Origin of the sequence: Acinetobacter sp. YH12105, from assembly GCF_013419095.1 — a bacterium.
GTDB lineage: Bacteria > Pseudomonadota > Gammaproteobacteria > Pseudomonadales > Moraxellaceae > Acinetobacter > Acinetobacter pseudolwoffii.
In genome coordinates this window covers 230145-284766 of the sequence record NZ_VPAU01000001.1, presented here as the reverse complement: position 1 = coordinate 284766, position 54622 = coordinate 230145, and the positions used below count along the sequence as shown (strand labels likewise).

Genomic DNA, 54622 nt, shown 5'->3' with positions numbered 1-54622 from the left:
TTGCAGCAATTATGGGTCATGAAATGGTACATGCCTTAGAAGAGCATTCTAAGCAGAAAATTGGTGCTCAGGCGCTCACCGACCTGGCTTTAGGCATTGGTCTGAATGCAGCTGGTGTGGGCCAGGGTGGCGCAGCAGCAGCGCAATTAGGAAGTCAGATCGGGATTGGCTTGCCATACTCGCGTAATCTGGAAAGCCGTGCTGACCAGGGGGGCTTGATGCTAATGGCACGTGCAGGTTATAACCCGAATGCAGCGATTACCTTGTGGGAAAAAATGAACAAACTCGGTGGCAGCAATGGCGCAACTTTCCTGTCTACGCATCCATCGAACAGCCAGCGTATTGGACAAATGCGTCAACAGTTACCAGCAGCCATGCAGATTTATAATCAACGCAAATAATCCAGCGATTATTCTCTAAAGGGATCTCTTGATTGGATTGAAACAGCAGGGCCATGGTCCTGCTTTTTTATTCTCCATTTTAAAATGAATATTTTGGCGGCAATAAAAAAGGCAAAGTTTTCACTTTGCCTTTTTTACACTCGATCAGAAGATCTTAGTGCTGGTGACCACCTGCACCGTGTACATGACCGTGATCTAATTCTTCTTGAGAAGCTTCACGAATCGATACAATTTCAACTTCGAAAGTCAGGTCTTGACCAGCAAGCGGGAAGTTCGCATCTACAACAACATTATCGCCTTCAACTGCTTTAACAGTTACGATTTGCACGCCGTCATCAGTTTGAGCTTGGAACTGCATACCTGCTTGAATGTTGTCTACGCCTTGGAACATTTGCGCAGGAACTTCTTGTACAAGGTCAGGGTTATATTCGCCATAACCTTCAGCAGCAGGAACATTAACAGTGAATTTTTCACCCACAGTTTTGCCTTCTAACGCGTTTTCTAAACCTGGGATGATGTTACCTGCACCGTGCAAATAGGCAAGTGGTTCACCTTGAGATTGGTCGAGAGTTTCACCCTCTGCGTTAGTCAATGTGTAGTGGAAAGAAACCACGAGGTTATTTGCAATAGCAGTCATGTGAATTGATCCATTCAATTTTTTAAGGGTACATCATAAAGTGAAATTGCATTTTTGTAGACTAAAATTAGCAAAAAAACGCAATTTGACAATTTTATTGACGATTTTTTCATTGATTGGGCCAAATTCTGGAATTTCAATGCAATTTAAGCTTTGGAGAAATTTTTCGTGTAACTAAATCTTTTGCAGTCAAAATACCGGCATGGGCATAACCATGAATGGTCGCCTGATGAATCCGGTATAAAGAGACATACATGGTTTTGGCGACAAAGCCTTGCACATTGACCTGACCCAGCAATTCCCCCACAGCTTTATTCTGACTTAAGGAAATCAGGGAGCCTTTGTCAGAAAACTTAAACATTGGCAAATAGCTATCTCCATTGACATGGGCTTTTAAAGCATTGGCCAGAAAGCTGGCTTGCTGGCTGGCCACTTGAGCTCGTGGGCCCAAGACGGGTTGATCTGCTGCGGGCTGGCAATGCGCACAATCACCAAATGCAAAAATACTTGGATCAGATTTGGTTTGCAGCGTGGCATAAACTTTGAGCCGATGAATATGGTCTTTTTCCATGTCGTCGAGTTGTGCCAAGACTTCCGGCGCTTTGATCCCTGCGGCCCAGACTTTGATTTCAGCATCCAGACTGGAACCATCGGCAAAATAAATCTTGTCTTCATCGACCTTGGCCACTCGATGACTGGTCAAGACTTCAATACCGAACTGTTCTAACTGTTTCATGGTATTTGCAGCAACTTTAGGCGAGAGTGCAGTCAGAATACGATCCGCGGCTTCAATCAAGGTGATTTTGACTTTGTTGGGATCGACCTTGTTTAAGCCATATTGAAAGAAATTCTGTTTGGCTTCTACCAGCTCCGCTGCCAGTTCTACCCCAGTCGCACCGGCACCAATAATAGCAATATTCAGCTCACGGCTTGAAGTCTCATGTTGAGCATTTAAATACAGGTGCAGCAGATCCTGCTGAAAGATATCTGCCTGCTGACGGCTGTCGAGAAAATGACAGAACTGTTTGACCCCTTCGGTATTAAAGTCATTTGAGGTTGAACCTAAAGCCAGTACCAGTGTGTCATAGCCAATACGCTGATTTTTCTTGGGCTCACTTTTTTTAGAGAAATATTCTGTTTCGACGATGATCTGTTTCGCTTCGCGATCCAGACCGGTGAATGTCCCCAAAACAAACTCATAATGATGCGCGGCAGAATGGGCAAAATAATTGGTTTCTTGCTGATGTGGATTTAAGGTACCTGCGGCGACTTCATGTAGCAGCGGTTTCCAGAGATGTGTCAGTTTTTGATCAATCAAAATAATCTGGGCTTTGCCGTTTTTACCCAGGCTATCACCCAGTTGTGTCGCCAGTTCCAGACCACCAGCGCCACCACCCACAATCACGATTTTATGTACTGTCATGCGTTCTTAACCTGTTTATTTTTTTAATAAAAATAAGAGAAATAGAGAGAAAATATACTATGGCATGTGCTAAATCGCGTCTTGATTAAAATTGTTATACACATTACAAAACGTAGCAATTCTGTGAGAGCGGGTAATAATTGCTGCGTTCCGGGCAGGGTGCCTCATTTGGGATAGATCATGAATCAGCTAGAAGGTTATATCAACGCTTCTAGCTTAAAGAATTACTTGATATTGAGAGGATTATTGATCTAGAGGATACAGTTTTACGCCGGGTGTTGAGTCTGAAAAGAAACTGAATAAACCTTGCAGCCAGCTAAAGAACTTCTGCAACGGGTTGGCTTCTTCAATTTCGACATGATCTTCAATTTGAATGGTGCGAATTAACTGATTATTTTGATAAATCTGAATCGTGGCCAAAGGCATCATGCTGGCTAAAGGCGCAATGAGTTCAGATGCCTTCATTTCAACATTGATATGGGTCTGGGTTTCTTGAAGTGGCTCGATACTTTTTAAAGCGCCATCACCTGTATTTAGCATGACACGCTGATGCGCCTGATCAAACTGATTCAGGTCAATGCTATAGCTCTGATCATAAAGCGAGGTAGTAATAATCTGCGGCTGCTTGGTTTGCACTTTAAACATTTTTAAAGTGGATTTAATCACAGGCAACTCAGCCAACAGTTGCTGATCTTTGATCGCGACTTCATTGCGGGTATAGGTATAAGCCAGATTCATCAGTTTATGCGATATCTCAGCGCGCTTTGTGGCGCTTTTAGTGCCTAGCACTACCACAATCAGACGGCGCTTCGGCATTTCAAAGTCTGCTGTAACACGATTGGCTGTCAGCGCCAGGTTATAACCGGCCGCACGGGTAAAACCGGTTTTTAAACCATCTACGCTTGGGTCGACCTGAAGTACACGGTTGGTGGCACGATGGAAATGCTGGTTATAAGTGAAACTTGGCTGTTTGGAATAATACAGATAATCCGGGGTTTCATTCACCACCGCCATAGAGAGTCGGGCCAAATCGGCAGCAGTCGAATAATGCTCGGGCATGGTAATGCCGGCCGGATTCTGGAAATTGCTATGCTGCATGCCCAGTGCTTTGGCTTCCTGATTCATCCGTTCTACAAACTGGGGAACACTCCCCGAGATTTTCTCAGCCAGCGTCAACGCTGCATCATTGGCAGACATGATAATCAAACCCGCCAGAAGCTGATCGACTGTAATCAGATCACCTTCTTTCAGATACATCTGTGACTCATCCCACATGACATTTTTAACCACAGATGTGGCAGTTAAAACTTCATTTTTATCTAATTTTCCGGCCTCAATTTCCTTTAAGGCAATATAAGCCACCATCATTTTGGTCAGCGAAGCCGGCGCACGTTGCACATCGGCATTGTGTTCTGCAATGACTTGACCAGACTGTGAATCCAGAATAGTCCAGGCTTCAGCTTCAACGCTTTCAGGCAGAATATTGAGTAAGGCAGCATGTGAAAATGCAGAAATAAATAAGCTGAATACCGCAATCAGTGAGATGATGTATTTCAAGGATGTTCCTTAATAACCCGTCGGGCGTTGAACGATTAAATTTTCAGGCATGCTATGCCTTTTTTATACAGATAGCTAGTCGTAAATGTAGACAAATAAGACAGCTAAACCATCTTGGCTTAAAAAATGCTAAGCTAAGCTATACCTCATTTATTTTCATTTTATATCGCCCATTATGTTGCATTATCAAATCGAATTTGACGATTATCGTCAGCACCTTATTCACGTGACTGTTCGCTTTCTGGCAGACCCGACGCAGATCTTATCATTACCGACCTGGATTCCGGGAAGTTATTTGATTCGAGAGTTTTCCAAACACATTGAGGCGGTCAAAGCTTATGATGAAGATGGACGTCAACTGCAAATCCAGAAATTTGAAAAGAACAAATGGCGTTTATTCAATACCGATCATGAGCTGATTACGGTTGAATATGATGTCTATGCCTACGACCTGTCTGTTCGTGGGGCATATGTGGATCAAAACCGTCTCTATGTCAACCCGGCCTGTGCATGCTTGGGGCTAGAAGGTCAGGAAAATAAAGAGATTGAATTAGAAATCTTCCTGCCAGATGAGTTAAAGCATTTCCAACTGGCAACCGGCATGCAATCCAAAAGTCTGGTCAAGGGCCGTTTCACCCTGAAAGCCAAAAACTATGCTGAATTGATTGATGCACCGTTTGAACTGGCAGAGCAAACCCGTTTCAGTTTTGAAGCGAATGGTATTCCGCATGAGTTTGTGGTGTCCGGCAAGCATGCGATGAATGCAGCACGTATGCAGCAGGACATTGAGAAAATCTGTAGCACAGAAATCTCCATGTTCGGTTCAGCGCCATTTGCCGACTATACCTTTATGACCATGGCAACAGGGAATAGTTATGGTGGTCTGGAACATCCAAACTCGACCAGCCTGATTTCACCGCGCGATGACTTGCCGAAGGCCAATGAGCCTGAAGAACCTTCCAAAGATTATCAGCGTTTCCTCGGCCTATGTAGCCATGAATATTTCCATTCCTGGCTGGTAAAATTTATTCGTCCGGAAAATTTTGTCAATTATGATTTAAACCGTGAAGGCTATACGTCTTTGCTGTGGATCTTTGAAGGCTTCACTTCTTATTATGATGATTTGATTTTGCTACGCAGTGGCGTGATTAACCAGGAATCATATATTGCTTTATTAAAAGTGCAGATTGATCGTTACTTGCAGAATCCGGGTCGTGCGATTCAGTCGGTGTCTGAATCCAGTTTTGATGCCTGGGTGAAATTCTACCGTCAGGATGAAAACTCGAATAATGCCGGCACCAGCTATTACAACAAAGGTTGTTTGGTTGCATTGTGCCTAGACTTAGGTTTGCGTTTACGCGGTTCAAGTCTGGATGCCTTGATGCGCCGTTTGTATGAAAATGCGCAAAAGGGTGTTCAGGTACATGAACGTACCATCTTTGAATTATGCAAAGAATTGACCGGTGATGATTGGTCAGAGCAGATTAATCACTTGATTAATACCACAGATGAATTGCCACTGGATCAGTTATTACCTGAGTTTGGTATCGGTTATAACCTGAAAAATGACAAGTCATTGCCTTTTGGTTTAAAACTGGTAGATAAGCCGGAAGGTGTACTGGTTCAGTCGGCGCGTCGTGATAGTACTGCTGTAGTAGCTGGCCTTTCTGCCAATGATGTGATTATTGCCATTGATGGTTTAAAAGCAACGACGAAATTAATGGAAAGTTATGCAAAACAGGAAGGTGTTTATACCATGCATGCTTTCCGTCGCGATGAGCTAATGAGTTTTGACGTTCAGGCAGGCGGTTCTGAACTGACCGAAGTTGAACTGAAAATTGAAGATCAAGCCAAAGCTGAACAATGGTTGAAAGCCTGATTAAGAGTGACTCACTTAAACGACCGGTGTTTATACACCGGTTTTTTTATCAAGTTTTGAAAATTATCTGATGATCAGTCGAGAGGTACCGCGGAACTCTGCCACAATTTGATCATGCTGATTTATCACCTGAATATCGTAAATTCCACTACGGCCACTGCTGGCCCTATGTTCTGCTACAGCAGTCAATGTATCGCCAAGAACTGCCGGTTTTAAGTAATGAATTCCACAATGCTGACCAACAGCCGGATGTTCACCTGTATTACAGGCAATGGCAAATGCCGCATCTGCAAGCGCGAAAATCACTGCGCCGTTACAGGTCTGGTGACCCTGTAAATGTTGTTCAGTGACTTTCAGCGAAATTTTTGCGTGATTGTGACTATAAGCAACAAGGTGTGCACCAAGATGCTGGATTAATCGATCCTGATTAAACATCTGGTTGACTTGCTGATCCATTGCAAAGCTCCTTGTTTGAGATACGTTTTATTTCTTAAATTCATTTAATATGAGTCATGAATAGCATTCCAGCACAAGAATAACAAGTAAAAGAATAAGGCCCAATAAGATGGGCCTTAAGTGAAAGAGCTTAGTTACCGCGATAAGTCGAATAACCATAAGAGCTCAATAACAGTGGAATATGATAATGTTCTAAAGCGCCATCAATCATAAAGACCACCGGTACTTCAGGGAAGAATGTCCGCTGATTATTGGCCTTAAACCAGTCACCCGTTTTAAAGGTCACTTTATAAATACCCTTTTGCAGATTGGTATCTTTTGGATATAGCTCTTTAATACGGCCATTCTGATCTGTTTTAGCTTCATTGAGCTTGACCCATTTCTCACCTTGCTGTGCTTCCAAAATAACTGCAATATTTGCAGAAGGTAAACCTGTTTCCTGATTCAAAATATGCACACTAAGTGGATTCTGTGCAAAGGAAAGCGTGGCTGCGGTGCTCGCAAGGGTTGCTAGCAGGATTTTTTTCATGTTGTATTCCTCAGTAGATGGATGAAGTAATATTGAATAAAAGAAACCAATAAGACTTATTTAAATAGATTAAAGCTGTTTTAAAGTGCTTTGAATGCCGCTATTGGCACATTGATGATCCTGTTCCGAACCGCCTGCACCCGCAACACCTACAGCACCTAAAATATGATTCTGGTACATAACAGGTACACCGCCGCCCAGTAACAGCAGTTCAGGCAAACTATTCAGGTTCTGTGCGTCCGGATTGTTCTGGGCATTGCGCATAAAATCCAGCGTACTGGTTTTCGTTGAATACGCGGTAAAGGCCTTGCGTTCTGCTGCGATCAGGTTGTGAATGCCGACAGATTCATGGCGTTGACTAGCCAGCAGATTACCACCCTGATCCAGAACCACGACTGCTGCGGGCTTGGCCTGTTTCTGGCAGGCCAACATGACATTGCTGGCCATAAGCTTTGCTGCTTCTAGCGACATGACTGGTGCTGTTTTTAATTCTGCATGTGCCAGTGAGCTGAGTAGTAATGAGCTGCTGAGCAAGGCTAAGGTTGTTTTGGCGATTGAATTTTTCATACTTGTCATTCATGCAATTGAATACTGTTGCTATTGTAGAAAGAAATACGCCAGTGCAGCATGACAATCAGATTACCAATTTGTAATCTAGGCATAGCTAAAAACAGCTAAACTACTGACATGCATATTTTAATTGTAGAAGATGAAGTCAAGATTGCTGAATATCTGGCAAAAGGACTGAGTGAGTCAGGTTATAGCACGGCCATTGCTGAAAATGGCGTGTTGGCATTGGCCTGTTTGCAGCAACAGTCATTTGATCTGGTACTGCTGGATGTAATGCTGCCAGATCTGGACGGCTGGCAGGTGCTGAAAACCTTGCGAACTTTTAGCCAGATTCCGGTATTGATGCTCACTGCACGCGATCATGTGCTGGATCGGGTGAAAGGCCTGGAGCTTGGCGCCGATGATTATCTGACCAAACCTTTTTCCTATATTGAGTTACTGGCCCGGATCAAAAGTCTGTTGCGCCGTGTGCCGCGACTGGAGCAGGAGGCCTATCAGGTTGCAGGTCTGGTATTGAACCGCCTAAAGCATGAAGTATATCGTAATGAACAAAAGATCGAATTAAGCCAGAAAGAATTTGCGCTGTTGCAACTGTTGATGGAGCATCAGGGGCAGGTGATGACCCGGAGCCAGATTGCCTCCATGGTCTGGAATATCAATTTTAATACCGATACCAATGTGGTGGATGTGGCCATTCGCAGGCTGCGGAGCAAAATTGATGATCATTACACGCCAAAACTGATTCATACCGTACGCGGTATGGGTTATAAACTTGATGAATACCCATGAACAATCCTATCTTATTACCGCTGGCAACACGCTTGAGTATTGCGTTTGCATTGGTGTCCTGCGTGGTTTTTTTGAGTGTGGCGTTACTGTCTTATCAAAATATGCAACAGATGATTCAGGCTCAGCAGGATCAGGCACTGGCTGCACGTATTTCCCGAATTGAAATATTTCTTGAAGATGCCCAGAGTTTCGAGCTTTTGGTTCAGCATCCCAAATTATATGAAAACATGCTGGGGCAAGAAGATAATCTACTGCTGCTGCAACATCAGAATAATCGCTTGATTGAAATCAATCCTTTGCAGATTCATATTCCGGCATTGCACTATACCTCTGCCTTACAGTTTCAGAATAATCAGGCTGAACAGCCTTCGACACGACTGGCTTTTAAACAGGTGCAGTTTGATGGTCGCAGTTATCAACTGGTGGCTGGTAAGCAGCTGGCAGAGGGACAAAGGATACTGGCAAGCTATTTATCAAAACTGGTGCTCTATAGTCTGCTTGGCATACTGCTCTCGACCTTGATGGCCTGGCTGGCAGGACGCTATATTCTCAAGTCCATGCGCCAGTTGATGCTGGCTACAGCACAGGTCAATATTCAGCAGCCCAATCAGCACATCGATGTTCAGAGTAATACGCTTGAGGTTCAAGAGCTGCGTCAGGCCATGAACGATATGCTCGCTAATATTCAGGCTGCGTATCAGCAGCTGGCACGTTTTTCTGAGGATATTTCACACGAACTTCGCACCCCATTAAACAATTTAATCGGGCAGACACAGATTCTGTTATCGCGGTCGCGCGAACCTGCTGAGCTGGAAAATCTGCTCTATTCCAACTTGGAAGAATACGAACGCCTGAGCCAGATGATTGAAAGTATGCTGTTTATCGCCCGGGTAGAACATGGCGGATATGCGATTGAAAAACAGCGTTTCAATCTAAATGACATGCTGCAAGAATTGCTTGAGTACTTCAGCTTTCTGGCCGAAGAGAAGCAGATGCATTTAAAAGTGGATGTTCCGCCAGATTTAAGTCTGACAGCCAGCACCGTATTGTTACAGCGCGCAGTCGCCAATCTGATCAGCAATGCCATTACTTATGGTCAGCCTGGGAGTGAGATTATTGTGTCTGCACAGCGACTCAACCACAGGATTAAAATATCAGTGTTGACGCCAGAAGTCTGGATTGCAGAGCAGCACCATCCGCATTTATTTGAGCGTTTTTATCAGATCGATGACAGCCGGCACGAAAAAGCCCAGACGGGTGGTCTGGGCCTTGCCATTGTACAGTCGATCATGCAGCTCCATCAGGGGCAGACAACTGTAGAAAATACACCGTCTGGCGTGATCTTTAGCCTGTCCCTACCTGATGAGCAGACTGGGTTTTAACCACGACCGCGTCCGCGACCACGAGGTGCTTTGGTATTTGGACGAGTTGTACCATTGGTACGACGTTTCGGCTTTTCGCTTTCGTCCATTTGCCAGATACGTTTGGTACCTGATTTTTTCACTGAACCATCTTTGTTCTTGCGAACCATTGGCTTACCACCCGTACCACCCGGTTTTTTCACATAAGAACGTGAACGGTATGGCTCTTCAGCAGGAACATTCTGGAAATCTGGATAAAGTAAAGGTTCAATTTCTTTGGTTTCACCCGGTTTAATATCCATACGTACAAGGTCAATATCACCAATTTTAGTACGGATTAAACGCAGTGTAGGGAAGCCCACCGCAGAGGTCATACGACGAACCTGACGGTTACGGCCTTCACAAATTGAAATCTCAACCCAAGACGTTGGGACAGATGCACGGAAACGTACAGGAGGATTACGCTCCCACAACCATTCCGGTTCAGATACTTTTTCAGCTTTGGCTGGAAGGGTCATGCCATCTTTAAGTTCCACACCTTTACGAAGCTGCTCAAGTGCTTCTTCGGTGACATCACCATCAACCTGCACCATATAGGTTTTAAACTTTTTATTGGCAGGATTGGTGATGTACTGGTTCAGACCACCGTGATCTGTTAAAAAAACCAGACCTTCTGAGTCCATGTCCAGACGACCAGCAAGACGTAAATCTTTGTCGTCGATGAAATCAGCCATGGTTTGGTGTTTTTCATCTGGGCGGAATTGGGAGAGGACGTCATAGGGTTTGTTTAGAATGACAATTTTCAATTTAAACTACTCAAATATATATAAAAATTCTTTTGTGGTTTCAATCTTACCCGTTTAGTTACCCGCTTTAGGAGAGGTGGGGGTAAAAATTGATAAATAAAAGCCCACTATGTGTGGGCTATCATATCAGATTCTGTTTTATGTTCTTCAACTTTATTCTTCACGTACGAGGAGTACCAGAACACATCTTTTTCAGAAAGTCGAACCGGCTGTCTAATATCGCCAGAGTTCACCATGGCATAAAATTTATCTTTTCCGACTGCCAGCAACTGCATGAACTCTTTCGCTCGGATTCTGCGATCAATTTCCATCATTCACCTCCATACAACTTTCTACATCTGCGATGGCTTTGCGCAATTCACCAATATTTACTGTTTTATCCCGAACACCTGAATCACCCAAAGTCCAAGAGTAAAAATGATCATCACTTGGCGCATTAGCAACAATCTCTTTTGATTTTTCAAAACCGTGAATTGCAACCAACTCATGACTTTCAACAAGGCGTTTTAACTCATCAGTTAAATGATCCTCATAAGCTACTATGTATGACTTAACAGCCTCAATCCCGACTTTTTTAAAAAACTCATTCGCTTTCAAGACACTTCTCCCAAACTCATCACCACGCCACTCGGCAACTTGCTCAAATAGCAGGTGAATAGGTGATACAGCTTATCCGCATTACTTTCATCTACCGTGATAATCCCACCAGTACCACTCTTAACTCGTTGACGTGACCATCCTCGCATGTGATACGTGAACTCATTGTCAAAATCCACAGCGTTTAAAATCGCATTAAATGAGCCAACATCACCGGCAGACCATGTTTCAATATATGGCTTGTCTTTGGCCACAAGGTTGTCGATCTGAAGCTGGGCGAACTGCACGTTGGTTAATTGAATTTCAGTCATTGGCTGGCTCTCCACGAATAATTTTCACAGTAGCCGATCTACCATCAACGCAATTAAGGGTGATGTTTAGATCATTTTTTCCGTCATCCTCCCAGGTGAAAGTTTTAATTTCAGCACCCGTTGGCTCTATGCCCAAGGATTCCAGTCCGGCCTTAAATTCAGCCATGTGATCAGCCATTTCCTGCAAGCAAACATGAATGCGATCAGATGGGATTTTCAAGAAGTCGCCAATCGACTCAATTTTGTAGAGGTTAGTCATTGGCTGGCTCCTGTGCTTCGATCATGGCTTGCTTCACATAAGCGTCATACAAGCTATATGGTAGAAAGGCATCACCCTCATGTTCTTTTACAACTGCCATAACCATTGTTTCAGTTGGCTTGATTGGCATAAGAACATATCCTTCCGGCACCGCTTGGGCTTTGGCTAGATCAGATTTAAGCAACTCAATCTCCGCTTGTTGCTGCTCAAATAAAGAGAAAGCAGATTGCGTAGCGTGGTATTTGTAAGACCCATCAGAATCCCGCTCTAGTGCCCAACTTGGAGCATTTTTTACATACAACTTTTCAAATAGCTCTTGTGTTTGATTATTCCGAATATCCATCACGCCACCTCGCTTTCATACTTGTTTCGAGCGAAAATGGCATAGGCATCATCTTCACTAAAGTTGATATCAATTAAGAAAAAGCCGTTTGGTGCAATCGGGTCCCACTTGGTAATGTCACAATCATCCATCATGATTTCCCAATCATCAGAATTAACGCTGCTTTCCATCCAGAACATCACAACGCCTACACCAAAGTGGTTTCTGAACTTCTCCCACTCTTCACGACTTACGTATTCTTCGTTTTCCAGATGTTCATTCATGTATTTTGAATAAACAGGGTGGGTCCAAGTTCCCATTTCACCACGAACAATTTCCATTGGCTCTAGTTTGTTATCTTCCATCACGCCACCTTCACATCTAAATAATCAGGGTTATCCAGATGTTCTTCATATTCATGAAATAACACCTGGCATGCTGCATTACCGGTTAAATCTTTCTTTAAGAGCACGTAACTCAGTGTCTTGCGTGTGCCTTTGCCGCTAAATGTCGAGCTGCCATCCGCAAGTTCATTTTTGGTATAACCCAATTTTTCTAGCCACAGCTTGAAACCAACTTCATGCTTCTTTTTAATTCTGAAGATCATCTGTACCCCCAAGTGTTCGCAAAATTTTGCAGGCAATCATCAATACCGAATAGGTTGATATTGCGGTAAGTTCTAACCCGACCCTTGTACTGCACAAGCAGCACTCGGGTCATAGAAGAGTAGGAATAACTCATGAAGCCTCCCCAGTTTCAGCAGCTTGGATCAAGGCATCTTTGCGCTGAGCATAAATACTGAGTAGCTCCTGATGATCAGCTGGAAGTAATTTAGCTGCAGGTATTGCTGGTGCTAATCGCTCCAGAGTTTCCACTGAATCCATGTCATAGATGCGGTTGATCAGAACCTGTTTCTTCTTTTTGTAGAATAGATCGATAGAGGCGCTACCATGTTCAGCACTTTCCACTGCTGCTTGTTTACGTGCAGCATTTTCAATTTGATCAATCAAGCTTGGTTGTATGACTTCAATAGCTTCATCTACAACTGGTTCCACTTTAGGTGTGTATTGCTCAGGATCCAGTTCAAGTAATTTGTCTTCAGTAAGCTTGCACAAGTGCTGTTGATCTTTTTGATCCAGGCGTCCATTGGCCAGAAATACGTGACGGAATGAAAGAACGTCCTCAGCATTGGTAAACTGGTCAATTTGTGCTGTGAACTTCTCAACAAGCTTTACTGGGTTAGTTTCAATCAGTTCATCGATCAAGCCGTCTTCTGATATAGCAATCGGACCTTGCTCGGTAATTTGAATATTAGACTGACTTCCAAATGTGTTTTCTTGTGCTATAGCCTCAACAGGTTGAATCACTTCTGGCTCAGGCTGCTTCTCAATATTTGGTATGGAATTACCTGAACTAGCTGGAATGACAAGCTGCTCAGTATCTTCCTTGGCTTTAGTTGAGCGTTTCTTTTTGGCTTTACCTGTATTATCGATTGTTGGTGAATAACAAATGACTCGACCAAACAGCTTACCCATTGCCTCTAGTTGTAACACTGCATTTTTATTATCTGCTTGAGCAAAACCATTACGCACACAAGCAAAATATTCCCCATTCTGTTTACTGTATTTAACCCGGGAAACGTGATCAGGATGAACAATAAAGATTTCCTGATCTTCTACAACATCTTCAAGCGTTAAAGGCTTTGTAAACGTAATACCAGCCAGCTCCATAGTTTCGACCTTGATGCAGAACTCATAGCCTGGCATAGCGAAAATAGTGGCAGGGAATTGAGACAGATCATCAAAATCCATTAACTCACCAACAGCACGGCACATGATATTTCGACCGGCCATCATTGCTTCAAAAGCTTCTTTGCTAGTTAAAATTTTCATGCTGTCATTACTCCCTTCGCCAATTGTTCTATGTCATTTTTTACAGCTTCAAATTTGGAAGCTTCTATCTGGTTGAGAGCATCAAGCCCTAAATGTTCACATACTGTTTTCGCATCAAGGCCACAGGTATCGATAAAGTCCTGTAGATCGGCCAGCTGCTCATCAGAAATGCCATTAAACTCTGGTGGATCTACCCAGGCATTACGTTGCTTATCAAACGTGCACTTCATTTCTAGGGCGCGGCGAACTAATTCAGCACGCATATTCTTGTAATACAGATGAGTGTCTTCAAGAGACTGAGTGAGCTGATTTAGATCACTCGCATACTGGGCCTCACCACAGCCTTGTACCCAGTTTTCTAGATCTTCTTGAGCCTTGATTGCGGTCAATTGATCAGGTGTCAGGGTGTTGATATGGTCCTTAGCTTGCTTGATAAGATCGGCCAGAAATGTAGGGCTGGTCTTTAGATCCGGCACCCAAACCTCACCAGTGTCACCACCTAAACCACCTGCATTTTTAGCGTGATGGGTAGGGCAAGGCTTAAAGCTAATTACTCGAGCATTCTTACCTTCACCAGTAGTGACTGTGGTCAAATAGCCCATGATGTCAGCAATGCGATATAGCTCATTACGGTTTTTACCACCCAGATCAGGGCGATAAATTACCTGGTCACCGCTTTGATCTTCAGAGGCATGGGCAATAAACACCACATCTTTTCCTGAAGCGATCAGCGTATTCACGTACTGCTTAAAGATGTTGTTGGCCAAGCCTTGGGCTTTAAGCTTTAACGATCCATCTTTCTGTTTGTTAGTCGCATTGAGCATTAAATGTGTTTTGATGCTTTCAAGCATTGCACCAACGGTATCGATCACAATGGTGTTATATGGTTCAAGATCAGCCATTGTTAGGTTTGCTACATCAGACCACTGGTGAGCCTGAACTACAGCACCGCGACGAAGTTCACCAGTACGGTGAGAACCTTTGTCAAAGTCGAATGAAATAGCCTTATCACCAGTAAAGCCGATAGATGTTTTACCCAAGCCTGGATCCGCATACAGATAAACAATAATTGCCTGAACTAGCAGCGCTTGATTCGCTGGAATAATATTAATCGCCATCTCAACGTACTCCTGCAGGACGGTTATTACGCTTAAAGTTCTTATAGTCTTCCGATGCAAAGAAGCCGGTACTTTCTAAAACTTGATGACGCTTGTTTTTGCGCATAGCAACACGCGCATTTTCCAGTCCATCTAAAACCCATTGCGGAGTAAGAGATTTATCCATCTTCCTCAATGAGCCGTCCGGCTGAATGGAATAGATAGTTGTGTTGCAGAAATAGTCAGCAATAGTTCCTGAGCTTTTAACGCGTAGGGCAAAATAGCTGGTCCGAGTTTTACCTACTCGATATATTTCAAGTCCTTCAAAGGTCTTGATATATTCAGAGAAGTAGCGATGAGTTGAGTTGAACTCAATCGGCATTTGAACTACAGGCAACTCATCTGCTTTGAATTGCAGGAAACCGGTGTAAAGATCCACAAAATTAATTTGAGTTCGATCATTTAGAGGAGACCAGTCATCAGAGCCGCATTCACACCAGTAGACTGATTGACCATTCAAAAGCGCCTCAAAGATTTGATCAGCAGAATTTAAAATCATGACTGCACCTCCACTAGGCGATGCTTCATGATGTAGCTAGTGATCATTGAATTGATTTCGCGGTGATCCTGATGATCAGTGAAGTCTTTATATGGATTACCATTGGCATCAAATACATTGATTTCACCCAGCTCTGTTACTTCGACTGCAGTGAACTCTGAACCAGGTACGCCGTAGCTATCTGGATAAGCCTGAACTTCAAATGAAGAGATATTTAAACGGAATCCATCCAGATTTACGACAGCTTCACCGCGCATATCGTCGAGCATCTTTAAAGAGACGATTCCATATTCAGATTGAATATTTTGAGCTGGTGCTACCTGGTCAGTACCAAAGTCAGCAAGATGAGCAAATGCCAAGGCGCTTACAGTTAAGGCAGCGGTAAACAGAGTTACCTTGAAGCTATTGTGTGGAGTTAATTTTGTGTTCATAATTACTTTACTCACAGAGAGAGTGTGGGTCATGCCTCAGGTGGTTCGCAGCACGCTGGGGCTTTTCTTTGTTTGTGAGATCATAATGAACCATAAGTACATATATGTAAAGTACCAGAAGTACATTTATTTGAACTTTTTGTTCATCTTTATGTTTTAATAGACAAAAGAAAACCCATCACAGGGATGGGTTGTTTGGAGTTTGTTATGCTAGATCACAATGAAAAATTAAAACTTGTAGTTGAATTAATTGGCGCTGGTGTTACTGATACCTCTATTATCATTGCGAATATAAAAGAAATCGAGGAAGGTTTATTTAAGAATTGCTCCCCTCCAAAACAACCTTAACATCCACACCATTCCAGCTTACAACTCTATGACATTGGTTGTAGAGTTTTAAATAATATTCTCTTGAATTTGGTTTGCGGAATTTCTCCTTATCAGCCACCCTTTCAGATTCTGAAATTATTTGCATTAATTCCAATGCAACCCTTTCAACCGACTTGTCTTTAATTTCAATTGGCCCACTTAATGTAGTGCTATTACTCATTCTTCTCTCCACCCGATCCAAGAGCCGCTCGGGTATGCGGCTTTTTTATTTCTTAAAATCTTCTATGTAGACCAACAACCCTGCCAACCAAGCGACAATCCTCAGTCAACTTGATGATTTGCTCAGGCCAATTTGGATTAAGAGGTTGTAAGTATTTATCACCGCCTTCAATAATTAGCTTCTTGAAGGTTGCCTCCGTATCTCCACTGCAAGCAATAATCACCAGATCATCTGTTTTTAGATCAAAGGTCTGTATATCTGGATTCACGTAAATGCGGTCACCTGGCTTGAACTCAGGCTTCATAGAATTTCCAACGACAATAAGGCCATAACCATTCTTACCACATTCCTTGAGCGGAGGGAGATGCTCATCAACCTTTGTGTCTTTTAGGACGGTTTCGATTGGATCGAATGATCCGGCTGCGACCCACGAGATAACAGGAACAGGGCGACCTTCAAGAGGAATCTTCTGGGATAGATCAACATTATTGTCCAGATTTACAGGGGTATCTTGTCCTGTGAGGAGCCACTCAACACCCACGCCCAACCATTTCGATAAATCAATAATTCTTTTTGTATCAGGTAAAGCTTCGCCATTTATCCATTTTCCGGCGGCTTTAGGTGTGATTTTAAAAAAGTTAGCCAACTCAGTCGCTCTTCCGCGAACAGGCAAACCTTTCTTTTCGAGCGCCTCATTAAGTCGATCCGAGAATTCAGCTAGATGATCAGTCATTTTTAATTACCCAAGAACCATAGGTTCATATTAATACTTCTTGAAAGAAGTATCAGTTCTTGTTAAAGTTGAACCATAAGTTCATATTGGAGGTTAAGATGAACCTAAAGTCATGTATTGATGATGCTGGCGGTGTCTACACAGTAGCTGCCTGGATCGGGAAAACCCCAAGAGCTATGTACAAGTGGATCGAGAAAGACTCACTACCACGTACCGAGTACACCGGACAAACAAATTATTCAGAAATTATCGAGAAGAAGACAAAAGGGAAGGTTTCTAAAGAAATACTTCTGAAAGTCGGACTCCCTAAGTAGGTAAAAATTATGAGTCTTGAAAAGAAATCTACACATGTTCGCTTATCTCCTGAAATCCATGAGCGGGCAAAACTACTTGCCGAAATTAAGGGTAAAGACCTTGCTCAATACCTGGCGTATCTCCTAGAGAAGGAAATCGTCGGTGAGTGGCATGTACTTAATTTACAAGCAAAATCATTCGAGCGCTTGGGATTAGGAGCTTTAGTAAGGGATCTGTCTACAGACATCAGCTTTGGAGAGGGATCGGAAGGGATTCACGGGGATTTAGGCAAAGAAAAAGCCTGATGGTCTAGATCAGGCTTTATCAATTCAAAACTTTAGAGGCATTGAATATGAAATCAAATTTAGCATATGAACCACCGCTACCTCAAGGGCAAGTAGTTCATTTTCCAAAAAATGAGCGCAAAGCTATGTCGAATAAAGAAGAGCGCTACACCAAGATGCCTAACACGTTAATTGATAGTCAGATTATGGCTCAACTGAACGATAAGGCATTTAAGTGTTTAATGTTTGTCATGCGTCAAACCATTGGATTTGACCGCGCATCTCACCCAATTGCTATCACTCAATTTCAGAAATATTGCGGTATTAAAAAACGCGACACAGTTATGTCATGTATTCGTGATCTGGAAGAGCTTGGCTTAATCAAAGTTGAAAGAACAACAGGCTGTTTGAATGAATATTTATTCACTCCTGACCAGTACCGCGAAAAGGGACTAGTACCAAATGAGGGTAGTACCCTTAAAGGTGATGGGACTAGTACCACCAAACGGGACGGGACTAGTACCGCGAAAGGTGACGGGACTAGTCCCGTTGAGCGGGACCCTATTAAAGAAACACTTAAAGAAACATTTAAAGAAAACTTTAAAGAGAAAAACACGCAAGAAAATTCAGTTGATCAGGTTCTAAAACTTTGGACGCCAGATTTGCATTCTCTGAATTCTTGGTTACAGCGATCAGGTGAAACCCCGATGACCCAAGAACTGGTGAATCAGATTTTACTTGAAGTGAATGCTCACTACGAACCACGTTTGAACGCAGGCTTGATCACAGACACCCAAATGTATTCAAACTTCGTGAAGTGGATCAAACGCAAGTTCACTCAAAAACAAAATTCACACTCTGCAGCACCCGCCCAAAACAACCGCAACGTAAATCAAAACTGGGGCCAAGTTCAAAACTACGCACCCGCAACCGATGATATCGACTTGGAGGGCTTGGTATGAATGCAGCAGCTCTACTTGGATTAAAAATTCAGATCAGCTCTGAATACTGTGACCGCCACCAGATGCAAAAAGTTCAACTGGGTAACCAGTCGATTTGCAAACAGTGTGCATCTGAAATCTTAAATCAGGCCCATCAGGATCATGCAGCCTCTGTCAATCAGATGGTTCGTGAAAAGCATTTTGAAGGCGCGAAGTTACCAGGTCGTCATGCAAACAGTGGTTTTAAGGAATACATCACCACTAACGACGGCCAGAAACATGCCAAAGCTCAGTGTGTGAAATTCACTAAAGACTTTCTGGAAGGCATCACTCGCAATCTGATTATGGTGGGTCGTACTGGTACTGGAAAAACCCATTTGGCATGCGCAGTCGCTCGCAACGTTCTGGAGGCGCGTAAATACGCCCGCTACGTCACTTCTGAAGATATGGCTAATGAGATTGCCAACGCTTGGAAAAAAGCCGATGACAACGAAGCCAACGCAATCTGGCGCTATACCGATTATGACCTTCTGATTCTGGATGAATATGGGTTGCATGATCGCCATGAAAACCGCCTGCAACTGGTTCACAAGGTTTTATATGCGCGTTATGACGCAGGTAAGCCGACCATGCTGATTTCAAATATGACCAAGGATGATTTGGCGACTGATTTGGGTGATCGACTATGGTCCCGGTTCCAGCATGACGGATTGGCTGTGGTTGAGTGCAATTGGATGGATCGGCGTGTAGGGGGTGGGGTGTGAACGAAAGAACGTATCAGCACAACAAGGCAGCCTCATTAAATCGTGGCATTGACGTTTTACTTGTTATTAAAAACACACCAATCGCCACAACCAAGGAAATCAAAGATCAAGCGCTGCCATACATGACGATTAGATCGGTACAGCGCTACTTAAAAACCTTGGTGCAAGTCGGTCTTATTGGATTTGTTGGGGGTGGTAATGATGAATATCGCTACTTCCTTACACCTAAAGCCAAGCAATTATTCGGGGGGGTGGGCCATGCTAGACACCAAAGAACAGATCAGAACAGCACTGATTGAAATTGCCGAGGCATTAGGTCGACCACATTACGAGCCACTGACCGTCAGAGAGGTTTTGGCGAGTTTTGATAACAACACGGATCACCCATTGAAAGCAGCAGTATTAAGAAAAATACCTTTCCTTGGGCGCAAGAGTTCAATCGAGGTTGTGGTGCCAAAAGTAAGAACTAAAAAACCGGCTCGGAAGGCATCACCAGTTGAGGTGAAGAAAGAAATTCTAAAACTGGCTCAACACGGAACTATCACAAAATTCAGAAGCGGTTGTGACTGCAAGGAGTGCATGGAATGGGCATAAGCTTAATCGAAAAATTGGGATTGGAAAACGCAAAGCACTTGATGGGATGCTTCAAAAGCATGGTGTGCCTGAGAGTTGGAAAATCGCTGTAATCAATGGAATGTGGCAAAGAAGCTCGGTTGGTTTTACACATGGTGAATTACGCGCCGCTCTAGCTGACCACGACCGCATTGATACATGTAGTGATATTCGGAATCACATCAGCCCGAATACGAAGGTGATTGAGCATGAAAGCAATAAAAATACCGTGTGAACATGACTTGCTAAGCAAAAATCACAATGTTTGGGCAGATGCCGTAATGCGTTGCAAAGGTGGTAGTCCGTACTGTGGTGCTGATGGGTATTGTCATGCTGATGGAAAGTGCTTTGCGGATCAGGAACTCACAAGAGAGCAGGCTATTTTAGAGGTAGATCGTTTGGCTCAGGAGCTTCACCAGGCTAAGCAGGAAAATGACAATTTAAGAACTTCTTCTGCGAGCTTAATCAAGCAGCTTGAATTTGCATTAGAGCAGAACAAGAAGTCTGGAAAATCTGAACGAGTTTTTGCGATTCGATATTGCATTGGTGAGATCAAGAAAACTTTGCGAGGTACCAATGACATCAATCTCCCTCGCTGAATATCACAAACAGTATGGCGGTGGTCGTAAGACTGCCACCAAACGCAACAAATTTAACGCTGTGAAGATCGAAAAGGACGGAATGACCTTTGATAGCCAAAAAGAGTACAAGCGCTATATCGAGCTTACAGCGCAAATGCAAAGAGGTGAAATTCAGGATTTACAGTGTCAGGTCAAATTTGAGTTGGCACCGAAAGTAAAGATTGCAGGTGAGAAAAAAGCAAAGCCTGCACTTCGATATTTTGCAGATTTCACATACCTGAAGGATGGGGTGCAGATTGTTGAGGATGTGAAGTCGGCAGCCACAAGAAAGTTAGCAAGTTTCCGTAATAAGAAACACTTAATGAAAACAGTACACGGTATAGACGTTAGAGAGATTTAAGAGGGAATAGGGATGAATGCGATGGTGAAGGTTCAAAATATTATGCAGGCGGTAGATTGGTCGAAGCACTCACTGGAAGAGTGGCTTTATCAATTTGGGGCTTGGATGAATAGCGTGTCTGGTACATGCGGTAAAAGTATCAACCCTATTGCTGTTGCTATGGATGAGGCGATTGTAAAGCAGCGCAAGTTTAAGTTGGGTGTGAGAAAGACTCGTCAAATTATTGCTGATTCCATGTTGTCAGAGGAAAAGCCAAAATTATCCAGAGTTGGGGTGGCCTGTGAGATTGATGATAATGAAGCGCGTGCAGTCCAGCGCTTAATTCTGGATATGCAGGGCCAGAGCGAAATCATGGATGATTGGATGGATGCGATTATCTGCCGTTATTTTTATGGGAATTCGTGGTCGCAGATGTGCAATGAAAATCGCACAGGTGTTGACGCAAAATTTGATGTGAAATGCGGACTTGCAGCGCTACACTGCCGCTATGGATTTATTGCATACAAAAAGTGAATAGTATTTGACCTTGATCAAGGCATCTGCTAAATTCATGTTATAGTGGCGCGAAGTGTAAGTAAGTCGCACTACTGATAGAGAGCTCATCAAACGATGGGCTTTTTGCATTATGGCGGTTTCATTAATTTCTGGTGGTTTTTAAATTAATGCCGCCACCTGTTAGTTTTAAAAGGTGAGTACTACTTTGGATTGGCGACCCATTAACACAGTCAGTTATGAGCCATTAAGCACACTACTAAGCCAACTAGGGAGAAATACTTCTTAGTTGGTTTTTATTTGCGCCATTAGCTCAACTGGAAAGAGCATGGGTTTTCTATACCAATGGTTGTGGGTTCGAATCCTACATGGCGTGCCAGATTCTAAACCCCTCGAATTCGAGACCTTTAAAACTACAAATAGAGGACTGGTATTTGCTTGATCGTTGCTTGCTTAGCCAGGAAGAAATCTTGCTTAGTTCGACAAAATCGCTGACATTATTTCGGAAATAAATATCATAAATTTATGTTTTATAAGTAAAAGTAACTGACATTTCTTGCGACATGATTGCTTGATTGTCCAGGAGTAAAATCATGCTTACTTTCTTAAAACGCCTATTCTGCTTTCATCACTACGATTACGAGTCTGATATTTTTATACAGATTGAATGTCGCAAGTGTGGAAAGCGTCGAGACAATTACACGAATTAGCCGAACGGATTACAGCAAACAGAACCCCTCGCATTCTAGATGTTGAGGGGTTTTTCTTTTCTATTGGTGGTGAATATGGATGGTTATGGGATCAGTAAAGAAGGTTGTGATTTGAACTATCCGGAAATTCCGGAAGGTTGGAATTTATGACAGACAAAGTACAAGCTAAACAAGACTTAGAATTTTGCAGTGCTGAGCTATCTAAGTATCAGAATCTCAGTCGGGCCGGGCTGACTCGAAATGAGTTACTGGCAATTGACGGCATCATGATTAAGCTGAAAGAGCGTATTAATAATTTACGGTTTACTTTGTATGGATGAAAAGGCTTATAAACTTTTCACCCAAAAAATCCCGCCAAAAAAGAAATCGCGTGTCAGACCCCTACCCAAAGCTGGTGAAAAATACCTAGAAGCATTCGATCGATTAAAAGAAATCTTGGATCGGATGGAAATTAAGTACGAAGAATACTTTCATTTTAAGAGCACCAAGCATTGGCGTTTCGATTTGCACCTGGTTGGCTATCTCACATTAATTGAAATCGCGGGTGGTCCATGGTCTGGTGGCCGTAAAGGTAAGTTGGCCACAAAAGCTTGGAGCATAGATCGCTATGACCATGCTGAAGAAATGGGTTATCGCTATCAGCGTTTTGAAACCGGCGATATAAACATGGGTCGAGCTACGGCGTGGTTAAGAAATTTAAAGGCATCTTATGGAACAGTTCAGACCATTCCCGCCGACGGATCTGATTGATCAGGCCGAGGAAGAAGAAGCTATTCGCTTAGCACCTGCACCAGAGCTTAAAGAATGGGTCGTGAATAACTGGCTTACTCTCGGCGGTGAACTACACAACCCGGATCATGATCATATTGCTGAACTACTCCATGACAATGAAGAGTTTCTTGCATTCGCTTGGGCTTCATCTGCCGCCGTAGCGAAAAAACGTATGGTGCTGGGGCAATGTGAAAAAGTGATGTTTAACGTGGGCGGCTGGAAGAAAGCACGCCAGGAACAACAGATGCGAGACTGGTTTGGTTTTGTGCCTCAATATTTGATTACTGTCGATGCTGCATTCTGTGAACAAGCCTCAGATCGTGAGTTCTGCCGGTTGATTGAACATGAGTTGTATCACATCGGTGTAGAACGTGATGAAGATGGCGAAATCATTTATAGCGATATGACCGGACTGCCTAAGCATTACCTGGCTGGCCATGATGTTGAAGTGTTCTTTGGTGAAACAAAACGATGGGGTGCGGACGAGTCTGTTAAAAGACTTTTGGAAATCGCCAAGAATGCGCCGTTTGTATCAGAGGAAAGTATGGCTGCGTGTTGTGGGAACTGTGTCATAGGTTAAATTTTTTTGCCCACTTTCCTTGATGTACCTTGATGGATGGTGATTTATGGCAAGACTCAAAAAACATGAAAAAGTATTTATAGTTCGAGCACTTGCGCAGTTTATGACCCCCACTCAAGTAGTAGAGGACATCAAGGTAAAATTAGGTGTTGATGTTTCTCCACAGCAAGTGGAGACATATGATCCTACCAAAGTTGCAGGTGCTGACTTATCACAGGAATTTGTAGATCTATTTAATGAAGCGCGTAAGCAATATATTGCCCAGCCGATCTATAACATTGAAGGTGCTAACGATATTGTGCAGCTTCAGATACTGAGTGATTTGCTGGTTTCAAAAAAAGGTAACGTGGTGATGGCAATCAAACTGATTGATCAGATGCAGAAGATTGTCAAAGGTCACTATGAAAAGAAAATAGAGATTACTGGTAAAGACGGCGGGCCAATTCAACAAGAAACCAAATCAACGCATCAATTCACACCAGATGAGCTTAACGGACTATCCGCGCAAGAGCTTTCGCGTTTAGCAATTAATGGCAAGTTATGACTTATGCAATCGAAGATATAGCGCCACTAATTAAAGAGTGGACGATCAATACACGTCTGCCTGAAATCATTGAAGAAATGAAACGGCGCTATTACTACCGGATGCTGATAGAGCAGAATGAACTAAGTCGAGAGGCTGAAATCTACAAATGTAAGAATGATCCGGCTCATTGGTTTAATCACTGGGTATGGACTTATGATCCACGGGGCATGCCTTTTGGACTGCCGGCGAATATTCCTTTTGTTTTGCGTCCTGGTCAGGTTGAGCTTGTTGATTGGCTATTAGAGCGTGAAAGCACCCAGACACACGGCTTAATTGAAAAAAGTCGTGATGAAGGGATGAGCTATGTAGTCTTGGGCTTTTATTTGCATCGGTGGTTATTCGTTGAAGGCTTTGCTGGTGGCGTCGGTAGTCGTAAAGAAGATCTGGTTGATAAAAAAGGCGATCCGAAAACGTTACTGCACAAATTTAGGGATATGTTTTCCAAGCTGCCAGACTGGATGAAACCTAAAGGCTTTGTCGAGAAAGTGCATGACAACTACATGCGAATCATCAACCCGGACAACGGCGCAACGGTTACGGGTGAGGCTGGTGACAATATTGGCCGTGGTGGTCGTACCACAATGTACTTTCTGGATGAATGGGCATTCGTAGAGCGGCAAGAAGCTGTTGATGCTGCCATTTCTCAAAACACAAACGTACATATCAAGGGATCTACACCAAACGGTATTGGGGACAAGTTTCACCAAGATCGTTTTAGTGGTCGTTACGCCGTTTTTACGATGGCATGGCGTGATAACCCAGATAAGAATTGGCAGGTCGAATTTAATGGCAAAGTAATTTATCCCTGGTATGAAAAACAATTAGCCACATTAGATGACATCGTTTTAGCCCAGGAAGTTGATATTGATTATGCCGCATCGGTAGAAGGTGTGTTGATTCCATCAGCATGGGTGCAAGCTGCCGTCGATGCTCATCTTGAATTAGATATTCAGCCGTCAGGCGAACGTATGGGTGCGCTTGATGTGGCAGATGAGGGTAAAGATAAAAACTCTTTTGCCGCACGTCATGGCATCGTACTGCAGTATTTGGACACTTGGTCAGGCGTTGGTGATGACATCTTTGGCACAACTCAGAAAGCTATTGATGCTTGTCTTGATCTACGTTTGAACTCGTTTTATTACGATGCCGATGGTCTTGGTGCTGGTGTACGTGGTGATGCCCGAGTCATTAATGAGCAGAATCGATCTAAAGGGATACCAGAGATCGAGGCAAATCCATTCCGTGGCTCAGGTGCGGTACACAATCCTGAGCAGGAAATGGTTGAGGCGCGTAAAAACGTAGACTTCTTTGCCAATCTTAAAGCTCAGATGTGGTGGTCATTACGCATAAGATTCCAGAATACTTATCGAGCCTTACAGGGTATGCAATATGACCCAGACAATCTTATTTCGCTCTCTACCAAACACATAAACAAGCAGGAGCTTGAACAGCTCAAGCGAGAGTTATCGCAACCCACTTATACAAAAAATGGTGCAGGCAAAATCCTAGTCAATAAGCAACCGGACGGGGCCTTGTCTCCAAACCGAGCAGACGGCGTCATGATTTGCTTTAGTGATATCAAGCCGCCTGAACGCTTAAGGCCAGGCGGAGGTGGCTCACGTAGTTTTTAATCAAGGTTTTTAATATGGCAAAATCCAAAAACAAGCAGAAAGAGACCAAGCCAAAATCAGCCGGCTTGTTGACCGAAGTTGCTGTTGAAAAACTTGCGTTCAGTATGGGGCGTGCGGCTGATGTTGATGAAGTCTTGCGCAAGGCTGGTGTTACCCGGCAGCGTTTATCTGTACTTATGGCTGATGATGAAATATCACAGGCTATGGAAACCCGCCTTGACTCAGTCATTAATGCACCATGGCGATTCAAAGAAGATCACGGGGAGCAAACTGAGTTCTTAAAAGAGCAGGTTGCTTACTGGCACAATGAAATTATTACTGGTGCGTGGGAAGCGTGTCCATTTGGCTATTCAGTAATGGAGGCCAATTACAAGATTCTTGATGATGGTAAATTCACACTCAATGGCATCCAGGTGAAGCCACTTGAGTGGTTTGAGCCAAAGAACAACGGCGAACTAATTTATCGTGAGCCACAGACCAATACAGAAATCAATGTATTTCAGAAGTGGCCATTAAAGTTCTTTTTAACTCGACGCAAGCCCTCATTCAAGCAGCCTTATGGCGATCCATTATTGTCTAAGCTGTACTGGTTATGGTTCTTTAGAACAAATTCCACTAAGTTTTGGGTTAAGTTCTTGGAGCGATTCGGATCTCCGTTACTTGTGGGCAAGGTGGGTGGCAACAGTCGAACCCAAGATGATATTGATGCCATGACCTCGGCATTACTGGATGCTCACTCGCAGTCGGTTATTTCGATTGGATCTGAAGATGATGTAAATACAGTGGGTACAAACTTCTCGGGTGCAGGTAGCTCAGCATTTGAGGCATTTGATACTGTTTTAACGCGCCGTATTCAGAAGGTTGTATTAGGCCAGACCCTTACATCGGGAACTGATGGCACGGGGAGTCGTGCGCTGGGTGAAGTGCATGAAAATGTACGCATGGATAAGCGTAACTCAGACTTGCGCATGATCACCCCGACCTTTCAGGATATTGTCGATGCAATCTGTTATCTAAATGGATTTGAAAAGCACACGATCATTCTGGGTGGTGAGCAAGACCTGAATGTAAAAGTAGTTGAGCGTGACTTAAAGCTGAAAGAGTTGGGTGTTGATTTTACTGATCAGTATGTAATGGAGACTTATGGCATCAAGCCTGAGCACTTTAAAATGCGTTCAGAGCAGATTCCAGCTAATACCCAATTCACCGCTTTACCTCGCCAAGCATTCAACTTTAAAGCATCAGCCAATAAGCTCTCGCCAGAACAGCAGGAAGTTGAAGAACTGACTGATGCACAGGATGAATTGCAGCTATTAAAACCGGATCAGGTCAAGGAATTGATATTCAAATCTGATAGTCCTGAAGCCCTGGCTTATAACTTGATGCAATTAATACCTGGTGCAACTCAGACACAGTTCACGGCCAATCTGGACCAAGCTTTGTATGCTGCGGATGTGTTGGGATATGTGACGGCGCAAAATGGGAAGTAAGCTATGCAACCAGTCACATTCCTTGAGGCGCTTCGATTTGCTCACAATAAAAAGATTGTGCTGCCTAATGAATTCTACTCAATGGATCTAAAGACCCGGCAGATGGCAACTACGGTTAGCTTTCTATCGAGCCTTGAGCAGGTTGAAACAGTCATTAAGGCCGTGAATAAATCGATTGCAGACGGCGGTACTTTCAAGGACTTCCAGAAGCTCATTGAAGAATCTGAAATCATTCTGCCAAAGCACTATCTGGACAATGTATTTCGTACCAATATTCAAAGTGCTTACGGTCATGGTCGGTGGCAACAGCAGCAACGGAATAAAGCTAAACGACAATACCTGATGTACTCGGCTATCGATGATAGTCGCGTACGTCCTGCTCATTTAGCTTTGAATCGTATCGTGTTGCCGATTGATCATCCATTCTGGCTAACACATTACCCACCTTTAGGCTTTCGTTGCCGGTGCACCGTGATTGCCTTAACCGAGAAGCAGGCACTGAAATACGGCATTACACCTGATGATCAGTTGCCTGAGGTCGCCGAGGCTTTGGACTGGAGTTCTCACCCATTGCAGTTTGGTGAACTTGAATCGCTGGTGGATAAAAAGATCAGTGCTTCGAGTTTAGATAAAGAATATCTACTCGAGCAAAAGGAAGTCATTAAGGCTGAATGGACGGCGAGTAAAAAGCTCACCAGTCTATTTGCCCCCATGGATGATAAGACTCGAGACCTGTTCGACACGGTGGCCAATACGGTTATTCCACTTGATCCAAACATTCGTCCAAGTGCGATTCGTACTTTTCTGGATTATGTGCAGGGCAATGATGCTGCACTGACCAGCTATTTAAACTCTGCTACAGGTTCTCTGGCTGATGATGTACTTAAGCGCTGGCTTAGTACCGATATGGCAGTAATTCAGGCTGTTGCAAGCAATACGGCTTCAACCGTGGTGGGTGCTGCGACGCTTCAACAGGTAGCAACCTATCAGGTAGGGCAGACAATCCAGTTTAATGCGCCGTTGCTGATGGCTGAAAGTGCTGGTGACATCATGATTAAAATTGAAAATGCCAAGGGTCTCGGTATTGATCTGGATATGCTCAATGCTGGTAACGGCGTTCTCATGCCGATGGGGCTATCTTTTGAGGTGGTTTCGATTGAGGTGGTTGAAGGGCAGATGGTTTATACACTAAAGCCTTTATTAAACTAATTTAAAAATGAATATGACCGCCTTCTGGGCGGTTTTTTTATGGAGCATGAAAAATGCCAGATCCAAATGAAGAGCGGCTGAAGTATTTATTTAATGCCTCGGCCATTGAGGTTCCAAAAGCCGAAGACGGGCAAAAACGAAAATTCAAAGGCACTGCCTATGCCGGTGGACGTGTAGATGGTCACTGGTATTGGGGACGCTCTGGTGTGGTGTTCGATCTTGATGGAATTGAGATTGATAAGCCGACAGCCTTACTTGAAGAACACTTTGGTTCAAGTCGAATTGGTGTAGTTCAAGCTGTAGATACAAACGGAAAGATTGATGTATCTGGTGATTTTCTTACGAATGCGAAAGCACAAGAGATTGTTCAAGACTCTGATGACGGTTTCCCATTCCAAATGTCGATGATGATTGATCCAGGATCCATTGAAGAAGTATCACAAGGCAAGACAGTCACTGTGAATGGTCAGTCCTTTGAAGGCCCGATCACAATTTTTCGTCAAAACCGTATTCGTGAATTTACGATCTGTTCAACAGGTGCTGATCGCAATACATCAATTAAAGCCTTTTCGGGCAAAGCCAACCCAAACCCAACCAAAGAGGACACCAACGTGACCGAATTAGAACAGGCGCAAGCCAAAGCCAAAGCATTGCAAGATCAGGTTGATGCTTTGACCGAACAAAACAAGCAATTTGCAGCTGCAAAACGTGAAGCTGAAATCAATGCACTGGGTAAAGATCTGGGCAAAGAGTTTAGCGCTGAAGATGTTGAAGAAATGAAAAAGCTTGATGATTCTGCATTTGCATTCTCGGCTAAACAGCTTCGTCAATTCTCGGCAGGTAATACACAACCACCAGCTGGACAACAGCAACAACAAACACCAAGTGTGAATCCGGCATTTGCACATTTGTTTAGCCATCAAGCTAATCCGGGGCAAGGTGGCCAGTCAAATAACAATGACACTCACAAATTCACTTCAGGTGCACAAGCATTTGCAGAACAAAAGGGGAAATAATCCATGGCTATTCACTATGTACCGCCCATTTCAGTCACCTCAAAACGACTGGTCTTGGACAATGAAAAGTTACGTCGTGCCAATGCAAAGGTTCCAACCGCCACTGCATTTAAATATGGTGATCTATTAACGCTGTCAGATACCAATGTGCTGGCCCACGCCACTGATGAAAAAACGTGGGATGTGATCTGCGGTCAGGATGTAACTGCGGCTGAAGCTACGATTAAGGCTGCTGATGGAATCGAAATTCCGGTGTACTACGGCGGCGTATTTAATGTCGAAGCTGTATCAGTAAATGGAACTTTGCTTACAACTGCTCAATATGATGCAGCGCGTGCACAGGCAACTAAAAACAAAATCGAACTTTCTAAGGTGTAATTAACATGCCACAGTCTTTTAATATTGAAGGTGCTCCACTTGAACTTCTTGATGTGGGTGAGCTTGCACTGATCCACTCAAACTACCGTCCGATGGACACCTGGCTTTTAGACAAGCTTTTCCCTAATCGCCCGTTATTCACGCGTGATGACGTACCTTTGGCGGAAGTATCTGCTGAGCATGATTTGGCACCACTGGTATCACCACAACAACCTGGTAAGCCATTTGATACAACTCAATCTGGTGAAGTACGCCACGTCAAACCGGCTTACTACAAACCAAAAAATCAGGTCACACCTGCAGAAACTTTTGAAATTGCTTTGCTTGAGCGCTTGCGTGCGGCAAAGATTATTTCTACGGGTAATCAGCGACTGTCTGAGCAAGAGCAAATGATCGTTGCTCAGATCGCAGTGATGAAGCGCAACCATGATGCGATTGATAACTCAGTCCTGATGATGGCGATTGATTTACTAAAAAATGGTAAATACGCGCTTCACTCAGATGATTATGAATACAACCTGGTGGATTACCGTCGTGATGCATCTTTGACATATACACCGTTGACTAAGTGGAATGAAGTGGGTGCCAAGCCAGTAACGGATATCCGCACCATGCTTGAACGTCAATTGGCTGCTGATGGTGGTGAGACCAAGCTGTCTATTATGTCGGGCTTGGTTTGGGCGGCTCTCTGGAATAATGAAGAATTCAAAAAAGAATTCATCACGCCGTATGCGGGTATTTCTGTTCCAGTGAATCCGAGCTTTGGTGTTAAAGAATCTGCGACATTCAAAGGTACTTTTGATGGGATCGAATTCTGGGTGTATGACGCGACCTACCGCAACAAAGGTCAAGTAAAACGCTTTATTCCTAAGGATTACTTCTCATTGATTTCTGATACCAATGGTTCGGTAGCCCATTGCAAGATCAAAAACATGCTAGCCAATGGTGCAGCTCAGCAATACTTTGATCGTCAATGGTACTGCGAAGATCCAAGCGGCATCATGCTGATGACTGAATCTGCTCCACTGGTTGTGCCATCTAATAAGAACGGTGTAGTTGGTGGTACTGGCTTTATCACCCTATAAGGAGCAAGACATGCCGAAGTACACAGCAAAACAATCCATCGGGCATTTTATGCCAGGTGATGAAATCAAAGGGCTTGAAGCTAAACAACTTCAGGCCCTTTTAGTATCTGGGGCTATTGAAGAATATCAAGAGCCGGAAGAACCTAAGGCAGATGGTACGGCCGAACGCTTGGCTGAACTTGAAAAGTCCAATGCTGAGCTAACAGCAGCCAATGAAGCCTTAACCAAAGCCAATCAGACAGCAGCTGCTGACAAGGCTAAGGCTGATCAAGAAGTTGCTGAGCTAAAGGCGAAAGTGGCTGAACTTGAAAAGGCAAAGTCTGCTACAAAACCTAAAGCAGATCCAAAGCCTGCTGACGAAACCAAATAGGTGATCTATGTATGCGACTGAAGAAGATTTGGTCGCACGATTTGGGGCTTCAATTGAGAACCTGAAATTGATGTATGAAGATGCAGCAAAAGGTTCTCAAGCAATTAATGATGCAATCCAGGATGCAATGGAGGAGATTAACGGTCATATCGGCGGCCGTTATCCTTTGCCGCTGCCTAATGTGCCGAGTAATTTAAAGCGTATGGCGTGTGATATTGCACGTTACCGCCTTCATTTTGAGCAGCCCACCGAAGAGGTGCGACAGCGTTATGAGGATGCAATTGCATTCTTAAAGCGTGTGGCTGACAACAAAGCACATTTGCAGATCCAGTTGCCTGAAACAAACCAGATCGTGGATGACCAACCCAAAGGACGACCTTCAACGGCGCCAGTCGGCACTTCATATACCGGTGGTGTATTTGGTGATGCCACTTTAGACATGATGCCCAGCATGAAGTGAGGTGTTTATGGCTTTTGCAATAACCATTCAGGCTGACAGTTCACCTATTGAAGCAGTGCTTGAGCAATTAGGTGACTTTGATTCACTCAAGAGCCAGTTGTTTGATGAGATTGGTGCTGGGCTTGTGAATAGTATTCAGCATCGGTTTTTAACCGGCACTGGTGTGGATGGTAACCCGTGGAAGATTTCATGGAGAGCTAAGCTGCAAGGTGGCGAGACGTTACGCGATACTGGCCGCTTAATGAATTCCTACACACACAACGTGCTTTCAAGTGGTGTGGAAGTGGGTACAGATGTTGCGTATGCACCCCATCTGCATTATGGCGCAACAATCCTACCCAAGAATGGCCAATACATCACCTTTGCAGTGGGTGGCCAATATCGGAAAGTTAAGCAATCCATTATTCCACCTCGGACTCAACTCGGTCTTGATGCGGAAGATGAAGTCATGGTTTTGGATATTGTTGGGAGTTTTATAGATGAGCACCTTCTTCGCGGTACGTGATGAGATTGCAGAAAAGCTGAAAGAAATTCCTGAATTTCTAAAGATCTATACGCCGTTGAATTCAGTCAGCGTAACAGAGATGTCACAAGTCACGCCATCTGCACATGTCAATTTTGTTCGTATCGACAAGAAAGCCAGTGCGGGTCGTGGAAGTATCAATCAGATCGGTCAGCAATGGGCGGTTACGGTTGCATGCCGCAATGCTCAATCTCAGATGACTGATGGACGTGCTGTAAGTGATGAAGCCGGGCTTTTGACTGAAAAAGTTATTCAACTTCTGTCAGGCTGGCAGCCTCAAGCATCGCGTACTGCACTAGATTTCATATCAGTTCGAGATGGGTATAGTCCAGGCTTTGCATACATCACTATTATTTTTGAATCACAGAAATTTATTTAGGAGCCAGTCATGGCAAAACAATACAAGGCAACTCAGCCTGTCGGTCGCTTTAAAAAAGGCGATGTCATTGGCGGATTGGGTGATGCTCAGATCAAAAAATTACTGGCAGATGGTGTGATTCAGGAAGTACCTGAAACCAAAGCTGCTGCTCCAGCCAAGAAAACCACAGGGGATGAAAAGTAATGGCTAAAAAGAACTATATCTCACTGCAAGGTAAGTTTTACTTATCTGAGCTTGTGAATGGTGTCGCTGGTGCAATGCGCCACCTTGGTAACGTACCTGAGTTTGAATTGGAAATTGGTGCTGATGTTATTGAGCATAAAGAATCAACGACGGGTAAACGCACTACCGATTTCACCATGATTAATGCTACTTCTGTGAACTTCTCAGGGCAGATTGAAGAAGTTAATCCAGAGAATCTTCAATACATTCTCTCTGGTATGACACATGCTGTACCCACAAAGACAGAAACCGATGTGTCCTTGGGTACTGTGGTTGCTGGACAGGAAATCAAGCTTAATGGCTATAACCTAAAAACTGTTTCCTTCAAAGATTCAACCAGCGGTATAGCTAAAACTCTTACCGATGATCAGTACACACTAGATGCTAAATTCGGTACTGTGATTTTTAATGATGTTGCTGATCTGACCATGCCGATTCTGGCGAGCTATACAACTGGTGCAGTGACTAATACCACATTGGCATCCGACTTTGAAAAAGAGTATGAGCTCTTCTTTAAGGGGATTAATACTGCAAACGGTGAGCATGTGGCTGTAACGCTATGGCGTACCAAGAAGTCACCAGAAACCACTTTCCCATTGATCCATGAAGAACTGGGTCAGTATGAAATTTCAGGTCAGGCTTTATCGGATGTGACTAAAGAATCAGATCCAGCATTAGGCCTATATGGCCATGTTGTGACGATTCCGGCAGCTGTCTAACAAACACAGGCACAAAGAACTCCACGGCGCTATGCGTCTTTTTTTGTGCCTGCCTTATCGTAATAAGTCTTAAAACATTTAAGATGAAACTTAATAAATAGTAAAAAATAAAGATTATGTAATCTTTTGTTATTCTAATTTTCATCTGATGGGGATATAAAAGATATTCTGTTCACGTTAAGAATAAAACTGCTATGACTAAAATAGAAATATTTGTCTCCATCCTAGCCGTAATAATTATTTCTACTATTATTTATCTTGTATGTCAGTAAGTTAGTAAGCTAAGAACCTCCTTCGGGAGGTTTTTGATAGATGGGATTTTTAAACTTGTTATCTAAAATTAATATTGAATGAGAGTCAAAATAGCTAAACACAACTTTACAAAGTTACCTTCCTAGGCGTTAGATAAATTTGAAAAGTGATGTAAAGTGACGCCCTTAACGCAAGGGGATATTATGAAAAATTTAGGCCTATTATTTTTTATTATGATTTTAGCGGGTTGCGGACACAGAGAATCTAACGGTCAGCAACCTGATCTAGAAACAATCAAGAAAGAACAGCTTGAATTTGCAAAAGAAGCCACTAAAGAATTCATTCCCAATCCTGATTCAGCTAAGTTCCGGAATCAAGTCGGGGATTGTGGGGAAGTTAGCTATAAGGAAGTAGGGGGCACAGATATTGATTTCCAGCGTTTCATTGTGCTTGAAAAGAATATAGTGCTTGTAGAAAATCAGATGGATCCAAAGCAATTTGAGCTTTCATGGAAAAACTCCTGCACACCAAGTTGGAATAAATAATTATAAGGCCCTCATTTGAGGGCTTTACTTTATTCATCAGATGATTCAGATTTTTGATCTTTTTCATTTCCATACTCTAAAGCAACCTGTTGTGCTTCAGCTGCAGCAGTAGCCTCAATTGGTGGTTCTGATGCGATAGCTGCGGTGCCAGTGAATCCGAATAAAACCAAGATTAGAATTTTCGAATACTTTTTCATTTGAATTTCCTCTACGTTTCTAAGACTTAATTTCAGTGTAGAGAATGATTTAAATCGTGGATGTAGCAGCTATGTCGGGATATGTAAGATATTCAGGTCTAAAGTTATAGGTTTCTAGGTTTGCGTAAGAATGCTTTTCGGTTGAAACTTTTTGTTGAGTTGCTTAACGAAATGTTTGAATGCTTCAGTAGGTAGCTACACTCTAAAGAAACTTCCCTAACTTCTAAATCTTTGTAACATCCAATAATTTTTTTGTAATCTTTATGTTATAAATTGTTTGCTTTGCTTATCATATGAATAATGAAAAGTGGAGCACCGAAAATGCTAACAAAAACAGAAATCATTGTTGTCATTCTAATGGTAGTAGCCTTAATTTTCATCGTTTATGAGATGGGACAAGGTGGTAGTTGGACTTTATAGAATTCAGCCTTTATCAAAGTTAAAAGAAAAGCACCTTCGGGTGCTTTTTTAATGTCTAAAATTTATCTCAGAGACCCATCATGAATGATTTTTTCCTAGCAACAAATCGAAGCATCAAAATCAATGACATTGAAGTGCGTCAGATCCAGATGAAAGACTTTGACACCTGGGCAATGCATGCTGAAGTTTTGAAAAACTTCATTAAAGACCAAAATCATTCAGATGAGATTTTGACAGGGCTATTTAAAGCTCATGGGGTGCAGGTCATTTCGACCATGGTATGCATCACCGATCTGGGCAATGAATCACTGGTAGAGCTTGCTGCTGATGAGCAGGGATTCAAAGATCTGCTTAAGGCAGTACTTCTGGTCAATCAAGCTTATTTCAAATACGAAAAGCCAAAACGCGGCATTAAAAAGAAAGATGACTCCACCTGGTTCGATTCATTCCAGTTTCTGGTATCGATGGGCCATCAGCATAGCGAAATTATGGAAATGACCTACGGCGCATTCCAGGGCTATGTTAAGGCAGCAAACAAGATGTATAAACAGGGAATATTTAATAACGCCGTTGCAGCACGTGTGGCTCAATCAGATAAAAAAGGCTTTGAGTCATTTAAGAAAGAAATGGTCTCTGATTGATCAGGATTCACCCTAAAGTTATGATGTGGAAATAATAATTTAGGGGGATTGTAGTGGCTATAAAATTTTGTAAATCGTGTAAAAAGCCAATGAGGCCTACTGACACTCATTGCAAAACATGCGGCAAGGAATACAAAAACAGCCCAGTAATTTTGATCGTCATAGCACTTATTGTTTTCGGTGCTGGATATTTTGCTTGGGGGAAATACCAACAGAATGAAGCTGAAAAACTAGTTGCTGCTCAAGCAGAGAGGGATAAAAAAATCAGTGAAGCTAAAGCTGAGTTGCTAAGTGCTGGTATAGATCCAAACGATGCACAAAAAGTCGCTGAAGTTAAAGTTGATAATGTAACCATTACCAATCCCCAACATATAAAGGTTTTTAACGAGATTTTTTCTGAATGGGAGGATGCAGAAAAAGTAGCAGCCTCAACTGGTCGGATAGCACTAGCCCAACCAGTTGCCAAACTACAAGAAATCAAAAGAAGGCTTGCAGCCGAATCATATGCTGGATGTATGGAAACAACTAGGATTTTATACGTCGCTGCTATGAACTCTCAGATTGAGGCCTATTTAGATTTCATGAGAGGGAAAGAGGGAGAGGCGGCAGCTCAAATAAAATTTATTGATTATGAGAAACAAGTTGAGCAGGCCAAAAAAGAGTACGTTAGATGCAAGCCTACTCAGAATATGAGTGGCGCATAAAGCAAAAGCACCTTAGGGTGCTTTTTTTGTTGGATCTATTTCGGATTGCTCTCGGGGTTCTTCACTGCGCTTAATTTCCTCTACAGTTAAGCGACTACCCTCGGAATTAAGCTTATTAAATAAAGTGTCAACAAGATCAGCAGCTGACATATTTTGTAAAGCACTTTCAGCAGCCAATTTGGCTAAACGTCTACGCTCTCTTGGATCGCTAGCTACAGGATTTTTCTCGCGTGATGACCGGGGTTTAGCGTGAGAAGCTTCAATAAGATCACCAATGGTTAGGGGTGGGTTGTCAAAGCTCCGCTCTAAGCGATGAACAATCTCTGCATTCATTGAGCGATTATTTGCTTTTGCGGTTTCTATAATTTTTTCACGAAACTCAGGTGTTACACGGACTTTGAGTGTGACAACACCGCTTTGATCTTCACTCATAAAACATCAACCGAAATAAAAATAATAATAACCCCATTATGGGGATTGACCAATAACCCCAAAATGGGTACTATGATTTAACACCCCAAAGTGGGGATATTGGAGGAAACATGAAAGAAGAAATTGTCTATGTAAAAGGTCGTTTAGATAGCGATCTACATAAAGAACTTAAGGCGATTGCAAAAGAAGATAAAAGGTCGATAGTTTACCTTTTAAATGAAGCAGTCAAATTACTGGTAGAAAAACACAAGAGTGCGAAAGCATGAAACCAACAGACAGCAAAAAAGCCCAGACTTTGGCGAGCGGGCTTAATTGATGTCAACAACTGTAAGGAAAGTCAACATGACTACTTTAGCATTAAGTTTTAACGATGTAAATTTTTCACCTGTACAGCAAAATGGTCAAGTTTGGTTGAAAACAAGTGAACTAGCAGAAGCTCTTGGTTATTCAGATCAGAGTGGTGTAACTCGTATTTATTCACGCAATGAAGATGAGTTTACTCAAGCGATGAGCTGTTCGGTCAAATTGACCGAGAAGGGTCAAGCAAGGGAAATTCGTGTTTTTTCCCTTCGAGGCTGCCATCTAATCGCAATGTTTTCTAAAACAGCAATTGCCAAGCAGTTTCGTAAATGGGTTTTGGATGTACTGGATCGTGAAGTTGTTACCAAACAACTCGAAGGTCGCCAATCCATTTCACCTGAACAACAAGCCTTGCTTCATGAAATTGTGGCTCGTCGCTCTGGTGGTGAGCGGAAAATTTTTGCTGAAATGTGGGCGCGTCATAATCGACACTTTAAAATCCCGCGCTATGCAGAGCTTTTAGAGATTCACTTTCCAGAAGCGGTTCATTATCTGGAAACAATGGATTTAAAGGCGAAAGTTGAAAAGCAAGAAATTAAAGCCCTACCTTACCCTCAAGAGGTGGTGCAGGTAGCCCAGCAGATCAGCCAAGAGTTCAATAACTCTAAGTATGATTCTTGGCATGTAAGTGCTCGCAATGGTGTATTAACCGCAATGCCACTGCCGCCAGGATTCTACCCAACAATGGATATTGCTGAATTTACCAAGCGTTTTGATAGTGTACTAGATCTGCTTTATGGTACTGATACTTTGCGCGTAGGAAGGCATTTTCTAAAAGAGCGAAATTTTAAATAAAGCAAGAACCTCCTTCGGGAGGTTTTTTTAATACCCAATTTATACCCGCCGCTGAGCGGGTTTTTTATTGCAAAAAAAATAGATTAGAGGTCAGTATGTCTGGTAAAAATTTAACATTCAAATTAGTCATGGATGCTGACACCAAGGGCTTTGATGCTGGCACCAAAGCATCTAAAGATAATTGGGAGTCATTCATTTCTCTTTTAAAGAAAGAGGCGGATGGACTTAAAGCTGCCTCTGTAGAAACAGGAAAAGAAGTTAGCAAAATTGTACCTGATGATCTTCAGAAGAAGGCTGATCAGGCTAAAGGCAAGTTAGGTGAAGTAGCTCAGGCCGCCAATGCATTAGAGACACAAGCATCCCAAGCATCGGGCAAGATTGATGGCTTAGGCAATGAGCTTCAAGACACAGCTAACAAGGCTAATAAGGCCGGCTTTGAAATCGGTGGTGCCATTCCTGGTGACGCTGTTCAGTTAGCAGAAATGCTAGGCAATAAGTTCTTCTCTGCCGCAAAAGAAATTGAATCTCTGGGCGATAAGTCGACCATTAGTGCCGGTGAACTTCGCGCAATGTCTAGTGCAGGTGAGCAGGGCCTTAATGAGCTGAATTTAGCACTTAAGGCAGCTCAGGCTGAATTGGTTCGTCTACAAAGCACTGATGGCACTCTACAAGATATTGAAATTGCCAAACAGCGTGTTCTGAGTATTCAAGACGCCATCAATGAAGCCTCCAGTGCCTTCAATTATTATCAAGGTGTTGCTATCAATGCCATGAAGGGCGTGGATGGCGCTACTCAATCAGCTATTAATCAGGTGCAACGTTTTAGCGCCGTAGATCTAACCGGGGTAGTAGGTGAAGCACAGACTGCTACCCGTGCAATTGAAAGTATGGGTGACGGCGCAAGTCTTAGCACCAAAGAAATTGAGCGTATTGGCAGTATTGGCACCAATAGTATTAATGCCTTAGAGCGTGAATTACTGACAGCAAGAAATGCATTTTCAGCATTAGAAAAAAGTAGCGAAGCTGTAACACTTAATGAGATTAAGGCAGCTGGTGACAAGGTAAAAGGTCTTGAGCAAGCAGTAGATCTGACTAAATCAGCCTTCTCCGAATTTAATGTAAAAGCCACCACTGCAATGCAGGGCGTTTCCACAAGCACAGATAAGGCATCCGGTAGTGCTAAGCAAGCTGGCCATGCAATTTATGAAGCATTAGGCATTAAACCGCCGTCCGTGATTAATGATGCTATTGCCGATCTGACCAGGAAGCTCGAAAACTTTAAAGCTAACAGTAAATTGCCGGCTGAAGAAGTAGAACGTGTAACCAAGATCACAGAACAGCAAATCGAAAAGCTTAAAAGTGAACTGAATGGTGTTGAGCCAGCTGCTCAAAAGGCAAATTCCGGAGTTTCTACCCTCTCTAAAGGCATGGATGGGGCTAAGTTTGCTGTAACTGCATTGGTGGGGGCATTAGCTACAATTGGTGTTGGTTTAGGGCTTCGAGAGCTTGCTCAGGCAGCAGACTCTTACACCAACCTTTCAGCTCGAATTAATATCGCAACCAGTGATGGTGGTAACTTCCAGCAAGCAATGGCTGGCGTGCACCAAGTCGCATTGATGACTAATTCAAGCCTTGATGCTACTGCGGGCCTATTCACGAAAGTGAATGATGTGGGCAAACAGATGGGGATGACCCAGCAGCAAAGTCTGGATCTGGTTAAAACCATTAATATGGCTATTCAGACCGGCGGCGGATCTGCTCAAGCAAGCGAAGCAGCAATTGTTCAGCTGACACAGGCGCTGCAATCAGGCGTTTTACGTGGTGATGAATTTAACTCCATCATGGAGCAGGCTCCTGGCATCTCTAAAGCACTAGCCCAGTCACTTGGCGTAACTACCGGTGAACTCCGCAAGATGGCTGAAAACGGCGAACTGTCAGCCGAGAAAGTTATTAAAGCCCTACAAAACCAATCAGCAGCAATTGAAGCTGATTATGCTAGGTTCCCAACCACTATCGGCAATGCCTTAGCCAGAATAGCAACACAATGGCAAATCCTGATTGGTGAGATGGATCAGGCGAACGGGGCTTCGGCAACAGTAGCTCAATGGCTGGTGACTCTTGCTGACAATATGGATGTGGTGGAGACCATACTCGAAGATATTGGCGAAGGTTTTATCTGGGTAGGGGATCAACTTAAGAAAATCGATCCAGCCACAATTGAAGCACTTAAAGAGGCACTAAGTACTGCTTATGAGACCTTAAAATCCGTAGGCTCAATGCTAGCCATCACATTTGAAGCAACGGCTGATATATTAAATACTGCACTATCACAGGTGTTTGATTTCTCCAGTGGGGTTGATGCCGCCAGCGATAAAACTAACGGCTTTACCAAAATTTTACAGGTCATCAATATTGCTTTGGGCTATCTAAGCGATGGCTTTAGTGCGATTGGTATTGGGATTAACCTGTTTGTTGGTGCGCTTTACTCTGCTGGGTCGGCTTGGGAAGGTCTAAAATCTCGCTTTACATGGGGGGATATTAAAGAGCAGGCCTTGGCTAATATGACTGCAATGCAGAAAAAGGCCGAAGAATACTATCAAAAAGCAGAAGATAGTGCGCTAAGCTTTGAATCTAAGGGCAAAAAAGCTTGGGAAGAAGTTAGAAAAACCCAGAAGCAAAAAAATGCTGAGGCGGTAGCTGGAGAAACCGCAACATTTGCTGATCTAGTTAAACAAAATCAAGAGTTCACTCAAAAATCTAAGGAATTAGCAGGCGAACGTGCAGCCATTGATGCCCAACTAAACCAAACGCGAAAAGATGGCAATCAGTCGACCATTGATGCAATCATCCGAAAATCTAATGAGCTAGAAGGCCGTGAGAAGGAACATGCAGCCAATAAGGCCGCATTAGATAAGGATATGCTGGCTTCTGCTCAGGACTATGCCGAGACTGCTATCAAGGCCAATGGCGGTGTCATGGATGGCGTGATGCAGGCCGATCTATTAACCAAAGGCTACATCGTAACCATCGATGAGGCTGGCAAAGTTAGTGTTCAGGCTGGCCAGAGTGCAGAACAGGCTGCCGAAAGTGCCGCTAAAAAGGAAGAGGCTCTCAAGCTGGCCAAGGAGAATGTTAAAAAGGCCGATGAGGAATATCTGGCTTATCAGAAACAGGCAGCAGCTGAACGTGCACTCCTGGAACAACAGATTGAGCAAGCCAAAAAATCTGGTGATTTAAATGCCTTGGCCTCTGCCCAGGCATCCATTACTGCGATCGACGCCAAAGAAGCTGAGCTGGCCAATAATCGTAATTTACGGATAGCTGAACTCAATAAAGCTAATACTGGATCCGGCCAAGTGGCTGAAACTGCATACTCAAGAGCATCTGCTGCTGCCAAGCTATTTGGTGTTGATCTGGATGCATCCCTAAACAAAGTTTCCAAATCATTCAATAGTTCTGGCAATGATTTAAATGACTTAAAGACCAGGCTGGAAGAGGCTGGTATTTCCGGTAAACAAGCTGGTGATGTGACTTATCAAGCCTGGCTTAAATGGCTGGAAACAGCAAAAAGCCAAGCTGAAATTGATATGGCCAAAGCCAAACTTCAGGAGTTTGGAGATCAAGGTAAAGTTTCGACTGGTCAGGTAGAGCAAGGCCTCATTGCTATCAAGATGCAAGCTCAAAAACTGCCTGATGATATCGATCCTGTTACAGAGTCTTTCAAGAGACTAGGCATTGAGACCAAGGAAAATCTCAAGCTAGCTGCTCAACAAGCATTAATGGATTTTATTAATGTCCGTGATAGCGGCAAGGCAACTGCTGAGGGCGTTCAAAAGGCCTATGAAAAAGCTGCTCAGTCTGCAGCTGTATCCGGTGACGCAGGAAGAATTGCTGCAATAAATGCAATGAATGCCGGGCGTAATCTTGAAGTGCAGATTGATGAAACCGGTAAGGCCACTGTAAAAGCCAGTAACGACATGGAAGAAGGCTTACACCGTGTTCGTAATGCCACAGGTAGTGCGGGTGATGGCTTTGATGATCTAGGTCGTAGAGGGGTTAGAGCGGGTAACGATACTGCTGAAGCGTGGGAAGAGGCTCGCAAAGCAACGGAAGCAGCTATGGCTTCTCAGGGCAAGATGAAGGCATCCAAAACCGGAACAACCGCTAAACACGGGCTTTCTGTTGAAGAAATTGAACAGAGACTTAAGGATATTGGTTATGAAGGTGATACCAAGCAAAAAGCCAAAGAGCTCTTTCAAGATGCCGAACCAGTGGCGGGTGGTTATTACAAATCTGCTTCCAATGAATGGGTGAAGAGAAAGTATGGAACTACGGCTTACGATAACCAAAAGGCCCTTGGTAATGCGATGTATGTTATGGAGCAGATCGAGCGGCTGGAGCAATATGTTGGTAAGAATGGTAGATCAATCGGATTTAGTAGCCTGAACGACTACGCGCCGTCTATTCCTTCCGTATCTAATGCGGTCAGTAATATTGACTCAGGGCCTAAGAATACAACTAGGATCGAGCTAGTTCTTGGCGGGCAGACAGCTACTGTCTATGGCGACCAATCTTCTGTTAGTGCTCTTGAATCAATCGTTAATCAGTTAAAAGTACAGGCGAAATCAACATGAAACTCATTCGCTTAACCACATCAGAAACCGTCCCATTAGAGGACGGTTTTTTATGGCCTGATGAATTCTCATGGAAGGCCATTGAGCAGAATCAAGCCTATGCCATGGATGGCACTTTGCATATTCAGGAAGGCAAAAAGAAGTCGGGCCGGCCAATCACCTTACAACCGGCAGATTCACAAATGGGCTGGATCAAGCTGCGTGAACTACGGACTGTTTTGGAATGGTCGAAACTGCAGGAAGAAAATTTCAAACTGCAGTTTGAACAACCACACGACAACCGACAATTCACAGTCAAATTTAATCACCAGGATGGGGCCTTAGAGGCCACACCAGTAAGAGGGATTCCAGCGGTATCACTGGATGATTATTTTAATGTGACCTTGCGCTTTACGGAGTTAGACGATGGCGATTGAAACCAAGGATTTAGTGATCTACAAGTCTGAACGCTTGACTGATAACTCGGATGGCGGCGGTAAATATTCTGGTGTCGTGGTTCAAGATGGGATCAGCAATAACCTGTTCAATGATGTATCGGAAATGGATCGAACCATGGGCGATGTCTCCATGCGTAAAATTTTTCCGGCAGTCACTACTGAAGATACTGATCTACTGATGGGTGCAACAGTTTTTGTCTCTGAACTGCCAGAAGATCCAAACGTATCCGCATTGCTTTTTAGTACCAAAAACTGGACCGATGAACGTCAGGCTGCCCAGAACCGGGTAGAAAACTATCTAGCCAAAGGCGGTCAGATTGCTGGCACACCACTCGATACCCATTGGCAGGGTATGTCATCACTTCAGGTTGCCATGTTTCCACAAGAAACTGAAAGCTCAGTGGGCGATACGATTGTCCTGATCAGTGATGAAGGTAAGGCTTTAGAGCGTGAGCAGTATGTGCGCATTACCAAAGTTGAAACTCGCACTGCGATTATGGTTGTTGACAACAAGAATGTTGAATACAAGATTGCCACTTATTCACTTAATGATGCGCTTGAAGTCGATTTTGTAGGACTGTCTGCTCGTCAGTGGTACAACGGTGAGAAATCCAAGACCATCATCCGGGATACCATTGTGGCGGATACTGGCCTGTATTACTCATCCACTGCACTGGCTACTGATGCGAATGTAGGTGAATTTACAGTAAATGCCAAAAGCATCTTTGCCCAGCTGATTCCATCGGCTCAGACCGAAACGCCGATCATTGATGTGAACGCTGCAGGTGAAAGCGTGGTGCTGGTCGCCGGTAATGAAGGCACCATTACTGCTAATTATCCCGGCATGACTATTGGAGTGAGCCAAAACCTGTATATCGGTTCAGCAGTGATTCCATCCAGTGTGGCTTTCACATTACAAGGCCAGCAGATTACCGATCAGGGTGGGTTGCTTAAGAATACGCAAGGCACGCAAGTCGGTACGATTGATTACCAGCGCGGACTAATTCAGTGGACTGCGGCAGCACCTGCTGGAACGACTAGCCTAAATATCACATTCAAACCAGCTGCGGCACCAAACCAGTATTACCAAAGTCATGCCATTCCAGTGACTCAGAATAACCAGAGCACCAACTGGACTGGAGTTTTAATTCCGATTCCAGCACCAGGCGCTTTGTCAATCTCGTATATGTCACAAGGCAAGTTCTATGAACTCAAAGATGATGGCTCGGGGCAGTTAAAGGCTGCCAGTCCATCTTTTGGTTCAGGCATGATCAACTATGAAACTGGGTCATGGTTACTCACCACAGGTGCCTTGCCGGATGTGGATACGCCGATCCTGCTGAACTGGGGTACACCGATTGTCACCTTTGTACGATCGAATTTAAGTGTGGAAAAAGCTGCATTTGATTTTGATTTAGGGCGATTAAGTATCTTATCTGGTGTCACGATTAACTGGACGCTTGAAGGTGAAGCCAAAACTGCTACCTCAAATGTTCAGGGTAAATTCACTGGTGATGCCACCGGTGAAATTAATTATTCCGCTGGTACTGGAAAAATCATTCCAAATAAGTTGCCGCAGAAAGGTACGGTCTTTTCGGTGATCTATAGCTATGGATCATCACTTGAACAGACCAAAATGGACGTTACACCGGATACCAACCAAAAACTGGTCTTTAATATTGGCACAGGATCAGCGATCCAGCCTAACAGTGTATATCTAGAAGTTCCTGTACAGAGTGTGGATGGGAAAACAACCGGTAAAGTAAATTTATCTGATGTGCCAGTGAGTGTAACGATTGGCAACCTGGTCAATGAGCGCGGTCAAGTACAAGGCAGTATTACGTATGCTACTGGCGCAGTTGAAGTCATACCAGTTGTATTTCAAAAAGTATTCAAAAAAGAGTACTTCCCAATGATGTCGGTAACGTATGCAGCAGCATAGTGAGGAAATATGTCTTTTTATTCTCCACAACCATCTGGTATTAAGGGCGAGCAGGTTGAGCTGAAGGCCTTTAATACTGTTGATGTAAAAGTAAGATACCGCGATACCTCTGGCTCAAACTCAGCAACACATACGGTGACGGCAAACAAGCTCAAGCTGGATTTATCTTCTGGTTTTGATGAGCAGATTTTGACAGGTTCAGCGCGCTTTAAGGTCGGTGCTGATACCTTTCTGGATCGTACCGGCTTGCTGTATCGCAATGTAAATCCAGCCAATAATAGTGGGATTCAGTCGGGTGTCATTCAATATGGTACTGGGATCGTTGAAATTGACTCCTGGACACCGAATGCAGATAACACGATTGCTTTGGAGTCCTTAACCACAACGACCGACTTATTGCCGGTCAATAAAATCAGTTTTAGAACACCAATCATGCCGATCCGGCCACAATCATTAACTGTGGTTTTAGCATCAATTGAATTTGGGCAGCTCACACTGACTGCGGATGAAAACGGGGTGATTGAAACCAGTCGGGCGCATGGGCAGGTCAATTGGGATAATGGCTTTGTCACGATTTACTTTTATACCAAAACCAAAATCACTGAAGCCAACCGGACAGAGATCGAAGCGAATGACTGGTACGATCCACTGCTGGAATATCAGGAGGGGGCAGACACTTATATCAATGCTCCAGTCTGGGTCGATGCTTCATCAGTACGTTATAACGCTGTGGCTTATACCTATATTCCACTGGATTCTGAAATTTTAGGCCTATCAGCAACTCGTTTGCCGATTGATGGCCGGGTGCCGATCTTCCGGATTGGCGGCATTGGAATTGTCAGCTCAAGCAAAGCGCAAGAGTTACCAAGTGCAATTGCAGGTACCACATACGACCTGAATGATCAGCGGATTTCATGGGCTGAACTTGAAGATGCTAACGGAACGAAAGTAGCTTTTGATTTGTACGCGGTTGATTATGATTATGGGCGCGTGACATTGGGCGGTGACTTCGTACTGGGTAATCTTGTTGCACCTCTCACAGTCAAATATCGCTATCAGGATATGGGCCTGATTCGTGATGTGCAGATCAATGGCCAGCTAACATTCACCAAGCCATTAACACATAACTATGATGCAGTCGACACCATTGTTGGATCAGCCTTAGTGATTGGTGATATGCAGGCCCGTTATACCCGCAAGTTTGTGCAAGGTTCGTGGAGTAATGTATGGGTTGATGAGCCAACGGGTAGCGGTATTTTAGCAAATTACAACGACTCGCTGTATCCGCTTCAGGTCACCAATAAAGGTGCGATTCAGGAACGCTGGGCATTAATCTTTACCGATGCACAATCATTTCGCTGTATCGGTGAATACTCTGGCCAGATTGGCACGGGCACCACAAATACAGACTATGCACCGACTAACCCGGTGACCGGTGTTCCATATTTCATAATTAAGAAAGAAGGTTGGGGAGCAGGCTGGGCTAATGGTAACGTCCTGCGCTTCAATACTGTGGCTGCAAATTTTCCGGTCTGGGTAATTCGTACTGTGAAGCAATCAGAACCATCCGTGATATCAGACCAGTTCCAGATCATGCTGCGTGGTGATGTTGATCGAGTTGTTTAAAATTTAAATCAAATATGGCCGCTTTATGCGGTCTTTTTTATGGATCAAATAAAATGGCAACAGATGTAGATGTGCAATATTTTAGCCATTTAAATGGCTTAACCCTTGGTAATAATTGGGGTGACTTGATTCGTATGCTCGACAAAGCTTTGGTGTTAGGCATTGATTTCACCCAAATCACAGCAGCATCGATTGATGAGCAAGGTGATGTACATATAACCTTATATTCAAACCACAATGCCATGCTGTTTCAGGTTGTTGAGCTAACAGGCTTTGTACCAACTTCATTCAATCAGAAATACCGCATTAAAGGTGTTCCAAATACCACACAACTCATTTTAAAGCCTGCGTTAGATATTGCCGAGCGTTCAATTACTGCAATTGGTACTGGAAAGCTGGTATCTCTTGGCTACGAGATTATTTTCCGCGACCCAGAAGATGTGAAGCGTGTTTATCGCGCAAAAAATCCAAGTGCACAGCATCCGTTTATCCGTGTTGATGAAAGTTTAGCCAGTCCAGATGGTACATCAGGTATATATCCATCAACTTATGCCAAATTTGCCATGGTTGGCTTGCTTGAGCACATGAATCATATTGATGATTATAAGAATCCAGATGTCTTGCAATTACCATTCGACCCCAATGACCCTGAAAAAAATTGGAGAATCACAGGAAGTAATGGTGGTGTAGAGAGAGGATGGAGTCGATGGTATTATGCAAACCGAGGAATTGGAACAGGTGGTGATGATACAAGAACACCAATCAATGGAGATAGATTTTTTACCTTAATTGGTGATCGTGATGCTTTTTATTTTTTAAATTCTTACGATCTTACTTCACGTGATAAAAAGATTAATGGCTGTGGGTTGTTTGATTCAGCACTTGAAAGCAATATAGTGCCAAATTGGTTTTTGATGACACATATACCAACCTATTTAAATGCGAATAGCAATTCGCCCTTGTACACAGAAGCTGGAGCTAGTCCACTCACATACAATAAAGATGTAGCATGCTTTTTTACAACCAAACATGATGTCATTTATAGATTATCCGGACATATTAAGGCACATCCTATCATTCCCGACTATTTCACGGGCAACTCAAACCTTAATCTAAGTCCGACATTTGAAGCTTGTCTTTCTATACCGTTTTATGATGATTTTAATAAGATTAGGGGGACATTAAAGTATATTAATTACGCAGCATATTCAAACTCTCAAGACGTAAGTGATATTACACCGCTCCTTAGTGATCAAACAATTTACATTATTGATACTTGTTACAACCCTAATGCGAGATATACCTGCGTTAATTTTTATATTGGGGATGTGTCATGAAACCAAATTCTAGAAAAGCATTGCCAGCATCAAGTAAGTTGCAGAAAATTGTTACGGGGCCTGTGGTAGCAAAGATTCAAGGCTCAATTAAAAAACTTGGACAAGATTATCAAAATGCCTTACTTATATTATATAACAAAGAAAGTTTTCAGCCGATTGCCCTGCATAGGCCTGATGAAAATGGTGCCTATCATTTTTTTGGGCTTAATACAGATGTAAAAACCTTCATTGTCGCTTTTGATCAAAAGCAACAATTCAACGCAGTCATTCAAGATAACGTGGTGCCAGAATGAGTAAAACCTCAGTCAAGGCTCGGCTTGCCATGATTCAAGCCTTCGCCAATTTTATGGATAGCGGTAGCCAAAGTGCTACCGTTATTTTTTATGAGGGTACGCAGCCTGCCAGCACTGCTGTTGCGGCAGATTCAAACAGTGCTTTGGTGACACTCACATTTCCGGAGCCTTGTATTAAGGAAGCTATGGCAAATTATGTAGAGCTTCATCCAACCGATACAGCAACGGTGATTAAAACTGATACCGCAACTTGGGCGCGGATTTACAACGGCGCAGGTGAAGTAGCTGCGGATTTAACTGTGGGATCTGACATCACCCTGGCGAATACCAATCTGGTTGTGGGGGGTACCTTGTCTATCCAATCAATAAAACTCAGACCTTAATTTAAAAGGGTGCTCATGTGGATTTTAAAAATAAGCTCGGCACCGTTGATGCGCATAACCTAAATTTAAACTTTAAGCCTGAAAATACCGACAGCCACAACATCATTCTCAATTTTGAGCACCTAGCCGATGGCTCGACTAATCTCAACTTTGGGGATGATGTTACAGCTGTAATCAATACAGTACTCGATGCTGAATTCTCATTTGAAGTCACCGCAGTTTATACCGACAGTGGTGCCAATACTGCAGTTATAGACACGGTGCTCGACATCGAATTCAGCTTTGATGTAGTTGCTGTATTTAGTGAAAATACTGATGTTATTGGTCAGATCGATACGGTTTTAGACACCAGTTTTAGTTTTGAAGTCGAAGCAGTATTTAGTGAAAATCTATGCACAATTGATACGGTTTTAGATACTGAGTTTCAATTTGAAGTTAGAGCGCTATTCGATATCAATCACCTGGTTGGTGTGTCTTATGGTTTCGATATGCCCTACCAAAAAGCCATCGCAGCTTTAAGCACTACAGAAATACCATGGGCCAAGCCCATCTTAAGAGTCTCAACTGAGGCTCTTTTTTATGACCAGGGCTTGGTAATTTCTAATCAAGTTGATATTTGGCATGAGCAAGCCGGATCATTAACCCGGGCGATTAGATCCATACATGAGCAAGCAACCGGATTAAGTTCTGATGCGTATGTAATTTGGGAAGATGGCGATAAACGCTTTATTCATCAATTCTATGCGCATGAAGAAACAATCAAGCTGCGTCACAACCGGGAAACGGTCTGGCAAGAAATGATTCGCAGGCGTAAGACTTTTACTTATTCACATGAAGTGGCTCAGGTCTTTGAGCATCACTTTTCATTTGATTGGGATAAAGGCCTTGAGATTGTTACCAAGTCAGATTTGCCATGGGATAAAGCCAAAGCGATCCATTACCGCAAGCATCCGGTTCAACCTTGGCCAAAGCCCGAATTACCTAAATATGAGGGCACTGGTGATTTAAATTTCATCTGTCTATGTCATGACGTTGATTCACACAATGTTGTTTTAAATTTTGGTGCAGATGACTGTATTCCGGCACTGCCAAAAAGGAACTGGTGGTATATCGTGAACACATTAACAGCCGAGCGATTGGATACTGGCGAGAAGATTAAAGTCATGGATGGCACCTACAGTACCAGCCGGTCTCAATGGTGCTGGACCTACTCCATTACCGTGGCTCATACGGAAAAAGAAAAGCTTCAGCCAATAGATGGTCAGCCGGTGATCTTGAAGGTTACGATCAATAGTTTTGAGCATCATATCCTGCTTGAGGATCCAGAAGAAACCAGACGCTTTGCCAGTGTTCTTTACACTTATCCGGGTCGAAGCGTTACTGCTTTGAATTCGAGTAAATACGGGCCAACGCGCTCTTTTATTCAGGACAATGAACGTACCTCTGTGCAACTAGTACAAGCGGAACTGGATCGCGCTAATGCCGATACAGTTCTGGATTGGAAGCTCATTGATGAGCTGGGCTGGATCGTACCAGTCGAAAGCCTGAGTTATGCAGAACTGGCACCCATTGATGCAATAAAGCAGGTAGTTGATGCAGGCGGTGGCTTTATCTATAGCCAGAAAGCAGGCAATACACTGACCATTTTACCCCGGTACCAAAAAGGTTATTGGGATGCGATGACGGTGGAAGACTACGATATTTTGTTGCCTGAAAGCCTAGTGATGCAGCAAAACATCAAGCAGAACGATGAATACATTGCTGACTTTAACGCCATTACTGTGGTGAATAGCCGTAGCGGTGAAAGCCTGAAGGTACAGCAACGTGGTACCTCGGGTGATGTGCCGCTAGAAACAGTCACGGGGCCATTATTTAATGTGGTATCGGGTGCCAGTTACGGAAAAAATGCACTGGTAAAAGCCAATATTCAGGAATTGCACACTTTCTCAGATATTCCGGTCAGCCAAGAAATTGGCGAGATGCTACCGGGTAAAACGATTGCTTTTAATGGTCAGTGGTGGGGCGTGATTGATGGGGTGAGTGGAAGTTTTTCCCATGAAAAGGTCAATGAAACCATTACAGTGGAGCGTATCAGCCGTGACTAATCCTTTATTTGAACTGCGCAAGCTGCTTAACCCCACTCATGCGGAATACATCGGTACCATCACCTCGGTTAAGCATCCAGAGTATCGGGTACAGATTGATGGTGGATCCGGTCCAGTATTATGCACATCTGGCACAGCTTATAACCTGGGTGCCAGAGTGTTTGTATCCAATCAAGTTATTTTGCGACCTGCGCCAAGCGGGTCACACTCAGAAATAGAAGTCTAAACTTAACCAAACAACAGCACCTTTTTAGGTGCTTTTTTATTGCCAAAAATTAGGGGGCGCAATGTCAAATGATCCACCAGAGCCGAAAGGCTCTTTTTTAATGCCAATTTTATAGGGGGGTGTATGACTAAAGGGGATGTATATGGACTTTCTTAGTCAAGTATTGGAAAGCATAAAGAACCATTCGCACATCCTTTTTACAGGTGTGCTGGGGGCAACTTTTGGCTTTCTATTAAGTAAGGAGCCGACTCGGGATCGCTGGATAGGATTCTTTGCGGGCTTCATTTTATGTGTGGTCTTTGCTAAACCGGCAAGTTTATTTCTTGCTAGTGGTAACTATCCAGAGCTATTTGGTTTCATTCTGGGCGCTGCTGGTAAGAGTACAGCTGAGGCATTGCTGAGTTTGGCTCGATCGAGAGTTCTTGGTTTAGTCAAAAAGGAGAATGAAGATGCTGCTAATCATAAGTAAAACAGCATTGGTATTATTTATAGTTTCGTTTGCAATCATGGCATTTCATCCAAAAATTCAACTCCCAAAACACATCGATTTTCTATTGGTGTTGTCGATCCTTTTTGGGGCAGCACTTTTTGTTAAAGATGAGTATTCGCCCAGTCCGGCCGGAACACTTTTTTATACCACGGTAAGTATTTTATTCGCCCTCTTTACCCGACAGCTTTATATCTGGGGTAAGGGTGGTGCACGTCCTAAATTTTTTAACACGGATAAAAATGATGAACATTGAGCAATTTTTAAATGAGCTGATCCGACGCGAAGGCGGCTATGTAAATATCCCTGCGGATCGAGGCGGTGCAACAAAGTACGGCATTACCGAGGCTGTAGCACGTCAAAACGGTTATAAAGGCCACATGAAGGACCTGCCTGAATCACTTGCACGAGATATTTACCGCAAACAATATTGGATAGTACCGCGTTTTAACCAGGTGAATGCAATTAGCCCGCTGATTGCAGAAGAATTGCTTGATACGGGCGTGAACTGTGGTGTTGGTTTTGCCAAGCCCACCTTACAACGTGCTTTAAACCTGCTGAACAATCAGGGTAAAGGTGGTTGGTCAGATTTGGCAGTTGATGGCATTTATGGGCCAGCAACCCTTAACGCCTTAAAAATATATTTATCTAAACGTGGCAAAGAAGGCGAAAAGACTCTACTTAAGGTGTTAAATATTCTGCAAGGCCAGCGCTACATTGAAATCACTGAGCGCAATCCAAGCCAGGAACAGTTCTTCTTCGGCTGGATTACTAATCGAGTGGTGATTTGATGCCAATACTACTCTGGAAATACAAATACTGGATCGCAATTGCGGTCTTTTTCTTTTTATGGGTCGGGCAAATTGTCTATACCAACCACTTAAGCGGGAAGCTACGCAAAGCCAGTGAGCAATGCACAGCGAAAATTCAGCAGATAGAGCAAAAGCATCTCAAGGCTCTAACTGAAAAACAAAATCAAATTAACCGGATGAGTGCGGATTATGAAGCAACGAAATCAGAGCAGCGCGTACAAGTCGAAACAGTTACACGTGAAGTGCAAAAGATCATTGATCGTCCTGTGTATCTCAACCATTGTTTTGATGATGACGGCCTGCAGCAACTCAACTCACTTATCGTCAGTGGTGCCGGCCAACCTCCTTGAGCCTTGTCCTGATTTGCAGAAATTAGAATCAGGTCAAGGCAAGGTTGCTTTGGTCTGGTCTATTGATGTAGTGGCTAAATATAACGATTGTAAGGCACGTCATGGTGCAATTGTGAAGGCCCTCAAGTGAGGGCTGCACAGCTCATTCGATTACGACGAATGTGAATGTGAATATGGGGGGTATATATTAAGGCTCTTTAATTGTCCCTTATTTTTTGAAGAATTATCCCTTTGTCAATTGCAGAGGAAATAAAATGGAATTGCGGTGAATTCTGTTTAGCTTCATGAATCTTCTGTTTTGATCCCAGCATATTGAAAAGTGTTTTTCCTACCAAGTACGCGCCAGACAAAGTGCCACCACTTAACATCATATCCCCGATTGCGGTACTAGCTTCCCATAATTTAGGCTTATTGCTTTTGATATCACTAATTATGGGTTTAAGTGAATATGATGGAAATCTTGAGGCAAAAACTTCCTGATACTCAGTCACAGCTTTATCGAATTGAATAATTTCATTTTGGCGAGATAAAGCACGCTGGTCTTTATCATCAAAGGCAGAGATAGTCCTAAAAAGTTTGTATTTTGTATAATGAAGATTGTCTAGCTGCTCAATATGATCTTCCCTAAATCTCCTTAATACATCTATAGGAACATAAGTACTTGGATACGGCAGACATTTTGCTATCTCAATCCTAATTGAATCTTGTTCCAGTAGATCATCCGATTCAATGCTATTAAATCCAGCAGCAACATTATTATAAATAATCCAGTCAGAGTCTTTGGTCTGTTTTTTTACACTTTGACAAGCAATAAGAGATTCCAAGGCTAAGCGCTGAAACTGGGAACTATGCATTGATTCCGGAGGAGCATTCCTATAAAAATCAATAACACCATTGCTTTTAAACTCATTAACAACTTCATCAGAGCAATCTATATAAGGGATTTGAGTCAAGATTATATTATCCCAATATAACCCATAAAACATTAAATCCTGCCTACTTAAGTCTTTAGCAACTATACCGTTTTCATTATTAGCTGTTGTCCCTGAAAGGATAATCCCTTGAGATACTCGGCGCCTTTTAAATTTTATGATATTGCTCATTTTTAACAATTACTCTTCTTTAAATTATGCACTTTATTCAAAATAGAGATCATTTTTACTCCTTCCATCCATCCACAATATCAGCCCAATCCTGCATCATTTTTTTGCGGTCCGCTAGATACTTGGCATGGTTATACGACGCACGGGTTTTATTCTCATCAGCATGGGCCAGTTGGGTTTCGATCCAGTCCGACTTGTAACCCAATCCATTAAGCTCAGTAGATGCTGTGGCCCTGAAATCATGTGCAGTAACTTCACTCAATCCAATATAACCAAGCATTTTATTTAATGTTGTTCTGGATATCATACAATCACGCTTGTAGGGTGAAGCAAATACATATCGCTGATCGCCGGTAATTGCTTTTTGCTGCACCAGTAAATCATAAAGTTGGTTTGAGATTGGCACCAGATGAGTTCTATTTTTCTTCATGGTGCGTTCTTGCTTGTTTCTTCTGGTGGCCTTGGGGAACTTAATAATTCGATCCTCAAGATCAACAAAACCCCATTCCATACGCCTAATCTCTACAGTCCTTAGCATAGAATAAAGCATAGTAAGGATTGCATTTCTCACTGTTGTGGTGCCGCCATAACTGTCTATTTTTTCCCTCAAGATGGCTTTCTCGCGCTTTTCTAATGGCCGAGCATGCTCCACGTCTGGATTCTCAATCGCGCCCCTTAGCGCATAGGTTGGGTCATTATCAGCGCGTAAAGTCACAATCGCATATCGCATCACCAAACCAATGAACCTTCGATTCAAGTTTGCAGCAGCTTCACCGGTGCCATAGTTCGGCTGACTCTTAATTCGCTGTATTGTATGTTTCATGATATTGAGAATGTGTGCCGAGGTCACTTGACTGATTGGTAGATGCCCGATCTCCTTATAAA

At 43.3% G+C, this 54622-nt stretch carries 71 protein-coding genes and 1 tRNA gene (2 of these 72 only partly in view); 48 read left to right on the top strand and 24 right to left on the bottom strand.

All coding sequences use genetic code 11. The annotated features are described in order from the left end of the window. A protein-coding gene (locus tag FTU44_RS01475) for a M48 family metallopeptidase (protein WP_005097433.1) crosses the window boundary here: on the top strand, positions 1–401 show its 3' portion. It extends 373 nt beyond the left edge of the window; the window shows 401 of its 774 coding nt (coding positions 374–774); its start codon lies off the left edge, out of view; the stop codon is at positions 399–401. Between the two features lie 154 nt (positions 402–555). Here FTU44_RS01475 and slyD read toward each other — a convergent pair whose 3' ends face one another. The 3 genes from slyD to FTU44_RS01460 all read right to left on the bottom strand — a co-directional run bounded on the left by slyD (position 556) and on the right by FTU44_RS01460 (position 4018). Next, positions 556–1038 (bottom strand): peptidylprolyl isomerase, encoded by a 483-nt coding sequence (gene slyD, locus FTU44_RS01470; RefSeq protein WP_005097432.1) that lies wholly within the window; start codon positions 1036–1038, stop codon positions 556–558. 136 nt (positions 1039–1174) lie between these two features. Then, a complete protein-coding gene (locus tag FTU44_RS01465; RefSeq protein ID WP_180049230.1) occupies positions 1175–2461 on the bottom strand; it encodes an NAD(P)/FAD-dependent oxidoreductase in 1287 nt (428 codons plus the stop codon). Positions 2462–2704: 243 nt separating this feature from the next. After that, positions 2705–4018, bottom strand: a complete 1314-nt coding sequence (locus FTU44_RS01460; protein WP_005170266.1) for a D-alanyl-D-alanine carboxypeptidase PBP6B — start codon at positions 4016–4018, stop codon at positions 2705–2707. A gap of 175 nt (positions 4019–4193) precedes the next feature. On the opposite strand from FTU44_RS01460, the gene FTU44_RS01455 reads away from it, so the two are divergent. Next, a complete protein-coding gene (locus FTU44_RS01455; protein ID WP_180049228.1) occupies positions 4194–5897 on the top strand; it encodes a M61 family metallopeptidase in 1704 nt (567 codons plus the stop codon). A 63-nt stretch (positions 5898–5960) separates the two neighbouring features. Here the strand turns inward: FTU44_RS01455 and paaI are convergent, their stop codons facing one another. The 3 genes from paaI to FTU44_RS01440 form a co-directional block, all read right to left on the bottom strand. Beyond that, positions 5961–6353 carry a hydroxyphenylacetyl-CoA thioesterase PaaI gene (gene paaI, locus FTU44_RS01450; protein WP_005170269.1) on the bottom strand — a complete coding sequence of 131 codons (393 nt, stop codon included), beginning with the start codon at positions 6351–6353 and terminating at the stop codon, positions 5961–5963. A gap of 130 nt (positions 6354–6483) precedes the next feature. After that, positions 6484–6882, bottom strand: a complete 399-nt coding sequence (uraH, locus tag FTU44_RS01445) for a hydroxyisourate hydrolase (RefSeq protein WP_005170270.1) — start codon at positions 6880–6882, stop codon at positions 6484–6486. 69 nt (positions 6883–6951) lie between these two features. Beyond that, entirely contained in the window at positions 6952–7449 is a 498-nt protein-coding gene (locus FTU44_RS01440; protein WP_180049226.1) for a heme-binding protein, read from the bottom strand. A gap of 120 nt (positions 7450–7569) precedes the next feature. Here FTU44_RS01440 and FTU44_RS01435 point away from each other — a divergent pair, with 120 nt between their 5' ends. Beyond that, entirely contained in the window at positions 7570–8241 is a 672-nt protein-coding gene (locus tag FTU44_RS01435; RefSeq protein ID WP_005097421.1) for a heavy metal response regulator transcription factor, read from the top strand. Then, positions 8238–9623 carry a heavy metal sensor histidine kinase gene (locus FTU44_RS01430; protein ID WP_100357729.1) on the top strand — a complete coding sequence of 462 codons (1386 nt, stop codon included), beginning with the start codon at positions 8238–8240 and terminating at the stop codon, positions 9621–9623. Before FTU44_RS01435 ends, FTU44_RS01430 begins: the two co-directional genes overlap by 4 nt. Here FTU44_RS01430 and FTU44_RS01425 read toward each other — a convergent pair. From FTU44_RS01425 to FTU44_RS01360, 14 genes are all read right to left on the bottom strand, one after another. Next, positions 9620–10408, bottom strand: a complete 789-nt coding sequence (locus tag FTU44_RS01425) for an rRNA large subunit pseudouridine synthase E (protein ID WP_005170277.1) — start codon at positions 10406–10408, stop codon at positions 9620–9622. The genes FTU44_RS01430 and FTU44_RS01425 overlap by 4 nt on opposite strands. Positions 10409–10515: 107 nt before the next feature. Continuing rightward, positions 10516–10719: an AlpA family transcriptional regulator gene (locus tag FTU44_RS01420; protein ID WP_180049224.1), complete on the bottom strand. Its 204-nt coding sequence runs from the start codon at positions 10717–10719 to the stop codon at positions 10516–10518. Beyond that, on the bottom strand, positions 10709–11005 hold the full coding sequence (locus FTU44_RS01415) for a hypothetical protein (RefSeq protein ID WP_180049222.1): 297 nt from the start codon (positions 11003–11005) through the stop codon (positions 10709–10711). The genes FTU44_RS01420 and FTU44_RS01415 overlap by 11 nt, the downstream gene beginning before the upstream one ends. After that, entirely contained in the window at positions 11002–11316 is a 315-nt protein-coding gene (locus FTU44_RS01410) for a hypothetical protein (RefSeq protein ID WP_180049220.1), read from the bottom strand. Before FTU44_RS01410 ends, FTU44_RS01415 begins: the two co-directional genes overlap by 4 nt. Next, positions 11309–11575, bottom strand: coding sequence for a hypothetical protein (locus FTU44_RS01405; RefSeq protein ID WP_180049218.1), 267 nt, complete (start codon positions 11573–11575; stop codon positions 11309–11311). Before FTU44_RS01405 ends, FTU44_RS01410 begins: the two co-directional genes overlap by 8 nt. Then, the gene (locus tag FTU44_RS01400; protein ID WP_180049216.1) at positions 11568–11918 is read right to left on the bottom strand and encodes a hypothetical protein; all 351 of its coding nucleotides are present in this window, start codon (positions 11916–11918) and stop codon (positions 11568–11570) included. Before FTU44_RS01400 ends, FTU44_RS01405 begins: the two co-directional genes overlap by 8 nt. Further along, a complete protein-coding gene (locus FTU44_RS01395; RefSeq protein ID WP_180049215.1) occupies positions 11918–12262 on the bottom strand; it encodes a hypothetical protein in 345 nt (114 codons plus the stop codon). The genes FTU44_RS01400 and FTU44_RS01395 overlap by 1 nt, the downstream gene beginning before the upstream one ends. Further along, positions 12262–12504: a hypothetical protein gene (locus FTU44_RS01390; protein WP_004893787.1), complete on the bottom strand. Its 243-nt coding sequence runs from the start codon at positions 12502–12504 to the stop codon at positions 12262–12264. Before FTU44_RS01390 ends, FTU44_RS01395 begins: the two co-directional genes overlap by 1 nt. 130 nt (positions 12505–12634) lie before the next feature. Then, positions 12635–13789 carry a hypothetical protein gene (locus FTU44_RS01385; protein ID WP_180049213.1) on the bottom strand — a complete coding sequence of 385 codons (1155 nt, stop codon included), beginning with the start codon at positions 13787–13789 and terminating at the stop codon, positions 12635–12637. Continuing rightward, the gene (locus FTU44_RS01380) at positions 13786–14907 is read right to left on the bottom strand and encodes an ATP-binding protein (protein WP_180049211.1); all 1122 of its coding nucleotides are present in this window, start codon (positions 14905–14907) and stop codon (positions 13786–13788) included. Before FTU44_RS01380 ends, FTU44_RS01385 begins: the two co-directional genes overlap by 4 nt. Before the next feature lies 1 nt (position 14908). Continuing rightward, positions 14909–15445, bottom strand: a complete 537-nt coding sequence (locus tag FTU44_RS01375) for a hypothetical protein (protein ID WP_180049209.1) — start codon at positions 15443–15445, stop codon at positions 14909–14911. Beyond that, positions 15442–15876: a hypothetical protein gene (locus tag FTU44_RS01370; RefSeq protein WP_180049208.1), complete on the bottom strand. Its 435-nt coding sequence runs from the start codon at positions 15874–15876 to the stop codon at positions 15442–15444. The genes FTU44_RS01375 and FTU44_RS01370 overlap by 4 nt, the downstream gene beginning before the upstream one ends. Positions 15877–16192: 316 nt before the next feature. Beyond that, entirely contained in the window at positions 16193–16426 is a 234-nt protein-coding gene (locus tag FTU44_RS01365; RefSeq protein WP_180049206.1) for a hypothetical protein, read from the bottom strand. 52 nt (positions 16427–16478) lie between these two features. Continuing rightward, positions 16479–17159, bottom strand: a complete 681-nt coding sequence (locus FTU44_RS01360; RefSeq protein WP_180049204.1) for a LexA family transcriptional regulator — start codon at positions 17157–17159, stop codon at positions 16479–16481. Positions 17160–17257: 98 nt separating this feature from the next. On the opposite strand from FTU44_RS01360, the gene FTU44_RS15275 reads away from it, so the two are divergent. The 27 genes from FTU44_RS15275 (at position 17258) to FTU44_RS01230 (ending at position 34453) form a co-directional block, all read left to right on the top strand. Beyond that, complete coding sequence (locus FTU44_RS15275) at positions 17258–17473, top strand: hypothetical protein (protein WP_306670108.1); 216 nt, start codon at positions 17258–17260, stop codon at positions 17471–17473. A gap of 9 nt (positions 17474–17482) precedes the next feature. Further along, positions 17483–17758 (top strand): hypothetical protein, encoded by a 276-nt coding sequence (locus FTU44_RS01355; protein WP_180033380.1) that lies wholly within the window; start codon positions 17483–17485, stop codon positions 17756–17758. A 47-nt stretch (positions 17759–17805) separates the two neighbouring features. Further along, positions 17806–18699: a replication protein gene (locus FTU44_RS01350; protein ID WP_180049201.1), complete on the top strand. Its 894-nt coding sequence runs from the start codon at positions 17806–17808 to the stop codon at positions 18697–18699. Beyond that, a complete protein-coding gene (locus FTU44_RS01345; protein WP_180049200.1) occupies positions 18696–19442 on the top strand; it encodes an ATP-binding protein in 747 nt (248 codons plus the stop codon). The genes FTU44_RS01350 and FTU44_RS01345 overlap by 4 nt, the downstream gene beginning before the upstream one ends. After that, positions 19439–19741: a hypothetical protein gene (locus FTU44_RS01340; RefSeq protein ID WP_180039342.1), complete on the top strand. Its 303-nt coding sequence runs from the start codon at positions 19439–19441 to the stop codon at positions 19739–19741. The genes FTU44_RS01345 and FTU44_RS01340 overlap by 4 nt, the downstream gene beginning before the upstream one ends. Further along, positions 19701–20036, top strand: coding sequence for a hypothetical protein (locus FTU44_RS01335; protein ID WP_180039341.1), 336 nt, complete (start codon positions 19701–19703; stop codon positions 20034–20036). Before FTU44_RS01340 ends, FTU44_RS01335 begins: the two co-directional genes overlap by 41 nt. Before the next feature lie 227 nt (positions 20037–20263). After that, on the top strand, positions 20264–20653 hold the full coding sequence (locus FTU44_RS01330) for a hypothetical protein (RefSeq protein ID WP_180049198.1): 390 nt from the start codon (positions 20264–20266) through the stop codon (positions 20651–20653). Beyond that, positions 20631–21035 (top strand): DUF1064 domain-containing protein, encoded by a 405-nt coding sequence (locus FTU44_RS01325; protein ID WP_180049196.1) that lies wholly within the window; start codon positions 20631–20633, stop codon positions 21033–21035. The genes FTU44_RS01330 and FTU44_RS01325 overlap by 23 nt, the downstream gene beginning before the upstream one ends. 12 nt (positions 21036–21047) lie before the next feature. Further along, a complete protein-coding gene (locus tag FTU44_RS01320) occupies positions 21048–21548 on the top strand; it encodes a hypothetical protein (protein WP_180049194.1) in 501 nt (166 codons plus the stop codon). Positions 21549–21829: 281 nt separating this feature from the next. Then, positions 21830–21906, top strand: a tRNA-Arg gene (locus tag FTU44_RS01315). A 477-nt stretch (positions 21907–22383) separates the two neighbouring features. Then, positions 22384–22557, top strand: coding sequence for a hypothetical protein (locus tag FTU44_RS01310; RefSeq protein ID WP_180049192.1), 174 nt, complete (start codon positions 22384–22386; stop codon positions 22555–22557). After that, a complete protein-coding gene (locus FTU44_RS01305; RefSeq protein WP_180049190.1) occupies positions 22550–22987 on the top strand; it encodes a hypothetical protein in 438 nt (145 codons plus the stop codon). The genes FTU44_RS01310 and FTU44_RS01305 overlap by 8 nt, the downstream gene beginning before the upstream one ends. After that, positions 22947–23588 (top strand): putative metallopeptidase, encoded by a 642-nt coding sequence (locus tag FTU44_RS01300; protein ID WP_180049189.1) that lies wholly within the window; start codon positions 22947–22949, stop codon positions 23586–23588. The genes FTU44_RS01305 and FTU44_RS01300 overlap by 41 nt, the downstream gene beginning before the upstream one ends. Positions 23589–23634: 46 nt before the next feature. Continuing rightward, a complete protein-coding gene (locus tag FTU44_RS01295) occupies positions 23635–24132 on the top strand; it encodes a DUF2280 domain-containing protein (protein WP_180049187.1) in 498 nt (165 codons plus the stop codon). Next, a complete protein-coding gene (locus FTU44_RS01290) occupies positions 24129–25805 on the top strand; it encodes a terminase (RefSeq protein ID WP_180049185.1) in 1677 nt (558 codons plus the stop codon). The genes FTU44_RS01295 and FTU44_RS01290 overlap by 4 nt, the downstream gene beginning before the upstream one ends. Before the next feature lie 14 nt (positions 25806–25819). After that, the gene (locus FTU44_RS01285) at positions 25820–27295 is read left to right on the top strand and encodes a DUF935 family protein (RefSeq protein ID WP_180049183.1); all 1476 of its coding nucleotides are present in this window, start codon (positions 25820–25822) and stop codon (positions 27293–27295) included. Between the two features lie 3 nt (positions 27296–27298). Next, positions 27299–28504, top strand: a complete 1206-nt coding sequence (locus tag FTU44_RS01280; RefSeq protein ID WP_180049182.1) for a phage minor head protein — start codon at positions 27299–27301, stop codon at positions 28502–28504. A 53-nt stretch (positions 28505–28557) separates the two neighbouring features. After that, the gene (locus FTU44_RS01275) at positions 28558–29520 is read left to right on the top strand and encodes a hypothetical protein (protein WP_180049180.1); all 963 of its coding nucleotides are present in this window, start codon (positions 28558–28560) and stop codon (positions 29518–29520) included. A gap of 3 nt (positions 29521–29523) precedes the next feature. Beyond that, a complete protein-coding gene (locus tag FTU44_RS01270) occupies positions 29524–29898 on the top strand; it encodes a hypothetical protein (RefSeq protein WP_180049178.1) in 375 nt (124 codons plus the stop codon). Positions 29899–29903: 5 nt separating this feature from the next. Beyond that, positions 29904–30983 carry a major capsid protein gene (locus FTU44_RS01265; RefSeq protein WP_180049176.1) on the top strand — a complete coding sequence of 360 codons (1080 nt, stop codon included), beginning with the start codon at positions 29904–29906 and terminating at the stop codon, positions 30981–30983. A 10-nt stretch (positions 30984–30993) separates the two neighbouring features. Further along, the gene (locus FTU44_RS01260) at positions 30994–31353 is read left to right on the top strand and encodes a hypothetical protein (protein WP_180049174.1); all 360 of its coding nucleotides are present in this window, start codon (positions 30994–30996) and stop codon (positions 31351–31353) included. Positions 31354–31360: 7 nt separating this feature from the next. Then, positions 31361–31813: a gp436 family protein gene (locus FTU44_RS01255; protein WP_180049172.1), complete on the top strand. Its 453-nt coding sequence runs from the start codon at positions 31361–31363 to the stop codon at positions 31811–31813. A gap of 7 nt (positions 31814–31820) precedes the next feature. Further along, the gene (locus tag FTU44_RS01250; RefSeq protein ID WP_180049170.1) at positions 31821–32318 is read left to right on the top strand and encodes a phage virion morphogenesis protein; all 498 of its coding nucleotides are present in this window, start codon (positions 31821–31823) and stop codon (positions 32316–32318) included. Further along, on the top strand, positions 32293–32715 hold the full coding sequence (locus FTU44_RS01245; protein WP_004646451.1) for a hypothetical protein: 423 nt from the start codon (positions 32293–32295) through the stop codon (positions 32713–32715). Before FTU44_RS01250 ends, FTU44_RS01245 begins: the two co-directional genes overlap by 26 nt. A 9-nt stretch (positions 32716–32724) precedes the next feature. Then, positions 32725–32898, top strand: coding sequence for a hypothetical protein (locus FTU44_RS01240; RefSeq protein ID WP_180049168.1), 174 nt, complete (start codon positions 32725–32727; stop codon positions 32896–32898). Next, positions 32898–33656 (top strand): hypothetical protein, encoded by a 759-nt coding sequence (locus FTU44_RS01235; RefSeq protein ID WP_180049166.1) that lies wholly within the window; start codon positions 32898–32900, stop codon positions 33654–33656. The genes FTU44_RS01240 and FTU44_RS01235 overlap by 1 nt, the downstream gene beginning before the upstream one ends. Before the next feature lie 455 nt (positions 33657–34111). Continuing rightward, positions 34112–34453 (top strand): hypothetical protein, encoded by a 342-nt coding sequence (locus tag FTU44_RS01230; RefSeq protein WP_180049164.1) that lies wholly within the window; start codon positions 34112–34114, stop codon positions 34451–34453. A gap of 29 nt (positions 34454–34482) precedes the next feature. On the opposite strand, the gene FTU44_RS01225 is transcribed toward FTU44_RS01230, so the two are convergent. Beyond that, positions 34483–34650, bottom strand: a complete 168-nt coding sequence (locus FTU44_RS01225) for a hypothetical protein (RefSeq protein WP_180049162.1) — start codon at positions 34648–34650, stop codon at positions 34483–34485. A 500-nt stretch (positions 34651–35150) separates the two neighbouring features. On the opposite strand from FTU44_RS01225, the gene FTU44_RS01220 reads away from it, so the two are divergent. Continuing rightward, positions 35151–35711 carry a hypothetical protein gene (locus FTU44_RS01220; RefSeq protein WP_180049160.1) on the top strand — a complete coding sequence of 187 codons (561 nt, stop codon included), beginning with the start codon at positions 35151–35153 and terminating at the stop codon, positions 35709–35711. A gap of 53 nt (positions 35712–35764) precedes the next feature. After that, entirely contained in the window at positions 35765–36415 is a 651-nt protein-coding gene (locus FTU44_RS01215; protein ID WP_373686001.1) for a hypothetical protein, read from the top strand. A gap of 12 nt (positions 36416–36427) precedes the next feature. Here the strand turns inward: FTU44_RS01215 and FTU44_RS15130 are convergent, their stop codons facing one another. Beyond that, positions 36428–36847, bottom strand: coding sequence for an Arc family DNA-binding protein (locus FTU44_RS15130; RefSeq protein WP_257226360.1), 420 nt, complete (start codon positions 36845–36847; stop codon positions 36428–36430). Positions 36848–36957: 110 nt separating this feature from the next. Here FTU44_RS15130 and FTU44_RS01205 point away from each other — a divergent pair, with 110 nt between their 5' ends. The 15 genes from FTU44_RS01205 (at position 36958) to FTU44_RS01140 (ending at position 52634) form a co-directional block, all read left to right on the top strand. Further along, on the top strand, positions 36958–37113 hold the full coding sequence (locus tag FTU44_RS01205) for a hypothetical protein (protein WP_180049158.1): 156 nt from the start codon (positions 36958–36960) through the stop codon (positions 37111–37113). 76 nt (positions 37114–37189) lie between these two features. Next, positions 37190–38002 carry a Bro-N domain-containing protein gene (locus FTU44_RS01200; RefSeq protein WP_257226358.1) on the top strand — a complete coding sequence of 271 codons (813 nt, stop codon included), beginning with the start codon at positions 37190–37192 and terminating at the stop codon, positions 38000–38002. A 95-nt stretch (positions 38003–38097) separates the two neighbouring features. Continuing rightward, positions 38098–42636: a tape measure protein gene (locus tag FTU44_RS01195; protein WP_180049154.1), complete on the top strand. Its 4539-nt coding sequence runs from the start codon at positions 38098–38100 to the stop codon at positions 42634–42636. After that, a complete protein-coding gene (locus tag FTU44_RS01190) occupies positions 42633–43052 on the top strand; it encodes a hypothetical protein (RefSeq protein WP_180049152.1) in 420 nt (139 codons plus the stop codon). Before FTU44_RS01195 ends, FTU44_RS01190 begins: the two co-directional genes overlap by 4 nt. Then, positions 43042–45015, top strand: a complete 1974-nt coding sequence (locus tag FTU44_RS01185; protein WP_180049150.1) for a hypothetical protein — start codon at positions 43042–43044, stop codon at positions 45013–45015. Before FTU44_RS01190 ends, FTU44_RS01185 begins: the two co-directional genes overlap by 11 nt. 9 nt (positions 45016–45024) lie before the next feature. Then, on the top strand, positions 45025–46641 hold the full coding sequence (locus tag FTU44_RS01180) for a hypothetical protein (protein WP_180049148.1): 1617 nt from the start codon (positions 45025–45027) through the stop codon (positions 46639–46641). Positions 46642–46694: 53 nt separating this feature from the next. After that, a complete protein-coding gene (locus FTU44_RS01175; protein WP_180049146.1) occupies positions 46695–47978 on the top strand; it encodes a hypothetical protein in 1284 nt (427 codons plus the stop codon). Next, entirely contained in the window at positions 47975–48271 is a 297-nt protein-coding gene (locus tag FTU44_RS01170) for a hypothetical protein (protein ID WP_180049144.1), read from the top strand. The genes FTU44_RS01175 and FTU44_RS01170 overlap by 4 nt, the downstream gene beginning before the upstream one ends. Further along, positions 48268–48654: a hypothetical protein gene (locus FTU44_RS01165; RefSeq protein ID WP_180049142.1), complete on the top strand. Its 387-nt coding sequence runs from the start codon at positions 48268–48270 to the stop codon at positions 48652–48654. Before FTU44_RS01170 ends, FTU44_RS01165 begins: the two co-directional genes overlap by 4 nt. Positions 48655–48671: 17 nt before the next feature. After that, on the top strand, positions 48672–50759 hold the full coding sequence (locus FTU44_RS01160; RefSeq protein ID WP_180049140.1) for a hypothetical protein: 2088 nt from the start codon (positions 48672–48674) through the stop codon (positions 50757–50759). Continuing rightward, on the top strand, positions 50752–50985 hold the full coding sequence (locus FTU44_RS15125) for a hypothetical protein (RefSeq protein ID WP_373686000.1): 234 nt from the start codon (positions 50752–50754) through the stop codon (positions 50983–50985). Before FTU44_RS01160 ends, FTU44_RS15125 begins: the two co-directional genes overlap by 8 nt. A gap of 142 nt (positions 50986–51127) precedes the next feature. After that, entirely contained in the window at positions 51128–51454 is a 327-nt protein-coding gene (locus FTU44_RS01155; protein ID WP_004646469.1) for a hypothetical protein, read from the top strand. Further along, positions 51435–51728, top strand: coding sequence for a hypothetical protein (locus FTU44_RS01150; RefSeq protein ID WP_180049138.1), 294 nt, complete (start codon positions 51435–51437; stop codon positions 51726–51728). The genes FTU44_RS01155 and FTU44_RS01150 overlap by 20 nt, the downstream gene beginning before the upstream one ends. Then, the gene (locus FTU44_RS01145; protein WP_180049136.1) at positions 51718–52263 is read left to right on the top strand and encodes a glycoside hydrolase family 108 protein; all 546 of its coding nucleotides are present in this window, start codon (positions 51718–51720) and stop codon (positions 52261–52263) included. The genes FTU44_RS01150 and FTU44_RS01145 overlap by 11 nt, the downstream gene beginning before the upstream one ends. Next, on the top strand, positions 52263–52634 hold the full coding sequence (locus FTU44_RS01140) for a hypothetical protein (protein ID WP_373685999.1): 372 nt from the start codon (positions 52263–52265) through the stop codon (positions 52632–52634). The genes FTU44_RS01145 and FTU44_RS01140 overlap by 1 nt, the downstream gene beginning before the upstream one ends. A 197-nt stretch (positions 52635–52831) precedes the next feature. Here FTU44_RS01140 and FTU44_RS01130 read toward each other — a convergent pair whose 3' ends face one another. Together FTU44_RS01130 and FTU44_RS01125 are read right to left on the bottom strand one after the other, a co-directional pair. After that, entirely contained in the window at positions 52832–53737 is a 906-nt protein-coding gene (locus tag FTU44_RS01130; RefSeq protein ID WP_180049130.1) for a hypothetical protein, read from the bottom strand. Positions 53738–53792: 55 nt separating this feature from the next. Further along, positions 53793–54622, bottom strand: the 3' portion of a protein-coding gene (locus FTU44_RS01125; RefSeq protein WP_180049129.1) for an integrase arm-type DNA-binding domain-containing protein. It continues 388 nt past the right edge of the window; 830 of the gene's 1218 nt are visible here — the last part of the coding sequence; its start codon lies off the right edge, out of view; it ends in the stop codon at positions 53793–53795.

What these genes read in the sequence shown, in the direction of transcription:
- slyD (WP_005097432.1), bottom strand. Translation starts at nt 1,038, where the DNA reads ATGACTGCTATTGCAAATAACCTCGTGGTTTCTTTCCACTACACATTG.
- FTU44_RS01465 (WP_180049230.1), bottom strand. Translation starts at nt 2,461, where the DNA reads ATGACAGTACATAAAATCGTGATTGTGGGTGGTGGCGCTGGTGGTCTG.
- FTU44_RS01455 (WP_180049228.1), top strand. Translation starts at nt 4,194, where the DNA reads ATGTTGCATTATCAAATCGAATTTGACGATTATCGTCAGCACCTTATT.
- paaI (WP_005170269.1), bottom strand. Translation starts at nt 6,353, where the DNA reads ATGGATCAGCAAGTCAACCAGATGTTTAATCAGGATCGATTAATCCAG.
- uraH (WP_005170270.1), bottom strand. Translation starts at nt 6,882, where the DNA reads ATGAAAAAAATCCTGCTAGCAACCCTTGCGAGCACCGCAGCCACGCTT.
- FTU44_RS01440 (WP_180049226.1), bottom strand. Translation starts at nt 7,449, where the DNA reads ATGAAAAATTCAATCGCCAAAACAACCTTAGCCTTGCTCAGCAGCTCA.
- FTU44_RS01435 (WP_005097421.1), top strand. Translation starts at nt 7,570, where the DNA reads ATGCATATTTTAATTGTAGAAGATGAAGTCAAGATTGCTGAATATCTG.
- FTU44_RS01430 (WP_100357729.1), top strand. Translation starts at nt 8,238, where the DNA reads ATGAACAATCCTATCTTATTACCGCTGGCAACACGCTTGAGTATTGCG.
- FTU44_RS01420 (WP_180049224.1), bottom strand. Translation starts at nt 10,719, where the DNA reads ATGGAAATTGATCGCAGAATCCGAGCGAAAGAGTTCATGCAGTTGCTG.
- FTU44_RS01410 (WP_180049220.1), bottom strand. Translation starts at nt 11,316, where the DNA reads ATGACTGAAATTCAATTAACCAACGTGCAGTTCGCCCAGCTTCAGATC.
- FTU44_RS01405 (WP_180049218.1), bottom strand. Translation starts at nt 11,575, where the DNA reads ATGACTAACCTCTACAAAATTGAGTCGATTGGCGACTTCTTGAAAATC.
- FTU44_RS01400 (WP_180049216.1), bottom strand. Translation starts at nt 11,918, where the DNA reads ATGGATATTCGGAATAATCAAACACAAGAGCTATTTGAAAAGTTGTAT.
- FTU44_RS01395 (WP_180049215.1), bottom strand. Translation starts at nt 12,262, where the DNA reads ATGGAAGATAACAAACTAGAGCCAATGGAAATTGTTCGTGGTGAAATG.
- FTU44_RS01390 (WP_004893787.1), bottom strand. Translation starts at nt 12,504, where the DNA reads ATGATCTTCAGAATTAAAAAGAAGCATGAAGTTGGTTTCAAGCTGTGG.
- FTU44_RS01385 (WP_180049213.1), bottom strand. Translation starts at nt 13,789, where the DNA reads ATGAAAATTTTAACTAGCAAAGAAGCTTTTGAAGCAATGATGGCCGGT.
- FTU44_RS01380 (WP_180049211.1), bottom strand. Translation starts at nt 14,907, where the DNA reads ATGGCGATTAATATTATTCCAGCGAATCAAGCGCTGCTAGTTCAGGCA.
- FTU44_RS01375 (WP_180049209.1), bottom strand. Translation starts at nt 15,445, where the DNA reads ATGATTTTAAATTCTGCTGATCAAATCTTTGAGGCGCTTTTGAATGGT.
- FTU44_RS01370 (WP_180049208.1), bottom strand. Translation starts at nt 15,876, where the DNA reads ATGAACACAAAATTAACTCCACACAATAGCTTCAAGGTAACTCTGTTT.
- FTU44_RS01365 (WP_180049206.1), bottom strand. Translation starts at nt 16,426, where the DNA reads ATGAGTAATAGCACTACATTAAGTGGGCCAATTGAAATTAAAGACAAG.
- FTU44_RS01360 (WP_180049204.1), bottom strand. Translation starts at nt 17,159, where the DNA reads ATGACTGATCATCTAGCTGAATTCTCGGATCGACTTAATGAGGCGCTC.
- FTU44_RS15275 (WP_306670108.1), top strand. Translation starts at nt 17,258, where the DNA reads ATGAACCTAAAGTCATGTATTGATGATGCTGGCGGTGTCTACACAGTA.
- FTU44_RS01355 (WP_180033380.1), top strand. Translation starts at nt 17,483, where the DNA reads ATGAGTCTTGAAAAGAAATCTACACATGTTCGCTTATCTCCTGAAATC.
- FTU44_RS01350 (WP_180049201.1), top strand. Translation starts at nt 17,806, where the DNA reads ATGAAATCAAATTTAGCATATGAACCACCGCTACCTCAAGGGCAAGTA.
- FTU44_RS01345 (WP_180049200.1), top strand. Translation starts at nt 18,696, where the DNA reads ATGAATGCAGCAGCTCTACTTGGATTAAAAATTCAGATCAGCTCTGAA.
- FTU44_RS01335 (WP_180039341.1), top strand. Translation starts at nt 19,701, where the DNA reads ATGCTAGACACCAAAGAACAGATCAGAACAGCACTGATTGAAATTGCC.
- FTU44_RS01330 (WP_180049198.1), top strand. Translation starts at nt 20,264, where the DNA reads ATGAAAGCAATAAAAATACCGTGTGAACATGACTTGCTAAGCAAAAAT.
- FTU44_RS01325 (WP_180049196.1), top strand. Translation starts at nt 20,631, where the DNA reads ATGACATCAATCTCCCTCGCTGAATATCACAAACAGTATGGCGGTGGT.
- FTU44_RS01320 (WP_180049194.1), top strand. Translation starts at nt 21,048, where the DNA reads ATGAATGCGATGGTGAAGGTTCAAAATATTATGCAGGCGGTAGATTGG.
- FTU44_RS01310 (WP_180049192.1), top strand. Translation starts at nt 22,384, where the DNA reads ATGACAGACAAAGTACAAGCTAAACAAGACTTAGAATTTTGCAGTGCT.
- FTU44_RS01305 (WP_180049190.1), top strand. Translation starts at nt 22,550, where the DNA reads ATGGATGAAAAGGCTTATAAACTTTTCACCCAAAAAATCCCGCCAAAA.
- FTU44_RS01300 (WP_180049189.1), top strand. Translation starts at nt 22,947, where the DNA reads ATGGAACAGTTCAGACCATTCCCGCCGACGGATCTGATTGATCAGGCC.
- FTU44_RS01295 (WP_180049187.1), top strand. Translation starts at nt 23,635, where the DNA reads ATGGCAAGACTCAAAAAACATGAAAAAGTATTTATAGTTCGAGCACTT.
- FTU44_RS01290 (WP_180049185.1), top strand. Translation starts at nt 24,129, where the DNA reads ATGACTTATGCAATCGAAGATATAGCGCCACTAATTAAAGAGTGGACG.
- FTU44_RS01285 (WP_180049183.1), top strand. Translation starts at nt 25,820, where the DNA reads ATGGCAAAATCCAAAAACAAGCAGAAAGAGACCAAGCCAAAATCAGCC.
- FTU44_RS01280 (WP_180049182.1), top strand. Translation starts at nt 27,299, where the DNA reads ATGCAACCAGTCACATTCCTTGAGGCGCTTCGATTTGCTCACAATAAA.
- FTU44_RS01275 (WP_180049180.1), top strand. Translation starts at nt 28,558, where the DNA reads ATGCCAGATCCAAATGAAGAGCGGCTGAAGTATTTATTTAATGCCTCG.
- FTU44_RS01270 (WP_180049178.1), top strand. Translation starts at nt 29,524, where the DNA reads ATGGCTATTCACTATGTACCGCCCATTTCAGTCACCTCAAAACGACTG.
- FTU44_RS01265 (WP_180049176.1), top strand. Translation starts at nt 29,904, where the DNA reads ATGCCACAGTCTTTTAATATTGAAGGTGCTCCACTTGAACTTCTTGAT.
- FTU44_RS01260 (WP_180049174.1), top strand. Translation starts at nt 30,994, where the DNA reads ATGCCGAAGTACACAGCAAAACAATCCATCGGGCATTTTATGCCAGGT.
- FTU44_RS01255 (WP_180049172.1), top strand. Translation starts at nt 31,361, where the DNA reads ATGTATGCGACTGAAGAAGATTTGGTCGCACGATTTGGGGCTTCAATT.
- FTU44_RS01250 (WP_180049170.1), top strand. Translation starts at nt 31,821, where the DNA reads ATGGCTTTTGCAATAACCATTCAGGCTGACAGTTCACCTATTGAAGCA.
- FTU44_RS01245 (WP_004646451.1), top strand. Translation starts at nt 32,293, where the DNA reads ATGAGCACCTTCTTCGCGGTACGTGATGAGATTGCAGAAAAGCTGAAA.
- FTU44_RS01240 (WP_180049168.1), top strand. Translation starts at nt 32,725, where the DNA reads ATGGCAAAACAATACAAGGCAACTCAGCCTGTCGGTCGCTTTAAAAAA.
- FTU44_RS01235 (WP_180049166.1), top strand. Translation starts at nt 32,898, where the DNA reads ATGGCTAAAAAGAACTATATCTCACTGCAAGGTAAGTTTTACTTATCT.
- FTU44_RS01230 (WP_180049164.1), top strand. Translation starts at nt 34,112, where the DNA reads ATGAAAAATTTAGGCCTATTATTTTTTATTATGATTTTAGCGGGTTGC.
- FTU44_RS01225 (WP_180049162.1), bottom strand. Translation starts at nt 34,650, where the DNA reads ATGAAAAAGTATTCGAAAATTCTAATCTTGGTTTTATTCGGATTCACT.
- FTU44_RS01220 (WP_180049160.1), top strand. Translation starts at nt 35,151, where the DNA reads ATGAATGATTTTTTCCTAGCAACAAATCGAAGCATCAAAATCAATGAC.
- FTU44_RS15130 (WP_257226360.1), bottom strand. Translation starts at nt 36,847, where the DNA reads ATGAGTGAAGATCAAAGCGGTGTTGTCACACTCAAAGTCCGTGTAACA.
- FTU44_RS01205 (WP_180049158.1), top strand. Translation starts at nt 36,958, where the DNA reads ATGAAAGAAGAAATTGTCTATGTAAAAGGTCGTTTAGATAGCGATCTA.
- FTU44_RS01200 (WP_257226358.1), top strand. Translation starts at nt 37,190, where the DNA reads ATGACTACTTTAGCATTAAGTTTTAACGATGTAAATTTTTCACCTGTA.
- FTU44_RS01195 (WP_180049154.1), top strand. Translation starts at nt 38,098, where the DNA reads ATGTCTGGTAAAAATTTAACATTCAAATTAGTCATGGATGCTGACACC.
- FTU44_RS01190 (WP_180049152.1), top strand. Translation starts at nt 42,633, where the DNA reads ATGAAACTCATTCGCTTAACCACATCAGAAACCGTCCCATTAGAGGAC.
- FTU44_RS01185 (WP_180049150.1), top strand. Translation starts at nt 43,042, where the DNA reads ATGGCGATTGAAACCAAGGATTTAGTGATCTACAAGTCTGAACGCTTG.
- FTU44_RS01180 (WP_180049148.1), top strand. Translation starts at nt 45,025, where the DNA reads ATGTCTTTTTATTCTCCACAACCATCTGGTATTAAGGGCGAGCAGGTT.
- FTU44_RS01175 (WP_180049146.1), top strand. Translation starts at nt 46,695, where the DNA reads ATGGCAACAGATGTAGATGTGCAATATTTTAGCCATTTAAATGGCTTA.
- FTU44_RS01170 (WP_180049144.1), top strand. Translation starts at nt 47,975, where the DNA reads ATGAAACCAAATTCTAGAAAAGCATTGCCAGCATCAAGTAAGTTGCAG.
- FTU44_RS01165 (WP_180049142.1), top strand. Translation starts at nt 48,268, where the DNA reads ATGAGTAAAACCTCAGTCAAGGCTCGGCTTGCCATGATTCAAGCCTTC.
- FTU44_RS01155 (WP_004646469.1), top strand. Translation starts at nt 51,128, where the DNA reads ATGGACTTTCTTAGTCAAGTATTGGAAAGCATAAAGAACCATTCGCAC.
- FTU44_RS01150 (WP_180049138.1), top strand. Translation starts at nt 51,435, where the DNA reads ATGCTGCTAATCATAAGTAAAACAGCATTGGTATTATTTATAGTTTCG.
- FTU44_RS01145 (WP_180049136.1), top strand. Translation starts at nt 51,718, where the DNA reads ATGAACATTGAGCAATTTTTAAATGAGCTGATCCGACGCGAAGGCGGC.
- FTU44_RS01140 (WP_373685999.1), top strand. Translation starts at nt 52,263, where the DNA reads ATGCCAATACTACTCTGGAAATACAAATACTGGATCGCAATTGCGGTC.
- FTU44_RS01130 (WP_180049130.1), bottom strand. Translation starts at nt 53,737, where the DNA reads ATGAGCAATATCATAAAATTTAAAAGGCGCCGAGTATCTCAAGGGATT.